Consider the following 57,113-nt stretch of genomic DNA (forward strand, 5'->3'; position numbering starts at 1 on the left):
GATGAGAACGGATTCCACTTCATGAATAACGAGGATTTCTCTCAGTTATATATCAACAAAGAGATGATCGAGAATGCTCAGTTTATGAAAGCAGGTGAAGAAGTAACGATCATTTTGAAAGAAGCTGATGAAACTCCACTTTCTGCTGAACTTCCTCAGTCTGTATACTTAAATGTTATCGAGGCTGATCCGGGAGTAAAAGGAAACACTGCAACAAACGCTCTTAAAAACGCTATCGTTGAAACAGGAGCAAGAGTAATGGTTCCTTTATTCATTGAACCGGGAGACAGAATTAAAGTAAGCACTGAAGACGGTAGCTACTTAGAAAGAGTAAAAGAATAAATAAAATTTACATAAATTCGGGTTGCATTAGCAGTCCGAATTTTGTTTTATAAGAAAAATATTGTTATGAGGTTTCATTCTCCACAAAAGCTTAAAACAATTGCAGATTTAATAGGCTCAAAATTCGTAGGTCCTGAAGACTTTGAAGTCTTGGGCTCCAACGAAATTCATATGGTAAAACCGGGAGAGATCGTATTTGTGAATCACCCGAAATACTATGATAAAGCATTAAATTCTGCCGCTACTATTATTTTAATTGATAAAGAAGTAGAATGCCCGGAAGGGAAAGCACTTCTGGTTTCTGACGATCCGTTCAGGGATTTTAATAAAATCAATACTCATTTTACAAGAATATATAATTTCACGGAAGAACTTCATGACGTTGAAATTGGAGAAGGTACAAAAATACACTCTTCAGCGGTGATCGGAAACAATGTGAAAATTGGAAAAAATACCTTAATTTTCCCCAATGTTGTGATCGGTGACAGAACGGAGATTGGAGACAATGTTATCATTCAGTCAGGAACCGTGTTGGGGGGTGATGCCTTCTATTACAGAAAGCTTAACGGTAATTTTGACCGTTTGATCTCTGTAGGAAATGTTGTTATTGAAAACAATGTTGAAATAGGGAATAACTGTACCATTGACAGAGGCGTTACAGACTCTACCATTATTGGAGAAGGATCTGTTTTGGATAATCAGATTCAGATCGGACATGACACCGTTATCGGGAAAAAATGTCTTATCGCTTCTCAGGTTGGAATTGCCGGATGCTGCGTGATTGGAGATGAAGTGACCTTATGGGGACAAGTGGGGATCGCTTCCGGAAATAAAATTGAAAGCGGATCTGTTCTTTTAGGAAAAACCGGAGTAAACAGAGACCTGGAAAAAGGTACCTATATCGGAATGTTTGCAGAAGATTTTAAAACTTACCTGAAAAAAGAAGTAAAACTGAGAAATCTCAAATAAACTATTCCAAAGGTTTTATCCAAAATCAAAGAAATTTGAGTAAATTTGTGAGCATTAATAAAATAATAAATAAATTAAAACAACAATAAAATGTCAATTTTAGTAAACAAAGATTCTAAAGTAATTGTACAAGGATTTACAGGGAACGAAGGTACTTTCCATGCTAGCCAGATGATTGAATACGGAACAAACGTAGTAGGTGGTGTTACTCCAGGAAAAGGAGGTAGCGAGCACTTAGGAAAGCCAGTATTCAATACAGTAGCTGACGCTGTTGAAAAAGCAGGAGCAAACGTAAGTATTATCTTCGTACCACCGGCATTCGCAGCAGACGCTATCATGGAAGCTGCTGAAGCAGGGATCAAAGTAATTGTATGTATTACTGAAGGTATTCCTGTAGCTGATATGGTAAAAGTAAAATCTTACATCGCTGACAGAGACTGCAGATTAATCGGACCAAACTGCCCTGGAATCATTACTTCTGAAGAAGCTAAAATTGGTATTATGCCAGGTTTCGTTTTCAAAAAAGGTAAAGTAGGTATCGTTTCAAAATCAGGTACCCTTACTTACGAAGCTGCTGATCAGGTAGTAAGAGCAGGTTACGGTATTTCTACAGCTATCGGTATCGGTGGTGACCCAATCATCGGAACAACTACAAGAGAAGCGTTAGAATTATTCATCAATGATCCTGAAACTGAAGCTGTTGTAATGATCGGTGAAATCGGTGGAGGATTAGAAGCTGAAGCTGCTAGATGGTACAAAGCTAGTGGATCTACTAAACCAGTTGTAGGATTTATTGCTGGACAAACAGCTCCAAAAGGAAGAACTATGGGGCACGCTGGTGCTATCGTAGGTGGTGCAGAAGATACAGCTCAGGCAAAAATGGAAATCATGAGAGAAAACGGTATCAACGTTGTTGACTCTCCTGCAGATATTGGTGCTACTGTAGCTAAAATTCTAGGATAATACAAAAACCAAAACATATGAAAAAACTTTTATTAGCCTCAGCTTTGACTCTTTCGGCTTTGTCCTTTGCACAAGTGCAGTGGAAAAATACAAGATTCGGTCTTACAGGAGGTTTAAACTATTCCCGAGTTGCAAATGCCCATAACCCTTCAGGTCCAAGATATACCTTCCAAGGAGGTGCTTTGGCTCTGATTCCGGTAGGAAAAGCAAACCAGTTCTATATTCAGCCTGAAGTACTGTATTACGGTGCAGGAGAAACAGGAAAGGATAAAGATGCAAAAGGAAAAGATGGTTACGATGCAGTATATGCTAATAACTACTTAAGTGTTCCTTTATACTTTAAAGGATACTTCTCTGAATCAGCATCTGAATTCTTTGGATTGGTAGGTCCAAGATTTAACTTTTTGGTAAGCCAGGATGTTAAAAATCCACCTGCAAACAGACCTTACTATGACCCGGATGTTACAGATCCTACACAGGCACCAGGAGTAAATGGTAAAGCGAAAAGCTTTAATTGGGGACTTGGACTGGGAATAGGATATAGCTATAAGAGACAGCTGGAAGTAGCTCTTAAATATGATTTAGGCCTGTCTGACACTTTCCCTGGTCTTGCAAAAGAAAAAGGAGGAGATAGCAAGAAAAAATCTGAACAAGTTGTTGCACTTACTTTAAGCTATATATTCAAATAGAAGTTATTCATCAGAATATAAAAAACCGGAAAGCAATTTCCGGTTTTTTGTTTTTTATTCTGTTGCGGGTAAAATAGAAAAGTAAAATGGTAATTTAATTTATCTATTACAAAAAACGGATCAAGCACAAAAGTTGGGGACTATACAAAAAAATTGATTAATCTAATGAAAATGATGAGATCTGGTGCAAAAGTTTGGTGCCAAGCAAAAGACATATGTATACTTTCATTGAAGAAAGACATTCTTTTTAATCGCAAAGAAAGATGATTCAAATGTTTATTTGAGGAACCTAAGAAGAGCTATTTTGTCGCTAAAAAACTTTGCGGATAGGCATTCGCTTAGAAAGAATCAATGAAATTGATTCCATCCTTTGCTTTCTTGAAAATATGAGATAAGGTTATACAAACTTTGCGTCAAATAAATACTAAGAAAGTGTTCCCCAGTTGTTGAGACTGATTTCAAAAAAACTCCCAGCATTACTTTAGTAAAATAAAAAAGGATAAATTCACACACATGCAAATTTATCCTTCTTATTTATTAGCTTTCTCAGCTTTTTATCATTACTTGTTAACGATAGTCTATCCTTTAATCCACTTCCAAAGCTCTTTTAAAGTCGCTTTATTACCATACATTAAAATACCTACACGATAAATTTTTCCGGCAAGGAAAATCATAAAAACAGTAGTTCCCAATAATAAAACAATAGATAATGCAATCTGCCATGCAGGAACCCCGAAAGGTATTCTTGCAATCATAGCTACCGGAGACGTAAACGGAATGATTGATAACCAGAATCCCAGCGGACCATCAGGGTTATTCATTAGAGAGAAACTTCCGTACATTCCCAGAGTTAAAGGCAAAATAGCAAATAAAGTGAACTGTTGCGTTTCTGTTTCATTATCTACCGCAGAACCTATGGCTGCATAAATAGAACTATAGAAAATATATCCTAAAAGGAAAAATACGATGAATACAAAAATGATCAGCGGGAAATTCATTTCCAATAAGCTGTGAGAGATTTGAGTAGCAAGCTGTGTCATATCCAGTTTGCTTGTGATCTGCTCACTTCCGCCAGGTACAGTTTGCTGAAGAGGTGAAAAACCTGTATTTAATACTAAAGCACCAATCACAGACATAGTGATCCAGATTAAAAACTGCGTCAACGCAACCAAAGTTACCCCAAGAATTTTACCCATCATTAGCTCAAAAGGTTTAACAGAAGAAATAATAATTTCCACCACGCGATTGTTCTTTTCTTCAAGAACACTACGCATAACCCTTACTCCATAGATAATGATAAACATGAAGGTAACATACATCAGAACCATACTAAGTCCGGATTTCACCCCAAAAGTAAGATCAGAATCCTCTTTATTGTTGTCTGCAACATTGATTGTTTTTAAGCTGAAACTTTTATCCAGATCATTAAGTTGCGTTTCCTGAATACCAAGTTGCTTGATCTTTTCCTTTTTAACGACATTACTAATATCGGAAACGATTTTCTGTTTCGTATCAAACCCCATTTTACTGTTGATCACTAACCTTGTTCCCGTTTCAAGTTCATCATAATTCTGACCTTTCAGCTCAGGAAGAATAAGAACACCATCTAATGACTCATTCCCTTTTAAATTATTAATCTTGGACTTTTCGTCGGCAGCGGAAACAAAAACGTATTCAAGCTTGTCATTGGATTTAAGCTGATTAATAAATAACCCGCTTTTGTCAACCACCTCAATGATGCTGTGAGACTCATTAGCTTTGAACATCAGCCCGATTACTGCCCCAAAAGCAATAATCATAACAGGAGCCAGTAAAGTCAATATGATAAAGGATTTTTTCTTAACCTGTGTAAGAAACTCCCTCTTTGTAATTAAAAAAATATTATTCATAAATTAAGAATGGTTACTTACGGCATTAATAAAGACTTCGTTCATACTTGGAATTCTTTCATCAAATGATCTCACCTTACCTACATTCACAAGATCAACAAGGATATTATTCTGATCTGCTTCATTTTTCAAATCAAAAGAAACAAGACTGTTTTCATTCGTAAAATTGAAAATTTCATACTTATTCTTAAAGCTTTCAAGCTGCTCGCTGTTTACTTCAGAAAGAGTAATTCCAAAAATATTTTTCTTGAATTTTTCCCTTACATCAAAAACTCTTCCGTCAATGATTTTCTTGGAATTATTGATCAATGCAACGTAGTCACACATTTCCTCCACACTTTCCATTCTGTGGGTCGAAAGAATGATGGTTGTACCGTTATTCTTAAGATCGATGATTTGATCTTTAATTAAGTTGGCATTTACAGGATCGAAACCAGAAAAAGGTTCATCAAGAATTAAAAGATGAGGTCTGTGAAGAACAGTTACTACAAACTGAATCTTTTGAGCCATACCTTTAGAAAGTTCAGACAGCTTCTTCTTCCACCATTGGTCAATATTCAGTTTTTCAAACCATTTTTTCGCTTCGTTCAGAGCATCATTTTTACTCATCCCTTTCAACTCCCCGAAATAAAGAATCTGATCACCCACGCTCATGTTCTTATAAAGCCCTCTTTCTTCAGGCATATAACCGATGTCTTTGATATGGTTTGGGTTCAGCTTTTCACCATTGATAAAAATATCTCCGGAATCTGCCTGAGTAATTTGATTGATGATACGAATAAAAGAAGTTTTTCCGGCTCCGTTGGGTCCTAAAAGCCCATAAATACTGCCTTTTGGAACATGGATGCTAAAATCATCCAGTGCGACCTTTTTTCCGGCGTTATAGGTCTTTTTAATATGTTCAGCTTTAAGCATTAAATTGTTTTTACAATTAGTATAAAAAAGTTCCTAAAGTTACGGAAATATTAAAATAAATTATTGCAAAAGAAAAAATCCTGATGATTATCAGGATTTTATTTTATTGTTTCACGATTTGAGTAACTTTCTGCGTATTGTCACTTAAAATATAGCGAATCATGTATTTTCCGGGTTTTAATTTTTCAATATTAATCTCGCCCGAATTCATATTGACTGTATAATTAGCGACTTGCATACCCAAAATAGAATAAAAAGTCACACTTTTGATTCTTAAAGAAGAATCCTTTGCCTTAATAATAAGGAAATCCTTTGCAGGATTTGGATAAGCAAGCAACACTCCATCATCAGCTTTCTGTGTGGTGGAACTCGGCTCTCTAAGCTGAGCTTGTAAATTGTTGGAAAATCCAACAAAAGTGCCTACAAATAAAATTAAAAGTAAAAGTTTTTTCATCAAATTTATAATTTCTCGAATATATATAACAAATATAACAAATTCTATAATCTCGTACAATAGTTTTTTATAGAACTTGTAGTAAATTTGTAGAAACTTATTCAAAAAGTATTCCAAAATGATACATTCGAGAAATAGAAGACTTAGAGTTAATGAATCTATCAGAAGTTTGGTAAGAGAAAATGTGCTTACAACTGATGATTTTGTAATGCCGATCTTCGTAATGGAGGGCGAAAATATGCAGGAACCGATCCCGTCGATGCCGGGAATTTTCAGGCGAAGCATAGATTTAACAGTGAAAGAATGTAAGGAATTATTTTCTTTGGGCGTAAAAGCTGTCAATTTGTACATGAAGGTGTCAGAACATCTGAAAGACAATACAGGGAAAGAAGCCTGGAACCAAAACGGATTAATGCAGAATACGATCAAAGCGATCAAGGATGCAGTGCCGGGAATGGTGGTAATGCCTGACGTAGCTTTAGATCCTTATTCCATCTATGGACATGACGGAATTATCGAAAACGGAAAAATCTTAAATGATGCTACGAATGATGCTTTGGCAAGAATGTCAGTATCTCATGCAGAAGCAGGTGCTGATCTGGTAGCACCAAGTGACATGATGGACGGAAGAGTACAGGTGATTCGTGAAGCATTGGAAGAAAGCGGATTTACCGATGTGGGGATAGTAAGCTATGCTGCAAAATATGCAAGCTCTTTCTATGGTCCTTTCAGAAGTGCTTTAGACAGTGCTCCGAAAGATGATATGGATATTCCGAAAGATAAAAAAACATATCAGATGGATTATCATAACTCACGTGAAGCAATGAATGAAGTATTTAAAGATATTGAAGAAGGTGCTGATGTGATTATGATCAAACCGGGACTTCCTTACCTTGACATTGTTTCCAAAGTACGTGAAGCGATAGATCTTCCGATTGCCGTTTACAACGTAAGTGGTGAATATGCAATGGTAAAAGCTGCTGTCCAGAACGGTTGGCTGGATAATGATAAAACAATTATCGAAAGTCTTACTTGTTTCAAAAGAGCAGGAGCGGATATGATCTTTACTTATTTTGCTAAGGAAGCAGCAATGATCCTTAACAAATAATCAATTTTACATTAATAGAAAAGAGATTGCTCATAAAGCAATCTCTTTTTTTGTATAATGATATCTTATTATCCAAAACACGCTGTGTAATGAGGATGCCCTTCATGAACTGGCTTTTCTCCACCTTTATCATCCACACAGATATTAGTTGGGCATAAATACCAGCCAGCCGGACATCTGCCTTCTGAATCAGGAAAACGAAGAGTTCCACCACTAATGTTCTTTAAATCTTTTTTACTTAATTTTTTCATGATAATTATTTTTTAGTTTGTGAGCCTAAGATAATAAAAAAATATCACACGGTGATGAAGTATTTGTTTTTTTTACAAAAAAAGTCTTTTTGGTATATTTAAAATTAAGATATGGCTGATTAAATGTGAAAAATTGAGAGATTAGAAGTAAATAAAATTAACAATTCAGATGATGAACGTTAAATCAGATATAAACAATGCTTCGGGATATTCAAACTTGTTCGCATTTTTGATATATTTGCCCTATGATTTTACGAGGAGAAAACTTAATCAAAGAATACGGTCCTAAAAAAGTTGTAAAAGGCGTTTCTGTACAGGTTCAGCAGGGAGAAATTGTTGGTTTGCTTGGTCCCAATGGAGCAGGGAAAACCACATCGTTTTATATGATCGTAGGGTTGGTTAAGCCTACTTCAGGGAAAATTTTTCTTGATAAACAGGAAATTACAACGGATGCAATGTACCGAAGAGCCCAAAAAGGAATCGGTTACCTTGCTCAGGAAGCTTCTGTTTTCAGAAAATTATCCGTTGAAGAGAATATTATGGGAGTATTGCAGCTGACAAAACTTTCAAAACGTGAGCAGCAAATCAAATGTGATGAGCTTATCGAAGAGTTCTCTTTACAGCATGTTCGTAAAAACAGAGGAGATCTTCTTTCCGGAGGCGAAAGACGTAGAACGGAAATTGCCCGTTGTCTTGCTACAAGCCCAAACTTTATTCTTTTGGATGAGCCGTTTGCCGGAGTTGACCCGATTGCAGTAGAAGATATCCAGAAAATTGTAAGAAGCCTTGTTGATAAAAACATCGGAATTCTAATCACTGACCACAACGTACAGCAGACGCTGGCGATTACCAATAAAACCTATATCATGTTTGAAGGTAAGATTCTTAAGGAAGGACTTCCGGAAGATCTTGCGAATGATCCACAGGTAAGAGAAGCATATCTTGGGGAAAACTTTGTGTATCAAAGTATTCTTGATAAACCGAAGAAGAAAAAATATGCATATAATATCTGGGCTGGTAATTTTGATTCGAAAGCTCAATTACAGGGGTTTGTAGATGAAAATTTCAAACAATATGATGATCTGCGATTGATGTATGGCTTTGAGGATATCAGTTTTGCTTCCCTTGCCAATTCTGAAATCGAGCATATCTTTAATGATGTAGTAGATAAGAATGCTAATAATTCATTTGTATTCCAGAAAAAAGAGATCAATACCAATTATTCTCTGGAGCAGGCACAGACAGAATCTAAGGAAGCAGGTAAACCTGAATTGCATTATCTGACAACATATATGTACGAAGGATAAATTCCAGGATAAATATTTGCTTAAAACCATAATAAAAACGTACCTTTTCTCTTCGAAACGGTACGTTTTTCAGTTTAAATAATTCCTATGGCAAAACCATTCAACAGAACAGTTACTTTATTCGGGATTTATAAACAGCTTGTTCCATTCATCAGACCTTACAGATTAATGATTTATGGGACGTTGTTTCTTACTTTTCTAGGTGCTTTGGCGGCACAGGTAAACCCAATTGTATTGAAATACACAGTGGATGAGGTGACCAAACTTACCCATTTGCCACATCCGATGACAGAAGGTGTTCATATTCTGATTATTATATCTATTATTTTATTAGGTAAGGAGCTTTTGAATATTTTTATCAATTTCGGACAGAAGTTTTATGGTGAAAAAATAAGGATCAATGTAAGTTCAGTTCTTGCTCAATCTGCTATAGACAAAATCCTGACTTACCGCGTAGCTTATTTCAATGATGAAAACCATGAATCTGGAAAATTACAGATCAGAATTGATCGTGGAATTGAAAGTTTAACAAAATTAGTTCAGAACTTTTTCATAGATATTTTACCTCTTTTTTCCAATGCTATTATTGCTTTGGTAATTATGTATATGCAAAATGTGTATGTAGGAGCTGTTTCTACGATCATTGTCCCGATTTACTTTTATATAAGCTCTTTGCAGGCAAAAAAATTGAGTGGTGTACGCCGTCAGCTCAGAAATCAGAGGGAAAAAAAGACTTCAGGGCTGCTAAATCTTATCAATTCCATTATGGTGATTAAAAGTTTTGTCAGGGAAAAATTCGAAGGAAAGAAACAGTATGATTTACAGATGCAGCTGATGGAAAGCCAGATGTTTACAAGAAGGACAAACTTTATTTATGATGGCTTAAAGACTTTTTTAGAACAATTCGGGGTGGTTTTAATTATCCTTCTTACGGTTTACCTGGTACTTGATCAGCAAATGACGATTGGAGCAATTATGCTTCATATTATGCTTTTCAATAATGTCTCCGCGCCTATTCGTCAATTGCACAGGATTTATGATGATATGAATGATGCGATGATCTATGCCGAAGGATATTTTGAAATTCTCAATGCTGATAACGAAGCTGAGCCTAATGGTGACTTTACAGAAAAAGAAATCAAAGGAACTTTTGAGCTTAAAAATGTAGATTTTACTTATCCTAACGGAACAAAAGCACTCCATAATGTTTCTATGAAAATAGAGCATGGAAAAACTACTGCCCTTGTTGGGTTGAGTGGTGCTGGGAAATCTACGGTTATCAATCTTTTATGTAAATTCTATCTTCCGGATTCCGGTGAAATTTTGCTTGATCATGTAAATCTTGATGAATATAATAATACCTTTCTGAGAAGCGATCTTGGGCTTGTTCTTCAAAAAAATCATATTTTTCAGGGAAGTATTGAAGATAATATCCGATATGGTGATATGAATGCTGATTTTGAGAAAGTTCAGGAAGCCGCTAAAAAAGCATATTTACATGATCAGATTATGGATCTTCCTGATGGATATAAACATGATGCGACTCAGCTTTCAGGCGGACAGCAACAGAGAATAGCCATTGCAAGACTTTTCCTTAAGAATCCACCGATTATATTTCTGGATGAGCCTACAGCAAGTCTGGATGCCATTGCTACTGAGCAAATCAAAAATTCTCTGGATGCTATAAAAGAAGGAAGAACTGTTGTTATTATTTCCCATTCCTTATCTCAGATTTTAGATTCAGATATTATTTATGTTATGAAAAAAGGAAGGGTAGTGGAGAACGGAACTCATGATGAACTTTACAGTAAAGACGGTACTTACCGGGAAATATTTGATGCTTCGGCGCGTAGCTTAAATCTGGATAAACTGGTGAATACGCTTAAAGAAAATTAATAATTTTACTACTATAAATCTTCCTGCAACGATAATACATGAACGATCACTATCTAAAAAAACTTGACAGAGTAACAGCTATTCTTACCCAACTTCAATCAAAACCTGTAGTAAGAGCTCAGGATCTGGCTGAAAAATTTGATGTCAGCATCAGAACGATTTATCGTGATGTGAAAACACTGGAAAATGCAGGAATCCCCATTGTAGGAGAAGCAGGAAATGGATATTCACTGATGGATGGCTATAAACTTCCACCCATCATGTTTACCAAGGAAGAAGTTCTTAGCTTTATCACTGCTGAAAAGCTTATGCAGAAATTCTCACATCAGAGTTTGGGAAATCATTACCAGACAGCAATGGAGAAAGTACGTTCTGTACTGAGATATTCCGATAAAAATTTGATTCAGAACATTGAGAAACAGATTGATGTTTTCAATTTTCATACTCAGCAGACGGAAGATTCCCTTAAAAATGTCATTCCTATTATTCTGGAAAGTATCGCAGAGAAAACCCAGTTAACTATAGAATATCAGACTGTAGACTCAAAAATTTCCGACAGAACGATTGAAGCAGTTGGGATTTTCTTTGAATTTAATTTTTGGTATATCATGGCATATTGTACACTTCGAAATGATTTCAGGCAATTCAGAGTAGACAGGATTCTGAAGATATCTAAGACACAAACTCCTTTCTTACAGGAATACGGACAGATCAATGATTACAGGAAATCACATGGAAATAAAGTCAGAGCCAAACTGCTGGTCGATAAAAAAATAATGTCTCATCTTGTGAACTCAAAAAAATACTACGGTTTAATAGAAGAAGTAGAAACAGACCATGGTGTTGAACTTACCTTTGAAACAGAATGGATCAATGACGGATTTCCACGCTGGGTAATTACCTTTGCAGATTATGCCACAGTTCTTGAGCCGGAAAGCCTACGTGTAAGGCTGAAAGAAATCCTTGTCAATATGATGGAAAAACAACAATAAAACCTCAACAAATAACATGTTGAGGTTAAGACTATGCAAATAGATGAAATGGTTTAAAGTAAAAAAGGCAACGTTACAAATAAGAAGACTTGTTTTCTCTTTTTTGCAATTTTACCGCTTGCTTAATGATTAAAATCTCTCCCAGAAAAAAGGAGGTTCCATTCCTAAAGCTCTCAGATAAACATATCCCTGTCCGCGATGATGAATTTCATTGTCTACAAAATAAAGAATATTCTCATACACCGGGAATTCATACTGTCCGAAAAGATTAAATGTTTCCTGGAAACGCTCCTCCGAAATTTGTCTGAAATAATGATTGATCACTTCAGTTTCCTCATCCCATTTTTTTAGGATCTCCTGCTTGGTTTTCGGATTGAAACCTTCCTCATTGTACGCTTCCATATTGTTATCAATGATTCCTTTTAAAGCTGATCCTGCAATACTGATTAATTCTACTGCTAATTTTGCAAAAGGTCTCATTCCACCTACTGAAAACTCAAATAATTCTTTTTCAGGAAAAGCTTCAATCACTCTTCTTGTAAGGTTTCTGTGCCCTTGCCAGTGCTTTAATAATTGCTCAGTTGTCATGAATTGCTGTGTAGCTGTTGCTGTAGTTGTCATAATATATCGTTTTTGTTTGTGATTGTTGATACAAAGGTATGATCAGGTAATGACAACAGTTTGTCAGCAGGATTTTTAATGCTGAAAAATATTTTATTTCTTTGCTAAAATATTACCCCTTACTTTTTCGTTAGAAGGAAGGGTATTAATAAAAACAAATTGATTAATTAAAATTATGAAGAAGTATATTTTGCCAGTTGTTACCACTTTTTTATTAGTATCATGCAACAAAATAGAAGAGAAAATTGACCAGACAGTTCAGGAAACTACTGAAAAAGTACAGCAAAAAGCTCAGCAGGCAGTAGAGGAAACCGTTAAAAAGACAGTCAATGAATCTATAAACTCTATTACAAACTCGCAGGACGTAAAGTTCAATGAAGTCTTTCCTAATTCAGAATCCATGATTTCAGAAGAGAAAGGTAAAAAGATAAAACTGCCTACAGGTACTGAAGGATATGTTTTTAAATACAAAGCTAATATTGCTGTATTACTTCCTTTTTTAGAGAAACAGGCAACGTCTGATGAAAGTAAATCAGAAAAAACAGCAAGAAAAATTGACGGACAGAGTATTATCAATAAAATTAGTCTTGTTTCCAAATTCTTGCCTGAAAATACTTTTGATACAAGCTTTTTACAAGATATTAAAACAGATAAAAGCATTCAGTATTATAAGCTGAAAAGATTTCCTAACAGTAGTACAATTATCTACAACCCCAAAAATCAGACCATCATACAATACGTAGAGGTAAATAAATAATTTGGATTGACCGGTTTTTTGCCGGTCATTTTTTTCATTGTGAGTGTAACGAAACGATTTTATTGCAGAATTTTTAATGGAAATGTTTTTTCTTCAACTTAGATACTGATAAAAATTAGAGATTTTCAGAAAACTTAAGTGCACTTCTCAAACAGTTAGCAGTCACTTAAAAATAACTTAAGTGTTTAAAATCTTTTGTGCCTTTGTGGTTAAATCTATTCCAGTAATAATTGGAAGGTGTAACATCAGTACATTTTACTTTTTACATTGTACAAAAAAAGGTATTTTAGTCGTATGAAAATTTATACAAAGACAGGAGATAAAGGTCAGACTGCACTTTATGGAGGAACAAGAGTTTCCAAGGCGAGTGCAAGAGTAGACAGCTATGGAAATATTGATGAGCTAAACTCATTCATCGGAATTGCAAAAAGCCATATTGAAGATGAAGACGTTTTAAAACAACTGAAAAAAATTCAGTTCGATCTATTTACGGTAGGGTCAGAAGCTGCAACACCAGTAGATAAGCTGATGCTTGCCAATGGAAAATCACGTCTTCCCATTATTATTTCAGATACGGAAATTGAAGAATTGGAGCAATGGATGGATGCTTTTGATGAAAAATTAGAACCTCTTCAGTATTTTATTCTTCCAGGTGGAGGAAAACCGGCAACATTTTTACATGCAGCAAGAACAATTTGCAGAAGAGCAGAACGTTCATTGGTTTTCTTAAATGAAGCTGAAGAAGTACGTCCGGAATTGATTAAATATTTAAACAGGTTATCAGATTATCTTTTCGTATTGGCAAGATATATTTCAAAAGTAAATAACGAACCGGAAGAATACTGGAACCCGAATGAAAGATAAAGTATTACTTTTCATCAATGGAGACGCTCCAAAATCTTTTCCGGATCTTGAAAATTATGGACTGATTGCCTGTACAGACGGTGCTTTTCATTATTTAAAAAGAATGGGCTTCCTATTAGATAAACTGGATTTTATATCCGGTGATTTTGATTCCCATTCAGGTTCAGATGAAAACATTTATCAGGAAAAATTTATTCACACGCCAGATCAGAATCATACCGATTTTTATAAGGCTCTGGATATTATCATAGAAAAAGGAGGAAATAAAGTTGATGTTTTTGGAGGTAGTGGAGGAGAGCAGGATCACTTTTTAGGAAACCTTACGGTGGCATATGCTTTTAAAGATAAATTAGAGTTAAAATTTTACGATGAGTTTTCAGAATATTATTTTATCCCGAAAAATTTTACGATTAAAGGAGTAAAAGATAAAATGATTTCCCTGTATCCGTTTCCTGCAGCTGAAAATATTACAACAAAAGGCTTGAACTGGGCATTAAATAAAGGAAGTTTAAACATTACTTCAAGAATCGGAACCAGAAATTTCGCTGTGGAAGATGAGGTGTCCATTACCTATGAAACAGGAGATCTGTTGATTTTTATCGGGAAAAATTATTTGTAACAGAGTAATAAAATCACGCAAATGATTCAATATAAACGGATTAGAGTCCTGAGCGTAGACGAAGGAAGCCTGTTTCCTAAAATTTAATAAAATCCATTGGCATTAGCCAAAACCTAAATAAATTTTAAACCACAAAGTCATAAAAGTTTGGAACACTTAAGCTTTTTAAGTGACTACTAACTGTTTGAGAAGTGCACCTAAGTTCTGAAAATCTTTGATTTTCTTCTTAAGTGTGCTTCTTTTATGTAATTTTTTAAGCTTACTTAAGTGATCTAAAGTATTATTAAAATAAACTTTCGTACCTTTTGTGGTAAATCAAAAACCTATTGAATACATTCATCAAAATACCGGTTATCACCCTTTCATTATTTTGTGTTTTCTCATGTAAAACGCAGCATTTTGAAACCCCTGAATATGGAAAAAATGAAGTAGAAAGGGCTATTGAGATTAAAAAAGTACACAACTTCCGCGCTGTAGGTAATATTAAAAATACAGAAGGAAGAACCTTAAAAGAAGGAATGCTTTACAGAAGTGCTCATCTTCATAAGCTAAAAAAGAAATCGTTTGATCAATTGGAAAAACTGGGAATAAAAGAAATCATTGATTTAAGAAATTCAAAAGAGATTTTAGATAAACCGGATAATCTTCCCAATGGAATTATTTATAAAAAATATTCTGCTTTTGAAGATGAAGGAGACCAGCTGTCACAGGCAAAAAAGCTTGTATTAAAAGGAAAAGTAAATGCTTCTGATGCAGATAAAAGAATGATTGATTTCTATCGGGAATATGTCACAGAAAACCCTGAAACAATCAAAACTATTATCAACGAAATCCTTGAATCTAAAGAACCCATTCTTTACCACTGTACTGCGGGTAAGGACAGAACTGGAATTATCACAGCTCTGATCTTAACGATATTGAAGTTTGATAAAGAAACCATCTATAACGAATACCTGTTATCCAACAACTTTAGAAAGGGCTTGGTTGAAAGAAGAATGAACCTTGCCAATAACTTACATTTTCTCTACCCGAAGATGGATTTACAAGTTTTGGAAAAACTGAGTTGGGTAGAAAAAAGCTACCTTGATGCTGCTTTTGATGAAATCAATAAAAAATATGGTTCCACAGATGCTTATATTCAACAGGTATTGGGGATTTCCGAGGCAAAAAGAGAGGAATATATGCAAAAGTTTACCCACTGATTATCAGTAATAAATTTCGGTAAGATATAATATTAGGGCTTTATTTAAAATTATAATAATTTTAACATCCAAAAATCAAACTTTTTTAGCAATTTTGCATTTCTTAATTCACTTGTTTAGAAATGAAAATAAAGTACTCGGAACTTATTGATCAGACATTATATTTCCCTACAGAGGAGTTTAATGTTTCTGAGAACAATTTGTTGTTTCACGATGTTCCATTGATGGACGTTGTTGAGCAATTTGGCACTCCGCTAAAGATTAGCTATTTGCCGAGAATTTCTCAAAATATTCAGAAAGCCAAAAGCTGGTTTAAAGAAGCTTTTGAGAAAACCGAATATAAAAAGAGTTATACCTACTGTTACTGTACAAAATCCAGTCATTTCAATTTCGTATTGGAAGAAGCATTGAAAAACGAAATTTCTATTGAAACTTCATCTGCTTATGACATGGATATTGTAAAGTCTCTTTATGAAAAAGAGAAAGTAGATAAAAACATTGAAGTGATCTGTAATGGATTCAAAACAGATGATTATCTGATGAAGATTTCAGATATGATCAACAGTGGTTTTGAAAATATTACTCCGATTCTTGATAATTACCGTGAGTTGGATAAGCTTACAGAAAGTATTGATTCTACATTCAATATCGGAATCAGAATCGCTTCAGAAGAAGAACCGAAGTTCGAATTCTATACTTCAAGATTAGGGATCGGATATAAAGATATTATCCCTTACTACAGCCAAAAGATCGCTGAACACCCGAATGCAAGATTGAAAATGCTTCACTTCTTCATCAATACCGGGATCAAAGATACTTCATACTACTGGAATGAATTGTACAAATGTCTTCGTGTATATGCACGTCTGAAGAAAATTGCTCCGGAGGTAGACTCATTGAACATTGGGGGAGGATTCCCAATCAAAACTTCTCTGAACTTCGATTACGATTACCAGTATATGGTAGAAGAAATCGTTTCTCAGATCAAAAAATTCTGTGAAGAGGAAGGCGTAGAAGAACCAAACATCTATACTGAATTCGGAAGCTTTACCGTTGGAGAAAGTGGAGCAAACCTTTATAAAATCATTTCTCAGAAACGTCAGAATGACAGAGAAAAATGGAATATGATTGACTCATCTTTCATGACCACTCTTCCGGATACATGGGCGATTTCAAGACACTTCATCATGCTTCCGCTAAACCGTTGGGAAGATACTTATGAAAGAGTATTCCTTGGTGGATTAACGTGTGATTCAGATGATTATTATAACTCTGAGCAGCATACCAATGCCATTTATTTGCCTGTTTTCAGTGATACGAAACCTTTATACATCGGATTCTTCCATACAGGAGCTTATCAGGAAACCATCGGAGGTTATGGTGGAGTACACCACTGTCTGATGCCTCAGCCAAGACACGTCCTGATTCAGAAAGATGAAAACGGTGAGTTACAATATGAAGTCTTCCGTGAAAAACAGGAACCAGAAGATATATTGAAGCTTCTTGGATATAAATAATTTTGTTATCAATAGAGCGGGCTTTAGCCCGTTCAATACAAATAAAACAAAGTCCATTGGCTTTAGCCAAAACTTACACAAAACAAAAGCTCTCAGATTCTGAGAGCTTTTATTATTTTAAAAATATTTCGAGATTTTATCCAGTTCTAATTCTTCATAATCAGAAACCACGGTATCAGCTAGTGTATAATCCTGATTCTTTGAATGCGGACTTCTGTAAGCAGCACAGAAGATCTTAGCTCTGTGGGCTGCAAGAATACCATTGGTGGAATCTTCTATTACCATACAGTTTTCTACAGGTTCTCCAGCCATTTCAGCAGCCAGAAGGAAGACTTCAGGATGAGGTTTTGATTCTTTTAAATCTGCACCACTGATCTTTCCGCTAAAATACTTCTCAAGCCCGAATTTTTCAAAAACCATATTGATGGTCGTCATTGTTGCAGAAGAAGCGAGAATCAGTTTGATACCATTTTCATGATAATGCTGAATAAGATTTCTTACTCCGGGGATCAGATCAAATTCATCATCATTATAAAAATAATCTTTAAAGTGAGCCCTTTTGATTCCGGCAATGGATTCGTAAGTATGTTCTAAATTAAATTCCTTAATCAGAGTTTCGGAAACCCTTTTGGTAGATGCTCCTGTAAAAGAAGTATACAAATCTTCGGAAACTGCAATTTCCAGTTCATCAAAAGTTTTGAAATAAGCTTTTCTATGCAATGGTTCTGTGTCTACAATCACTCCATCCATATCGAAAAGAACAGCTTTTAAAGACATATTCTAAGTTTTTCACAAAAATAACTTTTAAAATGTAAACATAACAAGATTTAAAAACTAAAAAATCAGAATGAGGGTTAAAAATTCATAACAAACAATTGTTCATCTCTAACTCGACGAGTATTTTGTATCTTTGCGGAGTATTTTAATCTTTCAATCATTTAATTTTTTAATTAATAATTATATATGAAAACATACGCAGGAATTCCCGAGGAAAACGCAACGTTAGAGAATTCGAAAGTAATGTTGGTAACAGTTCCTTACGATGGAACTTCAACATGGGGTAAAGGAGCAGATAAAGGTCCTGAATTATTCTTAGATGCTTCTGAAAATATGGAGCTTTATGATATTGAGACTCAAACTGAACCTTTTCTTCAGGGGGTATATTTAGCTGGAGAAGTTTCTGAAAACTCTAGTCCTGAAGCAATGACGGAAGCAGTTTACCAAAAAACAAAAGAACTTTTGAACAATGAAGGTAAAGTATTCACTTTATTTGGTGGTGAGCACTCTGTTTCTATCGGTTCTATCCGTGCGGTAGGAGAGAAATTTGAAAACCTTACAGTACTTCAATTAGATGCTCATACAGATTTACGTCCTGAATTCCATGGTTCTACTTCCAATCATGCTTGTGCGGTGTTTGAAGCTAACCAAAAGCATAACTTAGTTCAGGTGGGAATCCGTTCTATGGATGCAGAAGAAGCTCAGTACCTGCCAGAAGGAAGAGTATTCTTTGCTCATGAAATTGCAAACAATGAGAATTGGGTAAATGATGTATTGGAAAAAGTTTCAGGAAACGTATATATTACGATTGACCTTGATGCTTTTGATCCTTCTATTGCTCCATCTACAGGAACTCCTGAGCCAGGCGGATTACAATGGTATCCAACATTGGAGTTATTAAGAAAAGTATTCGAAAAATGTAATGTAGTAGCATTTGATATTGTAGAATTAATGGATTCTCCAATGTCGAAGCCAACAGCTTTCTTAGCGGCTAAGTTATATTATAAAATGCTTGCTTATAACGATATTTATAACAACAATAACTAATATTCCGCAAGAATCGGATTTTTTCTGTCGCGTATTCTTTGGAAATTTGTGAGATAAAAACAGAGTAAAATGTCCACACAAAGTCAAATAGATTACAACAGAATTGCCAAAGCGATAGAATATATCCAGAGCAATTTCAGACTTCAGCCAAGTTTGGAGGAAGTGGCAGAAAATATTCACTTGAGTCCGGCTCATTTTCAAAAGATCTTTACGGATTGGGCAGGAACAAGTCCGAAAAAATTTTTACAGTTCATAAGTCTTGAGCATGCTAAAAATTTATTGAAGGAAGAAAAAGCAAGTATTTTTGATACCGCTTATGAAACAGGACTTTCCAGTACGAGCAGACTTCATGATCTGTTTGTAAAAATAGAAGGAATGTCTCCGGCTGAATATAAGAATGGTGGAAAAAGCCTTGTCATTAATTATAGTTTTTCAGAAAGCCCATTTGGAAATATCCTGGTAGCTTCCACAGAGAAAGGAATCTGCTATATGGCTTTTGAAAACGATAAAGAAACAGCATTAGGGGATTTAAAACACAAATTTCCTAATGCTTCTTTTTTTGAAAAGCAGGACGTTCTTCAAAAAAATGCACTGTCCATATTCGATAAAGACTGGACAAAACTCAATACGATCAAACTTCATTTAAAAGGTACCGATTTTCAGCTTAAAGTCTGGGAAAGTTTATTGACTATTCCAATGGGGAAATTGTCAACTTATGGAACTTTAGCAGAAAAAATAGGAAACCCAAAAGCATCCAGAGCAGTGGGTACAGCAATAGGAAGTAATCCTGTGGCATTTCTTATTCCTTGTCACCGTGTTATTCAATCTACGGGACATCTTGGTGGTTACCGATGGGGAAGTGATAGAAAACAGATGATTGTGGGTTGGGAGAGTTCACAGCTTTACTCTTGAAAGATTTTTAACCACAAAGGCACAAAAGATTTTAACACTTAAGTTATTTTTAAGTTACTACTAACTGGTGAGAAGTGCACAAAAGTTTTTGAAAATTTTCAATTTTTATCAATGATAGAAAACAGATGATTCTGGGAGAGTTCGCAGCTTTACTTTTGAAAGATTTTTAACCACAAAGGCACAAAAGATTTTTAACACTTAAGTTGTTTTTAAGTTACTACTAACTGGTGAGAAGTGCACTAAAGTTTTTTGAAAATTTTCAATTTTTATCAATGATAGAAAACAGGTGATTCTGGGAGGGTTTACAACTTTACTCTTGAAAGATTTTTAACCACAAAGGCACAAAAGGTTTAACACTTAAGTTATTTTTAAGTTACTACTAACTGCTTAAGAAGTGCACTAAAGTTTTTTGAAAATTTTCAATTTTTATCAATGATAGAAAACAGGTGATTCTGGGATGGTTCGCAGCTTTACTTTTGAAAGATTTTTAACCACAAAGGCACAAAAGATTTTAACACTTAAGTTATTTTTAAGTTACTACTAACTGGTTGAGAAGTGCACTGAAGTTTTTGAAAATTTTCAATTTTCACTAATATTTCAGTTGAAGGAGGAAACATTCCCATCCTTTGGAGGGGTGGCGAAAATTCAAAGAATTTTTGACGGGGTGGTTTCAATATAAACTTTCACTCATTTCCGAAAACATTACGTAATTTTAATTATAAAACAATTAACAATGCTCAGCCTGTTCGAAGATATATCAGACTATCCCTTAAACATTCTTCCGAATGATGGAACCGTTCATTACTACGGGAAAATTTTTTCAAAAGAGAAATCTGATTTTTATTATGATTATTTACTCAATCACATTCCATGGCAGCATGATGAAGCAATAGTCTTTGGTAAATTAATCTTAACCAAGCGAAAAGTGGCATGGTTCGGAGAAAAAGAATTTGAATATACTTATTCCAACAGAACGAAATACGCCAAATTCTGGACGCCAGAATTATTGGAACTAAAGAAAAAATGTGAAGAAGTTTCAGGAGAAACCTACAATTCCTGTCTGCTTAATTTATATCATGACGGAAGCGAAGGAATGGCTTATCATAGTGACGGGGAAACAGATCTTAAAAAACACGGAGCAATTGCTTCTCTGACTTTTGGAGCGGAAAGAAAATTTTTGTTTAAACATAAAACAACAAAAGAAAAAGTAGAAGTATTTCTGGAAAACGGAAGTTTGCTCATCATGAAAGGGACAACCCAGGACAACTGGCTGCATAGATTACCGCCTACCACCAAAGTAAAGAGCCCAAGAGTGAACCTTACTTTCAGGACAATCGAAGAATAAAGTTTTTAAGAAAAAAAGCCTTGTCAAGATTTTAAACCTTGACAAGGCTGCTTTACCAGTCAGGTCCACGAGAAAAAAAACAAAAAGCTGTTCACGCGAACAGCTTTTTCAATTTATTTTAAAATATCAGCTTCAATAGAACTGTCACCATATACTTTTATAAATGCCTTAGTGTAATCTTCCTTCGTAGCAAAATTCGGATTTTCCATAAATTTTTGCGGATTTAAGGCAAAAAGCGGGAACCATGTACTGCTGATCTGAATCTGAATTTTATGACCTTTTTTGAATGTGTGAACCACATCCTGAAGTCTGAAATTTACAGCTGTCTTCTGGTCCGGAACTAATGCTTCTCCTTTCTCTTTAGTGTTTCTGAATCTTGCAGGCATAATCTCACTTCTTACCATCTGATGATAGTTTCCATAGATCACTCCCTCTTTCTTTTCTGCGGGTTTAAAATCTTCAGGATAAACATCAATTAGTTTTACCGCAAAGTCTGCATCCGTAGAAGAGGAGGAAATATTCAGTTTTGCCATGATTTCTCCGGCGAAAGTAATATCTTCTGTCAGAACATCTGTCGTGAACGTTAATACATCAGGTCTGCCAACGGCAAATCTTTGATCTTCCGACATGTAATTTCTTGGTGTAAAACCATTGAAGTCTTTTAAGTGATCAGAGCTTAGAACAGGATTATTGGGGTCACTGTAGTATTCTGAGAAACCTTGTCCAGCAATTTTCTTTAGAGTTTTATCAGATAGATAAAAGTTAACTTTCTGTGCATTTTTAGGCGGATAAGAAGCGAATTCTTTCCATACTTTTGCGCCTGTATCATACATTAAGGCTTCAGGAAGTCCTGCATCTTCTTTTGTATTTCCTTTCAGGTAATGGGTGAAGAATTTTGTTTCTACATTTTTCTGGTAATAAGTAGCAATGCTGTCTCCAAAATAGGTTTCACTATGGAAATGTTTTCCTTGTTCCTGAGACCAGCCACCATGAGAAAAAGGTCCCATTACAATTGTATTTTTAGCCTTAGGACTTGTCTTTTCAATGGTTTTGTAGATATTTAAAGGTCCGGAAAGATCTTCTGCATCAAACCATCCACCCACAGTCATTACCGCATGGTTGATGTTTTTTAAATGAGGTAATAGACCTCTTTTCTGCCAGAATTCATCATAATTGGGATGGTTCATAATTTCCGTCATGAAGAAATTATCTTTATAATACTTTTCATATCCATCTTTCAGGGTTCCCATATCTCTGTAGAACTTTAATCCGTCCTCTGAAGTTTGTTTAATAAAGGAATCCATGTACCATGCTTTATTTTCGGCTTTTGTTTTCTGAACTCCAAAAACAGGGAATGTTCTGAAATATCCAAGCATAAATCTTCCGTTGTGAAGGAAATCATCATTCCAGAAATCGGAAATCGGAGCCTGAGGAGAAGATGCTACCAAGGCAGGATGCTGAGCCAATGTTCCTACAGCCGTATAAAATCCGGGATAAGAAGTTCCGAATTGACCTACTTTACCATTATTATCTTTAACGTTTTTCAAAAGCCAGTCAATAGTATCGTAAGTATCTGTACTTTCATCTACATCTTTCTTCGTTTTACGTTCTACCTGCGGAGTCATATTGGTAAATGTTCCTTCACTCATATATCTTCCACGTACATCCTGATACACAAAAATATATTTATCTTTCATCAGGAAAGAGTTGGGACCTATTTTCGTTTTATACTCATTTTCACCGTATGGAGCGATGCTGTAGCAGGTTCTCTGCATCAGAAAAGGGTATTTATTCTTATTTGATGCATCTTTTGGGATATAAACTGCTGTGAAAAGTTTAACACCGTCACGCATAGGAATATAAAATTCTTTCTTGGTAAAATGATCCTTCACAAAATTGTCTGGCTGTTCCGTTTTCTGTGCCTTTCCAATAATGAAAAAGAGAATGAATAAAACTGAAATATGGGTCTTCATAAGTAAAATTTGTGGCTAATTTAGAAATAAAAATACTTTCATGGTAGCCACCTCATCAAAAATTCAAAGAATTTTCACCACCCCTCCAGTGCGGAAAGAAATATATGTGTTTTGGTAGAAATATGAGTGAAAAACGAATGTTTTCATAACTTAAGTGAACTTCTTAAACATTTAGTAGTCACTTAAAAATAACTTAAGTGTTTAAAAAAAGTGACTTTATGGTTAAAAAATAATGATAACCAACAAAAAGGTCAGGAGTTTTCCCGACCATTTCTAAAAAATATATATAAAAGTATGGTGTTTATTTTTTCTTTTTACCCGCAAATTTATTCAGCTTCATACTGAGAGAAAACATAATATATCTTTTCAGGATCAGCTCCTCACGGTCTTCAAAATATGAATCTGTGATCGTTCTTTTAACACTTTGATTTTGATTCAAAACATCATAAATCTTAATTCTGGCAGTAAATTGTTTGTTATAAAACGAATATCCAAGACTCGTATTCCAGAAGTAGAAATCTTTTTTAAATCCGGGGGCAATGTTAGAATTTGTATTGTAGGAAAAATCATTTCCGATGACAAATCTGCTTTGGAAAATATAATTGGTCATTTCAAGCTTTAAGGATTGAATAGCCGTATTGGCTCTGTCCACATTATAGTTGGTATAATCTGAAAAGCTGTATCCAAGGCTGTAAGAGGGTTTTATTGTAAATTTATTTTTGATCTCATAATTCAGGTTTAGCCCAGGAGTAAAATTATATGATCTGCTTTTAAAAGTTTCGCCTTCAATAAATCCGTTGTTATAACTATAATTCATTCCAAATTTCGGTGAAATGCTTAGTTTATGATCATTCCATTTAAAAGTTTTGGTTAAACCAAAGCTTACATTGAACGTTTTATTTCCACTGATATTACTATAAGTGACAATCTGTTTCCCTGAACTATCATATTGGGAGAAGTTGGTCACATCATTATTTCTATAAGTAAACCCCGCAACGATATAGTAGTTAATATTTTTTATCATATTAAAACTGTTAAAAGAAAGGTTGGTCTGGTTTGTCCAGGTATTTTTAAGGTCCGGATTTCCGGTATAAGTGATCAACGGATTGGCTTCATCTTTATAAGGAATTAATTTTCCCGGATCAGGAATTGTAAAACTTGCTGAATTGGTTAATGACAATGATTTTCTTTCTGCAAAAGAATATTGAAAGTTGGTCGTATATCTCGGAAGTACAAAATTTTTCTGTAAATTGTACTCTTGTCCTTTGAATACAGAACTGACATCCATATCTGAAATATCAAAACTCACTGTTGCCCAGCTGCTGAATTTCTTTTTGTGGAGATAAAGAGAAAGTGACGGTGAAAGCTGATTAATCGTCTGGTCCACACTATTTGAAAGATTAGTGTTGTATTGAGAATATTTTCCTGTAACCGGATCAAAGTCATTGAAATCTCTCAGATCTCGTGATAACTTTGAGCTATACTCTAATCCAACAGTTACAGTTGCAGAATCAGAAAGAGGTTCTGTATATTCGGTACTGAAGCTGTAATTACTATTCTGTGATACGGTTTTCTGCAACTGATTACGGTTATCTGTCGTAGTACCGGAATCACCATAAAATGTATTCAAAGACTTATTGATATTATCATTTTTAGACTCTGAAATACTACTATTGATCGTAGCAGTTAACGTTCTTCTTTTTTTCTTGAAATTTCTGAATAAATAAACGCTGGAGCCGAAAGTATTATTATCTCCCTTGGTTTGGGTGGAGCTCTGACTTTCATTCAGAAGTTTATCATCTTTTAAAGTAAACGATTTTGAGTTCCCCAAACTGAAATTTTCTGTTTTTGAAAAAGAAGGTGATATATAAATATTTGTCAGTGAGTCCAGGTTTATTCGTACCGAACCATTAAAATTATATTGTTTGGATTCGCTGTTATTGCTGCTTTCAGAATTTGTCTGGAGTGTATTATTGGGAAGAAGGGTGGTTTTGGATACTTTGGAGCGGGTTTCTCCGTCAGAATCGGTATATCTTAAGCTAAGATTATCCAGATCTGAATTCTTTCCCAATTTATCATTATAATTTAATCCGATTGTTGAATATTTCTGAATTCCACCGCCACTTTTTTGCGCTCCGCCACGTCCCATGCTATCAAACACATTATCTGCAGAAGCATTTTTAGAATTGATATTATTGGAGGAAGCTAAAAGGCTGATCTTAGTATCTCCCTTAAAATAATTTAGAAAGATATTGCCTTCATAGCGCTTATCTGAACCATAGCCAGCAAGTATTTTGGACATCAGTCCTTTATTTTTCTTTTCGTCAATATTGAAATTAATAGTTGTGTTTTGAGATTTGGGAGCCTTTCCGGTAAGTTCCTCTTCTTTAGTTTTAGTAGTGGTAAACTGAATATTTTTAATAATATCAGCAGGAAGGTTTTGAAGAGCAATTTTACCGTCTTTATCAAAAAACACCTTGCCATTGACCATGATCTGATCTACAGTTTTACCATTAGCGGTTATTTTTCCGTCGTTGCTCACCTCTACACCGGGAATTTGCTTTAAAAGTTCTTCAACCTGGCTGTCAGGATGTACCTTAATTGCGGAAGCATTGAATTCTATGGTATCATTTTTTATTTTGACCGGAGAAACAGTAATCTTTACTTCATCGATATTAATTACTTTTTTATTCTCAAGAGTAATATTTTCTAGCGATAACGACTGTTCAATCTTTTCAAATGCTTTTGAGTAAAATAGTTTTTCAGTGTCAATTTTTAAAAGGGAAGGCTCAGTTACCTCATCAATCTTTAATGAAAAATTTCCCTCCTTATTAGTTGCCGTATAATTGATGATAGAAGAATCTTTAGCCTTGATCAGATAGATGGTCGCATTTTCTACAGGTTTTTTTTCCTGATCAGATACTCTTCCGTCAATATGCAGTTTTTGGGCATGAAGCATCAGAAAACTGAATAACCCAAACAATAGCAGTAAGATTTTCTTCATTTAGCATTTCAAAGCGTAAAAATAAAAAAACATCCCAATATTGGGATGTTTCCTAGAAATATTTCTATATTTTTTTTATGCTTTTAAATATCTTGAATAAGCATATCCTTCTTGTCCGTCAGCAGTTTTTACTTTCCACCAGTCGTCAGAAGTCTGCTCAATTAAAGTTACAGAAGCTCCTTTTGCAGCTTTACCCACTACAGCAGCTTCAGTAGAAGGCTCCTGTCTGATGTTTAGGTTAGACTCGTCAGTAGCAACTGTAAGAGAAGCACCTGAAGCAAGACCTGCAACCTGTACGTCAATATTGATATCTGAAGCTGAATAAGTAGAATCAATAGCTCCTAGAGCATTCCAAACTGCATCTTTTGCAGCGGTATTGGAAGCATCTCCGGAAACATATAAAATTCCGTCCTGTTCCTGAACCTGTAGATTTGAAATTCCAGCAGACTGAGCAGCTGATACTACGCTTGAATATTTATCTTGTAATGTACTCATCTTAAATTAATTATTTTACAGTGTAGTTAAATTTAACTTTACCAACTTTTAAAGCGTCAACAGACTGCTTAATTTTTTTAGCCTGCTCCTGAGAAACATTTCCTGTAAGCGTAAGCTCGTCATTGATAACTTCAACTTTTACAGTAGGGAAATCTTTTACAGCATCCTGAACTTTTTTCTGAACAACAGGATCTACAGCAGATTTAGTTTCCACTGGTGCCGGAGCTGGAGTTGCCTCAACTTTAGACATATCCATAACGTCTTTTACACCGTTAATTGCTTTTAATTGTGCAATCATAGCATCTTTAGACGCTTGGTCCGCGAAAGTTCCGCTTAAGTGAGCCACACCTTCTTTTACTTCAACAGAAGCATTGGGATTAGAAGTTACTACAGTGGTAGCCTGAGTCTGAAGATCGGCATCAGAAACTTTCTTTTTACAAGAAACTGCCCCGAAAGATACAGCTACAGCTAATGCAGCCATTGCGATAGTTTTTTTCATATTGTATATTTATTAATGTTGTTATACTACCAAATGTAATAATAAAATTTGTACCAAAAGAATAAAAATTCAATAAATCTTTCTTAAATTTTTTACAATATTTTCTGACTCAGGGTTTTAATTTTTAGGGATTAAAAACTTAATGTAAAATTAACAGGCATAGAAGAAAATCTTCTGCCAATTCAAAAACCATTATATTTGCGCAAATTGAACTATATATATGAAAGGACAGAATAAACTTTTTATAGCAATTATCATCGCACTTATCCTGGGAGTCGGGATTGGAGGACTTGTACACGTGAAATATCCGGAGAGTGCGGAACCTTTTTCCAAGAATATAAAATTGTTGGGAACCGTATTTATCAGGCTGGTACAAATGATCATTGCGCCTTTGGTTTTTACAACTCTTGTAGTGGGAATTGCCAAAATGAGTGACATCAAAATGATCGGAAGAGTAGGAACAAAGGCTATGCTTTGGTTTATTTCCGCTTCTCTGGTTTCTCTTTTCATCGGGTTGATGCTGGTGAATTGGCTTGAGCCGGGACATGTTACCAAATTACCGATTCAGGATGTTTCTTCAGCAGAAGAACTATTGAAAAGCAGTAAAAGTTTTTCTTTAGAGGATTTTGTGAAGCACATGATTCCTAAAAGTTTATTTGAAGCCTTTGCTACCAATGAAGTTTTGCAGATTGTGGTATTTGCCATTATGTTTGGGGTTGCCTTAGCGAATTTGGGAGAAGAGTATTCCAAGCCTGTTGTAAAGCTTTTTGATATTATGGCTCATGGTATTCTTAAAATGGTAGGGTACATTATGTGGTTTGCCCCTCTAGGAGTATTGGGAGCTATTGCAGCAGTAGTGGCAACCAACGGTTTTGAAATCTTTAAAGTATACGCTATCTATCTGAGAGATTTCTTCTTTGCATTAGGTGTACTTTGGCTGGTGCTTTTATTGGTTGGATACCTGATCTTAGGAAACCGTTTATTTGATTTATTAAAAAGAATTAAAGAGCCTTTATTGATTGCATTCTCTACAACAAGTTCAGAAGCAGTATTCCCGAAATTAGTAGAAGAGCTTGAAAAATTCGGATGTAACAGCAGAGTGGTATCTTTCATTTTACCTTTAGGATATTCGTTTAACCTTGATGGAAGTATGATGTATATGACATTTGCTTCTATATTCATTGCACAGATTTATGGTATTGAAATGACGCTTGGACAGCAGATCACAATGCTTTTGGTACTGATGCTTACTTCAAAGGGAATTGCCGGAGTTCCGAGAGCTTCTTTGGTAATTATTGTGGCAACCTGTTCAATGTTCGGTATTCCGCCGGAAGGGATTGCATTAATCTTACCAATTGACCATTTCTGTGATATGGGAAGAAGTATGACAAATGTATTAGGAAATACATTAGCAACTTCAGCGGTATCGAAGTGGGAAGGACAGTTAACTGAACCTTTGGACAAAATTTAAATATTAATGAGTTTAAAAAACTTAGAAACATACAAAAGCCATATTGAAAAATATGGCTTTTCAGTTATAAACAGGGTGTTTTCTGATGAAGAAGTTGACCAAATAATCCACATTTTAAATCAGATTGACACTTCAAGGGAGAACTTCAGAAAATCGCAGGACCTTTTTGCAATAAGGCAGTTTTTAAAGGAAATTCCAGAGATAAAGAACCTCATCTTTAATGATAATATTAAAAGAATTGTAAAAGAAATCTTCGGAGAAAAATATTTTGTGGTTAAAAGTATTTATTTTGATAAACCTGAAACTTCTAATTGGTATGTGGCGTATCATCAGGATTTAACAATTTCTGTGGATAAGAAACTTGAATTATCCGGTTTTGGTCCCTGGACTACAAAACAGAATCAGTTTGCTGTTCAGCCTCCATTGAATGTGTTGGAAAATATTTATACTATCAGAATTCATCTGGATAATACGGATGAAAATAACGGAGCGCTAAAAGTGATTTCGAGGTCTCATGCTAAAGGAATTTACAGACCGGAAACAATAGATTGGACCGTAGAAACTGAAGAAATTTGTAAAGTAAATAGAGGTGGAGTGATGCTTATGAAGCCTCTTACTCTTCACGGATCTAACAGAACTACCAATGGAAAGAAAAGAAGAGTTATTCATATTGAATTTTCAGATATGGAGCTTCCGGAAGTCCTGCAATGGGCAGAAAGAATGAATTAAGATATTCTCAGAATAAAAAAGTCTCTTCAAAAAATGAAGAGGCTTTTTTTTAGTACCAGGAATCAGAAATGATCTCTTTGTCCTTTGTTTTGATATTTTGTTGATTGTAAAAAAGTAATATCAGGTATTCTTTTTTTTCTGAAGTATCTTTAAACATTGGGGTTTCAATGGTCAGATTTTTTTTCATGACGGCTTCTACAGTTTTATCTTTGCTGCCAAAAGTTGTGATGGGAGTAATTTCTTTAATTTTGAAAGAATCATTCAATTTAACTTTGTATATAGCAAACGGCTGCTTGGGTTTGAAGCTGCTTATTTTTGAAAGTTCGGATCTTGTATTGGCTCCCATTGTTTCATCATAGTAATAAGAAAATTGAGCACCTTTGAATTTTAATTTATTTTTTTCTAAATACGAAAAAGCTTTGCTTAATTTTTCAAGTTGCACATCTTCATCTTTTGTAGGTTGGGCATCCAATTTAGACATAGGCGAACAGGAATTAATGGAGTAGCCATTGTTATATCCATTTAATAAAATTAGATATCTTTCATTAGGACTTACCTCTTTTTCACATGCACTTGAATAGGCTTTCCCAATTAATCCTCTCACATTTAGTGTAGTGAATTTTGTTCCTTTGTATACTTTTTCAAATTCTACATCGGCTTTATAGGTTCTTTGTTCAGGATTTTCATCGTATACCTTCAGGATCTTTATAACTCCTACAACATCTGCTGATAAGTAGTTTTCAGCAAAAGTATTCATAACGCATTTGCAAGCTGATACTTTGATAAAACTTAGTAGTAAAAAGAGAAATAATGATAATTTTTTCATGAATAATATTTGTTTTTATTGCACAGAAATTTCATCAACAAAGATATACGTTTCTCCTCCTGTTTTGTTTTGCCAACCGGGAAATTTTCCATAATAGTAAGCCTTTACTTTAAGATACCTTGCCTCGGTAGGAAGAATTTCTGTGGCAAAATCTTTGGTCTGTATTTTTTCGTCCTTAGGATCAATATCATTATCGACTGTATCAAGGAGAATGAAATCTTTAGCATTCATAGAAGCATAATATTCCACTTTTTTAGGCATCAGGATATGAGCTCTGTTATCCTGAAGATAAGTAGAAGAAATTTTGGTGATTGAAAATGGTGATTGAAAATCGATCACTGTTTCCAGATTCTGTCCCTGGTAGGCTTGCCAGTTTCCTTTTTTCCAATCTATATCACCCCTGATCCCATCAATTAATGCCAGTTTTCCGGTGCCGGTATATTGAGGATCAACTTTTGAAAGAGTGGTGATATCCCAATAATTGGGTCTTCTGTTGAAATTAGCTGTGGCTACTGAACTTTTTTCCCTTTTCCTTTCTATATAAGCCTGAATTTGTGTCGTTCTGCTGATAACAAAAGGCTTTTTGTAAACTGTGAATTTCTTTTTCTTGTTACAATCACTTGCATCCTGGGTCATAAAGTAGATTTTATCACCCGAATTTGGTGACATGATCTCAACTTTGGTAGAAAAATCAAAGATTCTGTCCGCTTTAATCACTGGTGGAGCAATGGTGTTCAGAGGAGTAGAAGAATGATCTTCAATTTCTTTTGTAGAATCCGTAGGTTGAGAATGATTTTGGGCATCAATAATCTGGATAAACAATAAAGACAATACAAGCAGTCCTTTTTTCATGTTTTCATATTAAGAACATTAATCAATCAAGTACAGTACCAAATATGAGGAGAGAGGTGGGAAATTTCCATTCTCTCTCCCTTTATTTCTTGACATGTAATAAAATCCAGTTCCTATTTGTCTTATATAAAACTATGATTATCAAACTATATATGAAGAAGATATTACTTTCAGCAGTTATTCTGTTACCGGCGGTTCTTTTTTCTCAAACGATTACAGGGAAAATTATTCAGATAGGAAAGGCGGTTTCCTATGTGGAAGTGATTGCTGTAAAAGATCATAAAAAACAGACTGCCATTTCTGATGAACAGGGAAATTATTCCTTAAAACTTTCTGAGAACGGAAATTATAATATTAAACTGATACAGGATGGAACAGAGATTTCTGCTAAAGACATCACTGTACAAGGTGATGTGAAACAGGATTTTTTCATTGAAGAGAAAAAGGAAAAGCAAATTGAAGGAGTAACCCTTACAGCCAGAAAAAAACTGATTGAAAGAAAGGCAGACAGGTTGGTTTTTAATGTGGCAGGTTCCGTTGCGTCACAGGGAATGGATGGTGCTGATGCCCTTGCCACAACACCTTTGGTGAAAGTAGATGATAACTCAGGAGTTTCAATTGCTGGGAAAAGTGGAGTATCTGTGATGATCAATGAAAGAATTCTAAACCTTTCCTCAACAGAATTGATTACCTATCTTAAAAGTCTCAGATCCGAAAATATAGAAAAAATTGAAGTGATTACGGCGCCTCCTGCAAAATATGAAGCGCAGGGAAATAGTGGTCTCATTAATATTGTTTTGAAGAAAAATCAGAATCTTGGATGGAACGGAAGTTTTACTACAGGATTTCAGCAGCAGACTTATTCCGGATTTTCAAACAGTGCAACCCTCAATTATCAGAATGAAAAGTTGCGTTCTTCTTTGAAATTAAGACAAAGTAAGTATCAAAAACACTCTTTTGAAAATTATAGAATGACCGGAACAGAAGGATTGAAAAGTCATGATGACAGAAGGGATTTTGGAGATGGATTGGGGGCTAATCTGAGTATGGATTATCAGTTAGGAAAGAAATCCAATATTGGCTTCATCTATGATTATGGAGTGGGGCATTCTAATATGGATGTTGAAAACACCTCAGATTATTTTCAGAATGATAATTATACGAATACCCTCTTTACTTATGCAGAACACAGAGGAAAATCCACACAGCAGACAATAAGTGCTTATTACGATGTTAAGTTCGGAAAACAGGACAATAAATTAAGTATTACAGGAAATTATTTCTCCAATATTCCCAAGACTATTATTGATTTTACGACTGTAGAAAATTCCGGAGATCAGTTTATTGTGCAATCGCCATCAGTGGTGGATTATAAAATTTATTCAGGACAGGCAGATCTTACTTTACCGTATGAGTTGGCTAAAACTGAAGCTGGAATCAAGTTCACCAATTTTGATAATAATTCAAGTATTTTCTACCGAAATTTTGAGGATGGAAACTTTGTGACAGAAGTTTTGAAGAGCAACGAGTTTAATTATAATGAGAAAAACTATGCAGCTTATTTCAGCCTTGAAAAATCTTTCAATGAAAAATGGTCAGCAAAATTGGGACTTCGTTATGAATATTCTACAGTTAATGGAAATTCTCTTACTTCCGGTCAGCAGTCGGAAAATTCTTACGGGAAATTTTTTCCAACCGCTTATATAAGCTATAAAAGTGATGCGAGTAATACATTGAGTCTTAATTATTCTAAAAGAATCAATAGACCCGGATTTCGTGCGATCAATCCATACCGCTGGTATACCAATGTAAACTCTTATTTTACAGGAAATCCTTTTTTGCAACCTTCTGTTAATCATAATTTTGAATTTTCACATGTGTATAAAGGGAAATTATCAACCACACTTTATTTTCAGCGAACACTGGATGGGTTTGGTCAACTGACAAATCTTTCAGGGGGAAGCAAAACAAGTACTTTCTTTAATTATTATACTAAAAACAGCATAGGAGCTACAATCAATTATTCAGATACATTTTTTAAACGTTGGGAAGCTAATTATTCTGCAGATTTATCTTATACGGATATGAATGTTTTTACCACGGATGCTTCTTCTAAAAAAGGATATGGTTATGATTTTGACATTCAGAATAATATCTCACTTAATGAAAAGAAAACAGTTCAATGGATTGCCAACTACTGGTTCCGCTTACCTTCCAATTCAGGAAATATACGCTGGGATTTTGTAGGGAATTTTACTACAGGATTAAAAATGAATCTGATGGATAAAAACCTGCAGATTAATGTGATTGTTTCAGATATTTTTAAACAGTCAAGAAGTAAAGGAGAGATTTATTATACCACAGGATCTCATTATTTCAATAATTATTATGATGCCAGAAGACTTACCGTATCGGCAACCTATACTTTCGGAAATAAAAAGGTAAAAGGAGTTAACCGTAATGTGAAATTTGATGAAAAGAACAGAGCAAATTAATGCGGTAAGATGGAAATTAAAGATTTTATAGTATGATTGAAATATTTTGAAGAGCAAGCAGTGGAATCAATTTCATTCATTCTTTCCAAGAGCGCATGACCACATAGCTTCATCAGCGACAAAGTCACAGTCTTAAAATCCTTTCAAATAAAACATAATCTAAATAAAAACTTTACGTTTAAAAAAATGTAATGCAAAATTATTGTGACATTTTTACAGTCATCTAGTCAATTGAGATTGTAAGTAACTTCCAGCCTCCCTCTTCAGCTTTCTTAGCTTTACACCTCACCCTCAAACAAGTTATTAAGATATTCCACCTTATAACTTTCACTCCTTGAAGTTCCCAGGTATTTTTTCCAAGCCTGAGACTCATGGTATACAATGCCCATTTCCCAAACACAGTAAGTAGGGAGGTGGGTTCTACTTCTGTCCCATATTTCAAATATACCGTTCCCGTCGTAATAAACACTTTCCCATAATTCATTCTCACTTCTCCAGGTGCAGACCAGAAGAAGGTAGTTTTCCCCACATCGGTGCAAGATTACAAATCCCAGATCATCTATATTCTGAAAGTTTTCTTGGGCACTTTCAATACATATTTTGGCACGATTAACGTCTTCCGGAGAAACTTCAGCAGGATCTTTAGCAAGGTCATACCATTTAAATCTTGTTTTTCCAACGTTGAAAATTCCTTTTGGAGAAGCGTATTTGTTCGGATAAGAAGTAGTTTCCATATATTTTATTTTAGTGCTGTATGAAATCTCATGACGAAAAATCAGGAAAACAAATTTTTAACGATCTGATTTATCACCTGATATTATAGATTTTATTGATTCTAAATTATCGAAAAAAAGCGTAAATTTGTAAACAATTTATATTTATATGTTGACGAAAGAAAAGGTTCAGGAATTCCTTAAAGAAATAGAAGTAGACGATTTGGTGAATAATCTTCAGATTATGGGTAACGATGTTTATATTGACATGACTGCTCATTCACCTGCAATGCATGAAAAGAAAAAGCTGGAAGCTGCAATGAAACAGGCTTTTGCCAGTGAGTTTGGAGAAAACGTTCATTTAAAACTTAAAATCGTTTCTCCGGAACCTAGTGAAATTCAGCAAAGTCAGATCAAAGGAAAACAAATTCCCGGAATTCAAAATATTATCGCTATTGCTTCCGGTAAAGGAGGAGTAGGAAAATCTACAGTTTCTGCAAATATGGCAGTTACTTTAGCTAAAATGGGCTTTAAAGTAGGATTATTAGATGCCGATATCTATGGTCCTTCAGTTCCTACCATGTTTGATACAGAAGGTGCGAAACCAATTTCTGTAGAAGTAGACGGAAAGAATATGATGAAGCCAATTGAAAATTATGGTGTTAAAATGCTTTCAATAGGATATTTCTCCGGTGCTAATCAGGCTGTAGTGTGGAGAGGTCCGATGGCTTCAAAAGCATTGAATCAGATGATCAGAGATGCTGCATGGGGTGAATTGGATTTCTTATTGATCGATCTTCCTCCGGGAACAGGTGATATTCACTTATCTATCATTCAGGAAGTGCCTGTAACAGGTGCAGTTATTGTAAGTACCCCTCAACACGTTGCTTTGGCAGACGTAAGAAAAGGAATTGCAATGTTCCAGATGGAAAGTATCAACATTCCGGTTCTTGGATTAATCGAAAATATGGCGTATTTTACACCAGAAGAACTTCCTGACAATAAATATTATATCTTTGGAAACCAGGGAGCACAATATTTGGCAGAAGATTTAGGAATTCCAGTATTGGGAGAGATTCCATTGATCCAAAGCATCAGAGAAGCAGGCGATGTGGGAAGACCGGCTGCGCTTCAGGAAAATTCTAAAATTGCAGATATCTATACAGAAACTGCAAGAAAAATGGTAGAAAGCCTTGTAGAAAGAAATAAAAATCTTCCACCAACTGAGGCTGTGAAGATCTCTACAATGGCAGGATGCTCGCCAAAAGCAAAATAATAATAATTTCAATTAAATTTGAAAAACCGAATTGAACTGAAAAAAATATGGAAACAAACATAACGCACGAAGATACAGTAACAAGAGTAATGGAAGCTCTGGAAAGCATCAGACCGTTTTTGAATAAAGACGGAGGTGATATTGAGCTTATTGACGTGAAGGATAATCAGGTTTTTGTGAAACTTTTGGGTAACTGTTCTGGATGCTCGTTGAATTTTTCAACCCTAAAACTAGGTGTGGAAAATACAATCAAACAACATGCTCCGGAAATTGAAAAAGTAATAAACGTAGAGTAAATTATATCTGAGATATTGTAAAGACAGGCTTTGTACACAAAGCCTGTCTTTTTGTTGTTAAAAGTATGCTGAAATTATTTTTTGAATCTATTGTTTTACAACCTTATTTCCCACTCCGGTAAGTGAGGCATTAGGTTTTCCTGATTTTGTTCCTGAAGATCTGTAATATACAGTGTTACTGCCACCTTCAATATTGACATTGTCTACCTTATCGATATATACCTTATTGCCTGTTCCTGAAACTGAAATCTTCTTTGCGCTTCCTTTTACAGTTACCGTATTATCACCTCCTGAAACCTCAACAATACCACCGTTAAGGGTATAATTAAGTTTATGTCCTACACCTTCTACCTCTATTACTTTGCCATCAGTCTGTTCTACCCCTTTAGTAGACTCTGTCTTTCTGGATTGTGCGAATACAGTACCTGTTCCTAATAGTAGGATCGCAAAAATAGCTGCTGTTTTAATACTTTTCATTTTGAATTTGGTTTTTGTTGAGGATAAATATAGATATAAAATAATTTTTCCGTTGTTAATCAAAAGTTAAATGATTGCTTTTTTTTGAGTGGAAAGACCTATCTCGAAAATGGTTAAGAAAAGATCTCTTTGAGAAATTCTTGGAAATCCTTGTCAAGGTTTAAAACCTTGACAAGGATATTAGTACTTCCAATTTCTCTTTTGCCTTCTCAAGTTTGGATTCTGATCTGAAATATTATTTGAGTAAAATTTTGGATTTTAAATTCTCAAGTTCTTGCTACAGGCATAAGAGATGATTCACCAAAGTAGACGAGGGAGCTGTAATGGAAGCGGTAGAAGTGTTATTGTTAAAATTCCAGTAATGGATAATCTAAGAAATGTTTAAAAGATAGATTTATTTATGATGAATAGTAAAAAATTAATAAGATTCATGAATGCAGAATAAAAGCTTATTTTACAGACTTACCTGAAAAATTCAAAATCGTTCCTGATTTTCCTTCCAGGGGATGTTTCTGCATATAGAAAAATCCTGAAACAGCGGTCAGAAGCAAGAGTACAAAAATAACCAGAACTATTCTTTTTAACATGTCTCTCATATCGCTAAGTTTTTAATATCTCGAATTTCTAAAATTGAAGTAGGATACCCTTTTTTTACGGTATTGATCATAGCTCTTCCTACTTCGTGTAAAGTTAATGATTTTAACGGTAAAAAAATAGGAAAAATCCAAATAAAAGGTTTAAAAAACCATTTTACATTCAATTGACCATCAACAGGTTTCATAAATCCCGGGCGGAAATTGTATACACCCTTGAAATTCATCTTCTTTAAAGCATTTTCCGTTTTGCCTTTTACTCTTGCCCACATGATCTTTCCGCTTTCAGTGCTGTCTGTACTTGCACCCGATACATAATTGAAAACCATATCCGGATTCTGATGTAAAATTGCTTCAGCAAAATGTATTGTTGTATCGTAAGTGATTTTAGTATAATCTTCTTCATTCATTCCCACGCTGCTGATTCCTGCACAAAAGAAACAGGCATCATAGCCTTTAAGATTTTCATCATTGATATCGATGGATAAAAAGTCAGAAACAAGGTATTCTTTTAATTTAGGATGAGTCTTTCCGGAAGATTTTCTGCTGATACTTAGAATTTCAGATACCTGCGGATTTTCAAGACATTCCATTAAAACACCTTCACCTACCATTCCTGTTGCTCCTGTAAGAATTATTTTAATTGAGTCCATTGTATTGCTATTAATAGTCGTATGACGAATGAAGGGTGGGGATTACTTTAATTTTTTTTGGATTATGAATTATAAATTATGAATTATGAATTATGAATTATGAATTATGAATTATGAATTATGTTTTTGGTAAACCTTCCTGTTTTATCTTTAATTTTATCAATAGGAATGGGCTTTAGCCCGTTTAAACAAATAAGCACAATCCATTTGGCTTTAGCCAAAACATAAAGGCATTCATTTTAATTTATGATTCAATTATGACGTTTCTACAATAAAAACGAAACCGAACAATTTTTGCTCGGTTTTGTATAAATTTATGTTTTAAAAAACTATTTTTTATGCTGTAACTGACTATAAATATTTTGAATCAAACCATCCGCAACGGAAATCTTTGGAACAAAAATTTTATTAATATCCGACCATGCCATTACATTGTTAAAAATACTCAAGGCATGAACCAATACATCAGCTCTGTCTTCTCTCAGGCTATGTTTTGTCATTCTTTCCTCTACCGAAAGTTCATTAAATTCTTTATACACCTTTTTAAGATGAGATAAAGACATTGGTTTTCCGTCCTTCGTTTTGCTCATAGAGAATACTTTATTAATGTTTCCTCCTGAACCGATAGCAACGATTGGCTTTTTACTGACAATATTTTTCTTAATCTCTTCTTTCATTTCATGCCAGTTCTCCATGGTAACAAGGTTGTTCAGAAGACGAATCGTTCCAATATTGAAAGATCTTTCATACACCATTTTTCCGTTTTCATAGAAAGTAAGCTCGGTAGAACCTCCTCCTACATCAATATATAGATAGGCAAATTCTTTATCAAGCCCTTCTGCTACATGGTTTTCGTAAATTAAAGTAGCTTCTTCATCCCCGGAGATAATCTCAATATTAATTCCTGAAGCGTCCTTTACCTGTCTTATGATTTCATCACCATTGGCGGCATCACGCATTGCGCTGGTAGCACAGGCTCTGTAATGATCTACTTTGTATATTTTCATCAGATCGCTGAAGATCTTCATGGAATCGATTACCATTTTTTCTCTTTCGGGTCCTATTTTTCCGATGGTAAAAACATCCATTCCTAATCTCAGAGGGATTCTCAGAAGATTAAGTTTTATAAATTCCGGTTTTTTATTATTTATTTTTACTTCATTAATGAGAAGTCTTGCGGCATTACTTCCTATGTCTATTGCTGCTATCTTCATTTTTTGCTTGTTTTAGCCTTTAGATATTTATAGGTTTCTATTTGTGAGCGGCATTCCTTTTTATCGTTTCTTATATATTCATTGCTGAGTCTTTTATCTAAAATTCTCGCTTTTACATTGTCTCTGAGCTGAATATCAAGAATATCCTTCAATTCCTTTTTAAGATTTTTATCGGTGATTTTGGCTGCTGCTTCTATTCTATAGTCAAGGTTTCTGGTCATCCAGTCCGCAGAGGAAATATACATATCTTCCGCTCCTTTATTATAGAAATACATTACTCTGGCGTGTTCCAGATATTCATCCACAATGCTAATTGTTTTTATTTTTTCTTTAAAGTCTTTTTGATTAACCGCACAATAGATTCCTCTTACAATTCCTTTTATAATAACGCCCGCTTTTGCTGCATCATACAATTTTTCAATTAGTAATCTGTCGCTTAGGGAATTAACTTTAACTATTATTTCAGCTTTTCTCCCTGCTTTGGCTTCCTCAATTTCTTTATCAATGTAGTGAACGATCTTTTCACGCATAAATTGGGGGCAAACTAGTAAATTTTTACAAGTTTTCAAAATCGGAAGGTAATCATCTTTTGGTTTTTTCAGAACATTGAATACTTTATTGATGTCCGCCATGATACCACGGTCTGAAGTAAGAAGCAAATGATCACCATAGATTCTTGCCGTTTTTTCATTGAAGTTTCCGGTACTTACAAAACCATATTGAATTGTCTTGTTGTGGGATCTTTTCTTGATGATACATAGCTTGGCATGAACTTTCTTATTAGGAAGCCCTACAAGAACAGTAATTCCTTCCGGTTCCAGCATATCTTTCCATTCCAGATTGGATTCCTCATCAAATCTTGCCTGAAGTTCCAGCATCACAGTTACCTCCTTCCCATTTCTCGCAGCATAAATTAAAGCATTAATAATCTTTGAACTGCTGGCAAGACGATAAGCAGTAATCTGAATTGATTTTACATCAGGATCCATTGCTGCTTCACGAAGAAGATCAATAACAGGATTATATTTATGGTAGGGAAATGTAAGCAGTACATCTTCTTTTAAAATGACATCCGTTACCCTTTCACCATGTTCAAATGCCTGATGCGTAAACGATGTTCTTTCCACAGGTCTCTCATAAGCCTCAAAAACATCAGGGAAATCCATAAAGTGTTTGAAATTATGAATTTTTCCTCCAGGAATGATGCTGTCTTTCTTCGTTAAATTCAGTTTTCTGATCAGGAGCTCCAGTAAAGCCTTGTCCATATCTTTATCAAAGACAAATCGGGTAGGTTTCCCTTTCCTTCTGTTTTTAAGCCCTTTTTCTATTTTTTCTGCAAAATTTGTGCGAATATCATTGTCAAGGTCAAGTTCTGCATCTTTTGTAACCTTAAAAGCATTGGCAGCAAAGTCATCATATCCGAAATAAGAAAAAATATGCGGAAGATTAAAGGTAATAACATCCTCCAAAAGCATTACATTCTTTTCTTCGGGATCTTCAGTCGGAAGCAATACAAATCTTCCTACAAAACGGGATGGAATTTCAATAATGGCATAATTGCTGGAATACTGCCAGTCCTTTTTTCTCATGGCAACGCCAAGATAGAGACTTTTATCTCTTAAATAAGGCATAGGTGTGTTTTCATGAAGAAGAATAGGAATTACATTTGATTCCACTACCTCATCAAAGTATTTTCGGACAAACTCTTTCTGTACGGCTGTCAGGTTCTTGGAATTCTTGATGAAAACTTTATGATCAGCCATTTCTGTCTGGATCTTTTTCCAGGTTTTATCAAAATTTTGCTGTTGGCTCATTACCACTTCATTGATTCGTTGAAGAATTTTTGATGGTGGCTGATAGAAAGATTCTGAAATCACCTTTTCTTTAAAATCCATGGCACGCTTTAATCCGGCAACACGTACCCGGAAGAACTCATCCAGATTGTTGGAAAAAATTCCTAGGAAACGTATTCTTAAATGTAAGGGAACATTTTCGTCCATAGCTTCCTGAAGCACTCTTTCATTGAAGGCAAGCCATGTAATATCGCGTGGATTAAAGTGTATTGACATTATGAGTTTTTATGTTTTACCAAAAATAATGATTCGTAAGTTTGTATTTTAATTTCTTAGGTTAAACTTTGATTAATTTTTAATGATTTGTGAATTAATCTTACTTATCTTGCTGAATTACAGGTTGTTTTAATTATGTTATCTATGTTGGGCTCGTTCACGATGCTGGGATTTTATTCATCATAATTAGTCATCTTATAGTATAAAATATATAACCCAAATACCAATTTCGAAATAAATGATATTCTATCAAATATAATGATATGATTTTAAATGTATTTATTGAAAAGTCAATATATTTGCAAAATTAATTAAAGATAAAGAATAATACCATGAAAAAAACAATTATAATGAGTCTGCTGCTGGCAGCCGGGATGATCAGTGCCCAGAATAAAACAACTAAATACGGTGTTTTTGCCGGTATGAATATCAGTGGTCTTACCGGATCTGATGCCGACGGATTCAAGTCCAGAACCGGATTTCATGTAGGTGGTTTTATCTGGAACTATATTTCTGATAAAGCTTCTATTGATGTGGAACTGGCTTATTCACAGATGGGGGCTGATTTTAGTGCTGATATTCCTTATGGTATTAATGAAATGGATGGTCCTAAATCCTTTACATTAAGCGGTAAACTGAAAGCAGATTATTTAAGATTGCCAGTATTATTCAGTTATCATCCTATTAACGAACTTTCTGTTTCTGTAGGTCCGGAAATCGGAATACTTTTAAATAAAGAATTAGAGTATAACCAGACTATCAATGGTTCTTCATCGCAAAAACCGGATAATTTACAGCAGTTTGATGCGGGAATAAAACTTAAAGCGCAATATATTTTTGCAAAGCACTATTTGGCTTCAGTAGGATATTATTTCGGTATGACAAAAGTGTATAAAAATACAGAAGTTTATTATTTAAATTCATTGGTTGTTGTAGATGCTCCTAAAATATATAATTCTAATTTTGGAATATCATTAGGCTATTCATTTTAGACATTTGATGTCATTTTAGAACGGAAAATTCTTAATTTATTTAAACTTAATTGGTTGTTTTTGTAATTAATTTCTGATTAATTCATTAAATTAAGAATTATTTTCTTTGTATCCAATGAGTTGTTGTGTTGTATATGATTAGATTCTACTTTTGTTAAAAAAACAAAATGAGAAAATATCTATTATGTATGGCAGCATTTGTATTTGCTGCAAGTATGTATGGACAGGATCGAGGATGCGGAACCTATGAGAAATTAGAACAATTTTATAAAAGAAACCCCGAAGCTAAATTAATTGCAAAGGATCTTAATCGTTTTTTAACTCAGAAAAGATCAAGCTCCGCTTCAGGAAGAAAGGTTGTTACGATTCCTGTGGTTATACATGTTTTGTACAAAGATGCAACACAGAATATTTCTGATGCTCAGATACAATCTCAGCTGGCAGTGCTCAATAAGGATTTCAGAAAAACAAACACTGACTTTAGCACAGTGGTTCCCCCTGCATTTCAGGGAGTAGCTTCTGACATGGAAATAGCATTTTGTCTTGCTACTAAAGATCCTTCGGGTAATGCTACGTCCGGTGTGGTCAGAAAGGCTATAGATTCTTCCTTTAATTTTGATACGGATTATTATAAAGGAAATATTGGCGGAGATAATGCGTGGGATACTACAAAATATCTTAATATTTGGGTCGGAGCATTTACGAATCAAGGGTTATTGGGCTGGGCATATCCTCCTGAATCTGCGGGGTATCCTGATGACGGTTTGTGTATTACTTATCATGCATTTGGTACAACAGGAACTGTACAGGCACCTTATAATAAAGGAAGAACAGCAACGCATGAAATAGGACATTATTTTGGGCTTAATCATATTTGGGGACAGAGTAATGACGATACGGTATGCGGAACTCCGATGAATGATGACGGATGTCCGGATACACCGGCAACCAAGAAAGCCTATTTTGGCACTCCATCTTTTCCTAATAATAACCCAAATTATATCTGTACACCTTCTGCAGTGGGAGCTATGTTCATGAATTTTATGGATTATGTAAATGATGCTGCCATGGCTATGTTTACCAATGATCAGAAAACAATTGCTCAAAATACACTGGAAGGACCAAGAGCAAGTCTGTTGAATTCCAATTCCTGTGCTTTTTTATCTGTAAATGAGGCGGAAAAAGCAAATTCAATTAATGTTTTTCCTAATCCTACTACTCTCTATATTTCAATAGCATCACCGCTTACTGCTATCAATGAGGTAGAAATTTTCAATGCGGAAGGTAGATTAGTGAAAAAAGCTGCCATTAAAAATGAAACGGATAGAATTGATGTAAAAGATTTTGCCAACGGAGTCTATTTTATAAGGGCTTATAATGGTAAAGACTTTGTCAAATCTATGAAGTTTATTAAAAAATAATGAAAATATTTCCAGATTAATATATATGAAACCCCTATTATAACGGGGTTTTATTTTTGTTGTGTCATTTTGTCACTATTTTTTGAATGGTACAGATATTGTGAAATAGTGAGTGTAAATTAAATATAAAAATTAGAAAAAAATAAAAATATTATGAGTAAAATAATTGGAATTGACTTAGGAACAACCAACTCTTGTGTTGCTGTAATGGAGGGTAAAGACCCTGTTGTTATTCCTAACGCAGAAGGTAAAAGAACAACTCCTTCTATTGTAGCATTTACAGAAGACGGAGAAAGAAAAGTAGGTGATCCTGCAAAAAGACAGGCTGTAACTAACCCAACTAAAACTGTTTACTCTATCAAAAGATTCATAGGGACACACTTTAAAGAAGATGCAAAGGAGATCTCAAGAGTACCTTATAAAGTGGTATCAGGACCGAATGATACAGTAAAAGTAAAGATTGACGATAGAGAATATACTCCACAGGAAATTTCTGCAATGACTCTTCAGAAAATGAAGAAAACTGCTGAAGATTACCTTGGACAAGAAGTAACAAGAGCGGTAATTACTGTTCCTGCATACTTCAACGATGCGCAAAGACAAGCTACTAAAGAAGCTGGTGAAATTGCAGGTCTTAAAGTAGAAAGAATTATCAACGAGCCTACAGCTGCAGCGTTAGCTTATGGTCTTGATAAAAACCACAAAGATCAGAAAATTGCAGTATATGACCTTGGTGGTGGTACTTTCGATATCTCTATCCTTGATTTAGGTGATGGTGTATTCGAAGTATTATCTACAAACGGTGATACACACTTAGGAGGTGATGATTTTGATGATGTGATCATCAACTGGATGGCTGACGAATTCAAAGCTGAAGAAGGTGTAGATTTAAAATCAGACGCAATCGCTCTTCAAAGATTGAAAGAAGCTGCTGAAAAAGCAAAAATTGAGTTATCTTCTTCTCCACAGACTGAGATTAACTTACCATATATTACAGCTACAGCTACAGGTCCTAAACACTTAGTGAAGACTTTAACTAAAGCTAAATTCGAGCAATTATCTGCAGATCTTGTAAGAAGATCTATGGAGCCGGTTGCTAAAGCATTAAAAGATGCTGGTTTATCAACTTCTGATATCGATGAGGTAATCTTGGTAGGAGGTTCTACAAGAATCCCAATTATCCAGGAAGAAGTAGAAAAATTCTTCGGTAAAAAACCATCTAAAGGAGTTAACCCGGATGAGGTTGTAGCAATTGGTGCAGCTATTCAGGGAGGTGTATTAACAGGAGACGTAAAAGACGTATTACTTCTTGACGTTACACCACTTTCTTTAGGTATCGAAACTATGGGTTCTGTATTCACTAAATTAATTGAAGCGAACACTACGATCCCAACTAAGAAATCTGAAGTATTCTCTACAGCTTCTGACAACCAGCCAGCGGTAAGCATCAGAGTAGGACAGGGTGAAAGACCAATGTTCAACGATAATAAAGAAATCGGTAGATTCGACCTTACAGATATTCCACCAGCGCCAAGAGGAGTTCCTCAAATCGAAGTAACTTTCGATATCGACGCGAATGGTATTCTAAGTGTATCTGCTAAAGATAAAGGAACTGGTAAAGAGCAGTCTATCAAAATCCAGGCATCTTCAGGTCTTTCTGACGAAGAAATCGAAAGAATGAAGAAAGAAGCTCAGGAAAACTCTGCAGCGGATGCTAAGAGAAAAGAAGAAGTTGAAATCTTCAACAAAGCTGACGGATTGATCTTCCAGACTGAAAAGCAATTGAAAGAATTCGGTGAAAAACTTTCTGCTGACAAAAAAGCAGCAATCGAAGCAGCTCACGGAGAATTAAAAACAGCTTTCGAAGCTAAAAATGCTGATGACGTAAAAGCTAAAACTGAAGCGTTAGATGCAGCATGGATGGCAGCTTCTGAAGAATTATATGCAGCTGGTCAACAGCCAGGTGCTGATGCTGGTGCTCAAAACCCTGGTGGAAACAACGCTGGAGGTGAAGATGTACAGGATGCAGACTTCGAGGAAGTAAAATAATAAATGTAGAAAACACTAACATTTAATTATAAAATAAACCGGTGGTAATTTTGGTTACCATCGGTTTTGTTTTTTGATGTAGAACCTTAATCAGATATTGAAAGAAATAATAAATTTTTACAAGTATTATACTTCTTTGGTTTGTAAATTTGAAAGTATTCATCCAAAAATTAAAAACAAATAATCATTAAAAAAACATATGAAAAAAATTATAGGTATGCTATGTCTGACAGTAGTTTTGACAGCTTGCAATAAGTCAGAAAGTAAAGGATATAAAGATGGTGGACTAAAAGAAGAAAAGCAGCTTTCTAAGGAACAAAAATTACATTCAGAAGAAGTAAAATCATCAGAAGGCAGAATTTCAAAAGACGAAGCAGTAAAACTTGCTATGAAGCAGTTTGATGCTTATTTACCCAATATTCTTAAAACGTATGACGGAGTGATTGATCTTCAGGTTCCTAATACAGGAGATTTTACAGGTGACGGAATAGAAGATGTGGCAATTTACTGGAATATTGCCCCTGAAGGTGGAAATGCAATCATAGGACAGGGATTATCATTGTACAAGAATGATGGGAAAACAGTGAAAGTTATTGCAGGATACGAACCGGATTATCTTTTTGCTTTTGATACTATTAAAAATGGTAAAATCATTGTAGAAAAACTGGAATATACTGAAGAAGACGGCAGATGTTGTCCATCGATAAAAACGAAACATGCTTTAACGATCAAAGGCAATAAAGCTTATTAACAAAGTTTCAAAAAATAAATTAAAGACATCTTAAAAATTGAAAGAAAGTGTTCAACGCTTCATCAGTTTTTAAGGTGTCATTTTCTCTTTTAGAATATCGTTTCCCCAGTCATTGATATTATCCAATAAAGGAATAAATGATATCCCCAGCCCAGACAAGCTGTAAACTACCTTTACCGGAGGCTTAGTTCCGAAAACAGTTCGGGTGATAAGATGATCTTTTTCCAATTGTCTTAGTTGAAGGCTTAATGTTGTCTCCGTAATAAAAGAAAGCTCTTTTTTCAATTCTCCAAAGCGTTTATCACCATTTTTTAAATGGCAGAGAATTACTGCTTTCCATCTTCCTCCAATGAGATCCATGACAAAACTTACTGCACACGGATAAGATTTTTCCCCAACATTGATATATGAAGTTTCACATTTTTTTTCCATCTTTTTTATAGTATCTAAATTGATAGTTATTTTATACTAATGCCGCAGCACCTATTTTTACACAATAATAGACATAAAACAATAAATAAAACAATGTATCAATTAGCCCAGATCAATGTAGCCCGAATGGTTGGAGTAAATATTGAAGATCCTGTAATGAAAGAATTTGCAGATCATCTTGATGTTGTAAATAAATTAGCCGAAGAAAGTGATGGATTTATTTGGAGATTAAAGGATGAAGAAGAGAATGCAACAAGTTTTAATCCGCTGAATGATGAGCAGGTTATCATCAATCTTTCGGTTTGGAAAAATAAAGAAACATTAGAGTATTTTACCTATAAAACATTTCACGTTGATTTTGTACGCCGAAGGAAAGAATGGTTTCAAAAATATGGGAAAGCTTATTACGTACTTTGGTGGGTAAAAGACAATGAATTTCCAGGCATAGAAGAAGCATTGGAACGTTTGGAACATCTTCAAAAAAACGGACCTTCAGAATATGCTTTTAATTTTCAGACAGCTTTTCAGAAACCGGAAATGTAGAGCCGAAAAGCTAATGAAATATTTATTGTATCTTTTTACCCACCAACGTATATTTTAATAGGATGTATGGTTTTACCCTGAATATTGGAAATTCGGAAAACTTCGGGAAAGTGTTGAAATATTTACTGAATAATAAAAACAAATTCAAACTGGTATTTGATAACGGAAAAGACAATGAAGAAAGAGCCAGAGTTTTTATAAATGAAGCTAATAAAACAACTTATCTTGTATTGTCCAGATCAAATAAAGGTCAAAAAATAGGTTATGTAGAAGGAATCAATAGCCAGGAAATACTTTGCTGACTTCAAGACTTGGAGGAGCATTTGGCTATTATAAAGACTATCTGGACTATCGCACGCACAAATCTGCTGGCTTTAGTTACCTGGATTTCCTTAAAGAAACAGATAATGCCATTTATAAAGAAAATAATAATTTACATTAGAAAATAAAGCAGCCCGTCTGCATTGATCGGGCTTGATGTTTAGACGCTCCCTTATCACTCATATCCGGTGTTGATGAGGCCAAGGCTTACCTTTTCCTGTTTCACAAAGTAATTTTAAGCTTCTCAGGAACTGTCCCCAGGTATAATTGCATTCGGCAAACATTGCAGAATAGGAACTCCAGCCTTCATGATGAAACATCAATAATGTACCGCTATCATACACCAATTGTTCAATTTGTCCTTCGATTTCAGGATGCATTTTCCGTAAAACGTCTTTGTTTCCTGATATAAGCCGGAAAGTAATAGTGGTTCCCATCCATTCATTTGCTCCTGCAATACAATGCCATTGTACTTCCTCAAAAGGGGTAAGCTTAATGATTTTCATCTCTTTAAAATACTCAGGACCAAAAGAGAATCTGGCAATACTCCCAAGTTCTGAGCTGGTTTTAGTATGGGGAGTCCACCACGCAGATAATCCGGATTGACTGCTGAGTGCATCAAAAACCTTTTCTTTTGAGGAACCAATGAGGATAAAGTGATGAATATTGGGCATAATATATGATTATTAGTGAGTGTGTTCTCATCATACGATGGGTATTAAAAATACAAAATAAAAATACAACAGTGAAAAATAAAAAATCGTTTCCTAATTTGTTATAATAAAAGTTAATATTCAACTTAGCAGTACTTTAGTACATGGTTTTTTGTATTTTCGTTTTCATAAAATATCTCCGGTTGCAAGAATTGAAAATGTTGTAGGTGTTTATTTTTTATCAGAATTCCGGTTTTTATGCAATGAATCAAAACTAAACTATGAAGAATTTTTCAATTTTATTACTCGCGATCTCTCTTTATTCCTGTAAAGAAGACAAAAAAGAAGTCAAAGAAGAACCCAAATCCATCAGTGAAACCATTGATCATAAAATTCAGCCCGATTCAATAAATCTGAATATTACTCAGCCTAAAGAGGTAAAAAATGAAATAGAGGATGATGACGGACAAGATGAGGTAATGCTGGAAAAGGATATATTATTTAATGGGAAATTAAAAAGAATTTTTGAGCTGAAAGATTTTGAAAAAGTATTTGGAAAAGCAGACAGTACTAAATTGATGTCAGAACTACAGCCTTGTACTTACATCTTTGAAGATATCGGTGATGGAAAGAATGATAAATACTTATATAAAAATGAATCATGCTTCGAAAATACCGAACAGAAAGTAGGAGTAAATGAATTCTGGTTTCTTCATGGAAATTATATTTTGTACAAAGGAATAAAGATAGATGAAAAGTCTACCATCGATGATATTAAAAAGATATTTCCCAATTCTGTAAAAAATATTTCCGAACTGGATTCTCCCGGACGAGGAAAAGTACAGGTAATCAGACTTAGGGAAGATAAGGAGAATATTTCCGATGGGCACATCAATATCTACTTCAAAAACAGCAGAGTGCAATCTATTCACTGGTGGTTTCCCTGCTAATTGAAAATATAGAATCACAAAAAATATTAAAATGAAATTAACACAATACCTGTCAATACTTTTTGTATTGGGATTACAACTCGTTTGTTACGGGCAAAAAACAGGCGAGGACCAAAAGGAATTACAAGCTAAAGCTGAGACGTTTACCCAGCAAATTATCAATCTGATCACAGAAAAAAATTATAAAGCACTGGAGTCATTGACTACCCAAAAAGTCTATTGCAACCTTTGTTTTGAAACACAACCTGAGAAAATTTCTTTTGTAAATAAGAAGATTTTTTACAGCAAATATGCTAATACTATTTTCAATAAAGAGCTTCTAGAAAGGCTTAAACGTAATGAAACAAAATTCTCTCCAGACGGCTCTGATCCTGCATTTGGAGATAGAGATTACATTATTCTATACACGATTAATCGTCCCAACGAATTCGGTGATGGACATGAAGGAGCACAATTTGTTTTCTGGCTGAAAGATGAAAAAGGATCATTCAGGTTATCAGGTGTAGAAACCATCCCTTAAGAACGATCTGAATATTGGGTATTCAGATATCTTAATTGAAATTATCTCTATGCGGAAGCACAAAATATAAAACCATAAAAAAAATCAAAAGCAATATGTTCATTACATATTGTTTTTTTTGTTTTCTGTAGATCAGGTAAAGGGTTTCAATGCCTATTAATCCTCCTAACAAGAAAAAAAGATCAAGGGGTATCATATCAATATTATAGGTCTGGCGTTTATATCCGGCTTCTGCAAACATGGCAAACCACACAAAATAAGGAATCGCAAGACTGAAAAATCTTATCAAAAAGTGTTTATAGGTTTTGCCTGAATAAGTGATTGACATGGTTGTTTTTTAATAGTTGTTATTTAATATTATAAGAACATCAATAAAAAGATAATTAAAAGGTAAAGCTTGATGAAATTGGGAAATATATTTTTTTCAGGATAGAGATAAGCAGCTAATGTATTAAATATAAGAATCAGAAAATAAAAGGATAACGTGATGAAGTGGATCAATACTCCGGGTTTTATAATAGAGTAATACACATCAATGAGTTTATTTTTTTGATTGATAGCAAAATAAAAAACAGATGTCTTATGTTGAATTAATGAAATATCATCGGTTTTTATCATTAGCGAAATAGCATTGTCACCAGCTTTAGGAACGGTTTTTAAAAAGCTCAAAGTGCCGTTACCTTTATTGTAAAAGCTGCAAGGATATTCTTTTAAAGTAAAAGTATAATAAGGTATTCTTGTAGAAGATGGATGTACCTCTTTTATTGTTCCCTGTATTTCTTTCAGAGAAGATGCCGTTATGATCATTCGTACAGGAATATATAAAATCCCTACTATTGATACTATAATTAATAGACGTGTAAACATGCTTAGAAACTAATTATTTTTTCCTGTTTAAAACCCTGTAAATGATAAGCGGACATATCATCATCAATATTATACATAAATAGCTTACCCTTAAGTTCCTTCCATTATCTCCGAAAAAATAAATGATAAGTGCTAAAACAATCACAGGTGAAAAGATGAGAAATTTGTGTACGTAAAATTGATTTTCATTTCTGAAATTCTCCTCCATAGCTTCTTCTTTCTTCAATAAATGAGGGAAATGATCTTTAATATAAGAATAAATCAATTCTAAATCTGCAGAGGTAAGTTCCTTGGGACGAATTAATACCTGATCGATTGCAATGATAAGATAACGTTTGTGAAACTGTACCGCTTTGATCTGCTGAAAAGAATACTTTTTAAGATAATTTCTTGGATTAAGCGCATAGTCTTTATATTCTGAATTTTCTTTAGTGGCAACACACCGGAGTTGTTTGTGGTCAAGATAGAAAATCTGAAAATCCTTCTTATTTTTATAGGAGCGATAATATGGTTTTACAAGAAATATAAACGGAAGAAACAGGAGTGTCATAAACAATCCAAAGATATCGATCTCCAATTCCTGGTGTAAATAGCATGCTGCAATAATAAAAAGCCCTCCGATTATAAAAACTAAGACTTTATTGATCTTATTCCATGAAAAATAAATGGTAATAATGATGAAGACTGCAAAAAGCCAACTTTGCCAGTTAAAAAAAACACCTAAAATTCCCAATAAAGAAAAGAGAGAAAAGAATACGATTGCCATTGCATCATTATTTTTGCCAAAATCTTTTTTAGTAATACTTATAAAATCAGGAATTTTTGATGTCATTCCGTTTGTCGTTATTAATTTTTATAAAGCTTGCGATTCAGGAGATTGAGAAGTTCATCTTTTTTTTATATTCAGAACATCTGTATCAATCCATAATACTTCAGGCTTAGACGAAAAAATACGTCCTATAATCTGAAAAAAATGATTCTTTTCTTCGTTCCTGTACTTTTCCGGCTCTTTAGGATTAATGAGAATATTATTATTCCTGTAAAAGCCTGTCTGAAAACTTGTAATATCACCCCATCTTAAATATACAGACTGTGGTGAAGTATTATTTGTAATTCCGTGATCATTTATTTCCAGAGCTGATATTCCTTTTTTAGCTTTTGTTAATTGTTGATATTTAGTATAAATGACATGTGCTATTACTGCAATCCAGAAAACAGAGATCAGCTGTACGATTACATTCAGATGAAACAATATATATACTGAAGCAACCAATCCCAGGATGCTAAGATATAATGAGAAAAGAATATTGTTTTTTTTGAATTTAATATTAATCATATCGTATTCGTAAATTTTTTTCAATACAAACATTATATTTTAGCACCGGCAGCTTCAATAGAATTAGTACACTGCCGGATACTGATTTATTTTAAAAGCTTAATAAGTTCAGCATTCTTGTTAGCTTTGGCAAGTTGCATAGCTGTTTTTCCGGAAACAATTCCATTATCTGTTTCTATTGAAATGGTAGACTTTTTATCAGCTCCCTGAGATAAAAGGTATTTTGCAAGCTCAGTATAATTTTTTTCCACAGCGTAGAGTAAGGCATTATATCCGTCATAATCAAAATAATCCATTGGAGAATCCTTTCCTTTCAACGGAAGCTTTTTGATAAATTCAAGGTCGTTGCTTTTTACCGCTAATAGCAGGAATCTTCCCGTGTATTCGTAATCTATTTTCTGAGGCTGATAGTTCAGATAAACTTCTTTAGCGATGTCAAGGTTTTCATAAAAAACAGCTTTACTCAGAGCATTTTTGGCATACAGTCCTTTTTTCAGAAGATAGCGGGTAATTTCAGGGCTTCCGTATTCAATGGCGGTATCAACTAATGTTGTATCTGCTGTTAGATTAGCTCCTTTGCTTACCATATATTCTACCATTGGCAAATTCTTTTTCCAGATGGCTGCTTTTACAGGTAATATCTGTTCCGGAATGACTGCTTTGATAGGGTATCCCTGTTGTTCAACCAATTTTTTTACCAGTGGAAAATTATTATCTCTGACAGCATCATAGAAAGCATCGATCTGTTGTTTGGTTTGTGCCCCTAACATTGAAGACAAAACTATAATGATTGATATTCCAATCTTCTTCATTCTTAAAATGATTTTAATAGTGTATAAAAATAATTAAATTCTGTTTTAGCCTTAAATAAGTTCATTTTTCCATTCCAATGCTAATGTTTCTACATAATCCACAAAATTGATGATGTCGTGAAATCTGTAAAAAGTATATTCCGGCTGGTCTTTCACAAGATGTACATTAGTAAAGGCATGATCGTGAGCAAAAAGAAAAACTTCCTTTGTTTTTGGATCATATACGGTAGGATCGCCATTCGCCTCTACAACGAAACTGATAAAATCTTTATAATCCAACAGAGGTTTATCTTCCTCCCTGCACAACTCCTCATAATAGTCGTTCCAATCATTGATTCCAGCTGTACATGCTGAACCTACAAACATAAATTCCTGATTATTTGAAAAACTGGGATCAGGCTGATTAAAAGATTCCTGAATTCCGCCAATCTCTTCCAATAATAGCTTGTGTTCTTCAATTAAAGGAAGGGTAGAGGTAATATCATTCTCTATTTTGTTTAGCCATCCCATATTTTGATTTTCTTTATTTGTCCAGGAAAAAAGGTGATAAGGCTGTTGTTCAATTTTTATATTCAGTACTCTTGCCTGTTTAATCAGCGCTGTAAGAATTGGAAATGTATCGATAAACTTCTCGGACAGTTCAATTTCTGTTTCGGTAACGTCCGATATTGTAGAAGGATGGAATAGCCACGACAGGTGCTCTGTGAAGGCTTCAAGATCTTTATTCATAATGTCATTTGATGCTCAAAGATACATTTTTTATAACCTGCTCTTATGTATTTTCGAAATAATCCCTGAATTCGGGGATTTCTTACAGAAAGAGGTATTGAAACTCTTCAATACCTCTTTTATTTTCTTTTACAATAGAATGTTACCGTGTTTTATAATAATATTCAACATTGCTCCACAGAACAGTATCTTCCTTTTCTGTCATTTCTGATGGTGAGGTAAAAACAATTCCGAAAATATTTTGATACTCACTCGTTCCGAAAAATGTATTTTGGGAAATCACTAAGCCTCCATTATTTCTTGGCGCTCTTTTTATGTATCTGAAAGTTCTTTTTAGCGTAAACATTGAAGTGTTTTTATTAAAATCTCCCAAATAATTGGGTTTATTATCAACGTCTGTGATCAGAACAGAATCATTAACGATTTTAATATGATAAGTTACATCAGCAGAAGTTCCTGAAATCAATTGAATAGAATTATTTTTCAGATCAAGGCGAATATTTTTCCATGCCGGTTCCTGATAAAGACTCCAGTGATTTTTAAGATAAGATTCATCAGGTGTTGTTTTCTGTCCTAAAGAACCCTTGTACAAAACTGTATTCTTAACAGTGTAATTATTAAATTCAAAATTTTTGATTTCCTGATCAATAGGTCTTGGATCATCAATCATATTGTCATTATTTCCGCATGAGATTACAGATAATGACATTACAACAGCATAAAAAGAGTATTTCATTAGTTTTTTTTGCAAAATTAGTTTTTTATAGGAAAAAAGAAAGGCAAAGAAGTGAATTAATGTATTTTTATTCACATTCTCTGCCTTTTAAAGTTATTTACCAAAATACATCTGGTCTTGCTTTTGCTGTTCATTATAAATGATCTGGAAACTTACCGGCATGTATTGATAAAGAAGTTTCCAATGAGCGATCTTAGCATGTTTTTTAAAGCTTTCGAAAGATCTTACGAAGATGTTTTCAATCATCGTTCTTACATAAGAATTTCCATTTCTGTAAAGTCCGTCCATCAGTTTGATATGATGGGCAATAATGTTGATCTTTGATTCCTGCAACAGTCCTTTCAGATAATTAACTGTCGCTTGCATAATTCCTGCAAAGTTGTCCTGTACAGACAGCTGTGTAATTTCATTGCGAAGTGGCGGATAGAAAAATTTTAAGTATTCAACAGCTATTTTTTGATTAATAGTTTGCATTTGTACTTTCATCATAATTAAGAATTTTTCAAACACTTTTTATTGTAGCGAAATGTATACCAAAATTTACAGACATGCTGCCAAAATAAATACTCCTACAATCACCGCAATGTGAGTGAGTAATATCTCTGAATTATGCCTGTTAGTCGTTGTTTTCCAGGTTTTCCAATCAGAAATTCTTCTTATTTTATTTTTCATAATCTATTGAATGTGAGTTATTTTTGATTTTGTTTAATTTAAACACTTTGTAATGAAACCGTTGAAAAATGTAATGAAACCTTTATATGCCGTGACTGTAAATTTGTCTTGAATAGCTGCTTTTCAAATCAGAAGAAATGTGACTAAAGATCATTATCCGGTAATCTTTACTGCAAAACGCTGTAAAATTGTCCAGAGAGTAGACAAAAGTATTTTCAATGGCGTTTTTTAATGTCATATCGCCGTCTTTGTATATTTTGTCCATCTTTTGTAAACTTCTGAATAACAGATTTCTGTCATTTTGACGGATCATATTTTTAATGCGTTCCGTAAACGTGCGGATCACACGGTATGGGCTTGGGTTTTTAGTTTCGTTCAGCTCTTTTTCAAAATCAGGAACCAGCTCTGTGATTTCCTGTACTGCTTGTAAATAATTCATAGTATCTATTTTTAAATGTGGTTTTGTTCCAATAGCTTCATCAGGGCACCAAAGATGAAAATGGTTAAAAATGCTATAAACAGCATATGATAGGGCTTCAGCCATTTAGGCGTTTTCGGTCCTCTGCTTTTTAATCTTCTTAATTTGTCTATTCTGTTCAATGTTTTTAAATCCATGTTTTTATGTTTTGAAAGACATGATGCCAATGGTATACCTTTGAGAATTGGTTTTAAATAATATATTGATTATTAATATTTTAATGGTTTTGTCTTCGTGTTTTGAATTAAAAAAGCATCTCAAAATGATAAGGATTTTATCAAATTGGAAGAAGCTGATTTTTTACTGATATAATTGTTTTGGTTAACCGCAAAAGTTACAAAAGGGTTATTCTAAAAACACTTTAGTTCACTTTAGGAAGTTTAAAATTATGCAGAAGATAAGTTCACTAAAGATGAAAATCTAAGATTTTCAAACTTAAGTACTTATTATGCGCGAAGCTTTTTACTTATAATAACTTAAGTGTTTATTAAATTGGAAGAAGCTGATTTTTTTACTGATATAATTGTTTTGGTTAACCACAAAAGTCACAAAAGGGTTATTCTAAAAACACTTTAGTTCACTTTAGAGAGTTTAAAATTATGCAGAAGATAAGTTCACTAAAGATGAAAATCTAAGGTTTTCAAACTTAAGTATACTTATTATGTGCGAAGCTTTTTACTTATAATAACTTAAGTGTTTATAAAATTGGAAGAAGCTGATTTTTTTACTGATATAATTGTTTTGGTTAACCACAAAAGTAACAAGAGGGTTATTCTAAAAACACTTTAGTTCACTTTAGAAAATTTAAAATTATGCAGAAGATAAGTTCACTAAAGATGAGAGTCTTAGATTTTCAAACTTAAGTTATGCTTATTATGCGTGAAGCTTTTTACTTATAATAACTTAAGTGTTATAATCTTTTGTGTCTTTTGTGGTTTAAAAAATACAGTTTCATGTAAAGGATAGAATGAATATCTTTGCAGTCCAAATATTCAGAAGATGTTTTCAAAAATAATAGTACACAGAGTCGGAAATAAGATCAATGGAGATTCCTTAACGCTTTCTCAGGAAGAATTGAAGCTAGAGGAAGGAATGGCAGAGATGCTTGAGGATTACTTTTTAGGATCATTCAAATCAGAAGAAACTTTTCATTTTTACAGTGACACGTATCTGGTGAATAATCCGGTTTACAGCGCTGTATCTGAAATTTTTGAGGATAAGTCCAAGTTTATCTGGGAGTCTGAAAATATTGCAAAACACCTTTTCGAAGCGGCAGAAAATCCTAGAGTTCAGAGTGGAGAATTATTCATCGTTCTTTTTGAAGATGAAAGTGACCGCCCTGATAAAGTGGATAAGATCGGAATTTTTAAGACTGAAAAAAGGGAATCATTCCTGAAAATTAATCCTGCCGAAGAAACATTTGATATTGAAAAGGATCAGGGAATCGGTTTGTCGAAAATTGATAAAGCGGCTTTGATCTATAACAATAATAAAGATACAGGATATGTGCTTTCCGTGGTTGATAATAACAAAAACGGCGATATGTATTACTGGTTTGAAGATTTCTTAAAAGTAAAGCAGCGTGATGATGAGTATTTCCACACTCAGGAAGCATTAATGGTTTACAAGGATTATATTACCAAACAGCTTCCACAGGAATTCGAGGTGTCAAAAGCTGATCAGGCTGATTTCCTTAATAAGTCGATCAATTTCTTTAAGGAAAAAGAAGAGTTTAAATTGGATGAATTTGCCAACGAAGTATTGGGAGATGAGCATGTGA

59 protein-coding genes and 1 pseudogene (2 of these 60 running past the window's edge) are annotated in these 57,113 nt (G+C 34.3%); 30 read left to right on the plus strand and 30 right to left on the minus strand.

The window, feature by feature from the left end:
* The 4 genes from efp to AC5YGG_RS10345 all read left to right on the plus strand — a co-directional run.
* Positions 1–342 carry the 3' portion of an elongation factor P gene (efp, locus tag AC5YGG_RS10330; RefSeq protein WP_496144420.1) on the plus strand. The gene continues 225 nt to the left of window position 1, outside the view, so 342 of the gene's 567 nt are visible here — the last part of the coding sequence; its start codon lies off the left edge, out of view; it ends in the stop codon at positions 340–342.
* Positions 343–408: 66 nt separating this feature from the next.
* Positions 409–1,311, plus strand: coding sequence for a UDP-3-O-(3-hydroxymyristoyl)glucosamine N-acyltransferase (locus AC5YGG_RS10335; RefSeq protein WP_496144421.1), 903 nt, complete (start codon positions 409–411; stop codon positions 1,309–1,311).
* A 90-nt stretch (positions 1,312–1,401) separates the two neighbouring features.
* Positions 1,402–2,274 (plus strand): succinate--CoA ligase subunit alpha, encoded by an 873-nt coding sequence (gene sucD / locus AC5YGG_RS10340; RefSeq protein WP_047488432.1) that lies wholly within the window; start codon positions 1,402–1,404, stop codon positions 2,272–2,274.
* A 17-nt stretch (positions 2,275–2,291) separates the two neighbouring features.
* Positions 2,292–2,963, plus strand: a complete 672-nt coding sequence (locus tag AC5YGG_RS10345) for a porin family protein (protein ID WP_496144422.1) — start codon at positions 2,292–2,294, stop codon at positions 2,961–2,963.
* A 578-nt stretch (positions 2,964–3,541) separates the two neighbouring features.
* On the opposite strand, the gene AC5YGG_RS10350 is transcribed toward AC5YGG_RS10345, so the two are convergent.
* The 3 genes from AC5YGG_RS10350 to AC5YGG_RS10360 form a co-directional block, all read right to left on the minus strand.
* Positions 3,542–4,852, minus strand: a complete 1,311-nt coding sequence (locus tag AC5YGG_RS10350) for an ABC transporter permease (RefSeq protein WP_496144423.1) — start codon at positions 4,850–4,852, stop codon at positions 3,542–3,544.
* A 3-nt stretch (positions 4,853–4,855) separates the two neighbouring features.
* On the minus strand, positions 4,856–5,767 hold the full coding sequence (locus AC5YGG_RS10355; protein ID WP_496144424.1) for an ABC transporter ATP-binding protein: 912 nt from the start codon (positions 5,765–5,767) through the stop codon (positions 4,856–4,858).
* Positions 5,768–5,870: 103 nt separating this feature from the next.
* Entirely contained in the window at positions 5,871–6,221 is a 351-nt protein-coding gene (locus tag AC5YGG_RS10360; protein WP_496144425.1) for a T9SS type A sorting domain-containing protein, read from the minus strand.
* 118 nt (positions 6,222–6,339) lie between these two features.
* Here AC5YGG_RS10360 and hemB point away from each other — a divergent pair, with 118 nt between their 5' ends.
* Entirely contained in the window at positions 6,340–7,329 is a 990-nt protein-coding gene (gene hemB / locus AC5YGG_RS10365) for a porphobilinogen synthase (protein WP_496144426.1), read from the plus strand.
* A gap of 68 nt (positions 7,330–7,397) precedes the next feature.
* On the opposite strand, the gene AC5YGG_RS10370 is transcribed toward hemB, so the two are convergent.
* The gene (locus tag AC5YGG_RS10370; RefSeq protein WP_496144427.1) at positions 7,398–7,580 is read right to left on the minus strand and encodes a bacteriocin; all 183 of its coding nucleotides are present in this window, start codon (positions 7,578–7,580) and stop codon (positions 7,398–7,400) included.
* A 245-nt stretch (positions 7,581–7,825) separates the two neighbouring features.
* Here AC5YGG_RS10370 and lptB point away from each other — a divergent pair.
* The 3 genes and pseudogenes from lptB to AC5YGG_RS10385 all read left to right on the plus strand — a co-directional run.
* Positions 7,826–8,551, plus strand: a pseudogene (gene lptB / locus AC5YGG_RS10375) (LPS export ABC transporter ATP-binding protein); the annotation flags it as partial.
* Between the two features lie 504 nt (positions 8,552–9,055).
* Positions 9,056–10,783: an ABC transporter ATP-binding protein gene (locus AC5YGG_RS10380; protein WP_496144651.1), complete on the plus strand. Its 1,728-nt coding sequence runs from the start codon at positions 9,056–9,058 to the stop codon at positions 10,781–10,783.
* 38 nt (positions 10,784–10,821) lie between these two features.
* Entirely contained in the window at positions 10,822–11,775 is a 954-nt protein-coding gene (locus AC5YGG_RS10385; RefSeq protein ID WP_496144428.1) for a helix-turn-helix transcriptional regulator, read from the plus strand.
* A 129-nt stretch (positions 11,776–11,904) separates the two neighbouring features.
* Here AC5YGG_RS10385 and AC5YGG_RS10390 read toward each other — a convergent pair whose 3' ends face one another.
* Positions 11,905–12,396 carry a DinB family protein gene (locus AC5YGG_RS10390; protein WP_496144429.1) on the minus strand — a complete coding sequence of 164 codons (492 nt, stop codon included), beginning with the start codon at positions 12,394–12,396 and terminating at the stop codon, positions 11,905–11,907.
* Positions 12,397–12,571: 175 nt separating this feature from the next.
* On the opposite strand from AC5YGG_RS10390, the gene AC5YGG_RS10395 reads away from it, so the two are divergent.
* From AC5YGG_RS10395 to AC5YGG_RS10415, 5 genes are all read left to right on the plus strand, one after another.
* Entirely contained in the window at positions 12,572–13,153 is a 582-nt protein-coding gene (locus AC5YGG_RS10395) for a hypothetical protein (RefSeq protein ID WP_496144430.1), read from the plus strand.
* 294 nt (positions 13,154–13,447) lie between these two features.
* The gene (locus AC5YGG_RS10400; protein WP_496144431.1) at positions 13,448–14,017 is read left to right on the plus strand and encodes a cob(I)yrinic acid a,c-diamide adenosyltransferase; all 570 of its coding nucleotides are present in this window, start codon (positions 13,448–13,450) and stop codon (positions 14,015–14,017) included.
* Positions 14,007–14,636 (plus strand): thiamine diphosphokinase, encoded by a 630-nt coding sequence (locus AC5YGG_RS10405; RefSeq protein ID WP_496144432.1) that lies wholly within the window; start codon positions 14,007–14,009, stop codon positions 14,634–14,636. The genes AC5YGG_RS10400 and AC5YGG_RS10405 overlap by 11 nt, the downstream gene beginning before the upstream one ends.
* A 326-nt stretch (positions 14,637–14,962) precedes the next feature.
* Positions 14,963–15,838 carry a tyrosine-protein phosphatase gene (locus tag AC5YGG_RS10410; RefSeq protein WP_496144433.1) on the plus strand — a complete coding sequence of 292 codons (876 nt, stop codon included), beginning with the start codon at positions 14,963–14,965 and terminating at the stop codon, positions 15,836–15,838.
* Between the two features lie 122 nt (positions 15,839–15,960).
* Entirely contained in the window at positions 15,961–17,355 is a 1,395-nt protein-coding gene (locus AC5YGG_RS10415; protein ID WP_496144434.1) for a type III PLP-dependent enzyme domain-containing protein, read from the plus strand.
* Positions 17,356–17,472: 117 nt separating this feature from the next.
* On the opposite strand, the gene AC5YGG_RS10420 is transcribed toward AC5YGG_RS10415, so the two are convergent.
* Positions 17,473–18,132 carry an HAD family hydrolase gene (locus AC5YGG_RS10420; RefSeq protein ID WP_496144435.1) on the minus strand — a complete coding sequence of 220 codons (660 nt, stop codon included), beginning with the start codon at positions 18,130–18,132 and terminating at the stop codon, positions 17,473–17,475.
* Between the two features lie 186 nt (positions 18,133–18,318).
* On the opposite strand from AC5YGG_RS10420, the gene speB reads away from it, so the two are divergent.
* From speB to AC5YGG_RS10435, 3 genes are all read left to right on the plus strand, one after another.
* A complete protein-coding gene (gene speB, locus AC5YGG_RS10425; protein WP_496144436.1) occupies positions 18,319–19,179 on the plus strand; it encodes an agmatinase in 861 nt (286 codons plus the stop codon).
* A 69-nt stretch (positions 19,180–19,248) separates the two neighbouring features.
* A complete protein-coding gene (locus AC5YGG_RS10430; protein ID WP_496144437.1) occupies positions 19,249–20,091 on the plus strand; it encodes a bifunctional helix-turn-helix domain-containing protein/methylated-DNA--[protein]-cysteine S-methyltransferase in 843 nt (280 codons plus the stop codon).
* A gap of 733 nt (positions 20,092–20,824) precedes the next feature.
* On the plus strand, positions 20,825–21,436 hold the full coding sequence (locus tag AC5YGG_RS10435) for an alpha-ketoglutarate-dependent dioxygenase AlkB family protein (protein WP_496144438.1): 612 nt from the start codon (positions 20,825–20,827) through the stop codon (positions 21,434–21,436).
* Between the two features lie 113 nt (positions 21,437–21,549).
* On the opposite strand, the gene AC5YGG_RS10440 is transcribed toward AC5YGG_RS10435, so the two are convergent.
* The 4 genes from AC5YGG_RS10440 to AC5YGG_RS10455 form a co-directional block, all read right to left on the minus strand.
* Positions 21,550–23,409, minus strand: coding sequence for a CocE/NonD family hydrolase (locus AC5YGG_RS10440; RefSeq protein ID WP_496144439.1), 1,860 nt, complete (start codon positions 23,407–23,409; stop codon positions 21,550–21,552).
* A gap of 301 nt (positions 23,410–23,710) precedes the next feature.
* Complete coding sequence (locus AC5YGG_RS10445) at positions 23,711–26,413, minus strand: TonB-dependent receptor (RefSeq protein ID WP_496144440.1); 2,703 nt, start codon at positions 26,411–26,413, stop codon at positions 23,711–23,713.
* A 75-nt stretch (positions 26,414–26,488) separates the two neighbouring features.
* On the minus strand, positions 26,489–26,908 hold the full coding sequence (locus tag AC5YGG_RS10450) for an SH3 domain-containing protein (protein WP_496144441.1): 420 nt from the start codon (positions 26,906–26,908) through the stop codon (positions 26,489–26,491).
* Positions 26,909–26,918: 10 nt separating this feature from the next.
* Complete coding sequence (locus AC5YGG_RS10455; protein WP_496144442.1) at positions 26,919–27,407, minus strand: BON domain-containing protein; 489 nt, start codon at positions 27,405–27,407, stop codon at positions 26,919–26,921.
* Between the two features lie 220 nt (positions 27,408–27,627).
* On the opposite strand from AC5YGG_RS10455, the gene AC5YGG_RS10460 reads away from it, so the two are divergent.
* Positions 27,628–28,878, plus strand: coding sequence for a dicarboxylate/amino acid:cation symporter (locus AC5YGG_RS10460; RefSeq protein WP_496144443.1), 1,251 nt, complete (start codon positions 27,628–27,630; stop codon positions 28,876–28,878).
* 6 nt (positions 28,879–28,884) lie between these two features.
* Positions 28,885–29,607: a phytanoyl-CoA dioxygenase family protein gene (locus AC5YGG_RS10465; RefSeq protein WP_496144444.1), complete on the plus strand. Its 723-nt coding sequence runs from the start codon at positions 28,885–28,887 to the stop codon at positions 29,605–29,607.
* Between the two features lie 49 nt (positions 29,608–29,656).
* Here AC5YGG_RS10465 and AC5YGG_RS10470 read toward each other — a convergent pair whose 3' ends face one another.
* Together AC5YGG_RS10470 and AC5YGG_RS10475 are read right to left on the minus strand one after the other, a co-directional pair.
* Positions 29,657–30,364, minus strand: a complete 708-nt coding sequence (locus tag AC5YGG_RS10470; protein WP_496144445.1) for a hypothetical protein — start codon at positions 30,362–30,364, stop codon at positions 29,657–29,659.
* An 84-nt stretch (positions 30,365–30,448) separates the two neighbouring features.
* Complete coding sequence (locus AC5YGG_RS10475) at positions 30,449–31,285, minus strand: discoidin domain-containing protein (RefSeq protein ID WP_496144446.1); 837 nt, start codon at positions 31,283–31,285, stop codon at positions 30,449–30,451.
* A 152-nt stretch (positions 31,286–31,437) separates the two neighbouring features.
* Here AC5YGG_RS10475 and AC5YGG_RS10480 point away from each other — a divergent pair, with 152 nt between their 5' ends.
* Positions 31,438–33,780, plus strand: coding sequence for a TonB-dependent receptor domain-containing protein (locus AC5YGG_RS10480; RefSeq protein ID WP_496144447.1), 2,343 nt, complete (start codon positions 31,438–31,440; stop codon positions 33,778–33,780).
* Between the two features lie 278 nt (positions 33,781–34,058).
* Here the strand turns inward: AC5YGG_RS10480 and AC5YGG_RS10485 are convergent, their stop codons facing one another.
* On the minus strand, positions 34,059–34,514 hold the full coding sequence (locus AC5YGG_RS10485; RefSeq protein ID WP_496144448.1) for a hypothetical protein: 456 nt from the start codon (positions 34,512–34,514) through the stop codon (positions 34,059–34,061).
* Between the two features lie 148 nt (positions 34,515–34,662).
* Between AC5YGG_RS10485 and AC5YGG_RS10490 the strand changes: the two genes are divergently transcribed.
* Both AC5YGG_RS10490 and AC5YGG_RS10495 read left to right on the plus strand, forming a co-directional pair.
* Entirely contained in the window at positions 34,663–35,769 is a 1,107-nt protein-coding gene (locus AC5YGG_RS10490; RefSeq protein WP_496144449.1) for an Mrp/NBP35 family ATP-binding protein, read from the plus strand.
* Between the two features lie 47 nt (positions 35,770–35,816).
* On the plus strand, positions 35,817–36,065 hold the full coding sequence (locus AC5YGG_RS10495) for a NifU family protein (protein WP_002977212.1): 249 nt from the start codon (positions 35,817–35,819) through the stop codon (positions 36,063–36,065).
* A gap of 87 nt (positions 36,066–36,152) precedes the next feature.
* On the opposite strand, the gene AC5YGG_RS10500 is transcribed toward AC5YGG_RS10495, so the two are convergent.
* The 5 genes from AC5YGG_RS10500 to ppk1 form a co-directional block, all read right to left on the minus strand.
* Positions 36,153–36,542, minus strand: a complete 390-nt coding sequence (locus AC5YGG_RS10500; protein ID WP_496144450.1) for a DUF3060 domain-containing protein — start codon at positions 36,540–36,542, stop codon at positions 36,153–36,155.
* Positions 36,543–36,991: 449 nt separating this feature from the next.
* Positions 36,992–37,138, minus strand: coding sequence for a hypothetical protein (locus AC5YGG_RS10505; RefSeq protein WP_496144451.1), 147 nt, complete (start codon positions 37,136–37,138; stop codon positions 36,992–36,994).
* Positions 37,135–37,788, minus strand: a complete 654-nt coding sequence (locus AC5YGG_RS10510; RefSeq protein ID WP_496144452.1) for an NAD-dependent epimerase/dehydratase family protein — start codon at positions 37,786–37,788, stop codon at positions 37,135–37,137. Before AC5YGG_RS10510 ends, AC5YGG_RS10505 begins: the two co-directional genes overlap by 4 nt.
* A gap of 329 nt (positions 37,789–38,117) precedes the next feature.
* Positions 38,118–39,002 (minus strand): Ppx/GppA phosphatase family protein, encoded by an 885-nt coding sequence (locus tag AC5YGG_RS10515; RefSeq protein WP_496144453.1) that lies wholly within the window; start codon positions 39,000–39,002, stop codon positions 38,118–38,120.
* A complete protein-coding gene (gene ppk1, locus AC5YGG_RS10520; protein WP_496144454.1) occupies positions 38,999–41,071 on the minus strand; it encodes a polyphosphate kinase 1 in 2,073 nt (690 codons plus the stop codon). The genes AC5YGG_RS10515 and ppk1 overlap by 4 nt, the downstream gene beginning before the upstream one ends.
* A gap of 332 nt (positions 41,072–41,403) precedes the next feature.
* Between ppk1 and AC5YGG_RS10525 the strand changes: the two genes are divergently transcribed.
* From AC5YGG_RS10525 to AC5YGG_RS10540, 4 genes are all read left to right on the plus strand, one after another.
* Complete coding sequence (locus tag AC5YGG_RS10525; RefSeq protein ID WP_496144455.1) at positions 41,404–42,063, plus strand: porin family protein; 660 nt, start codon at positions 41,404–41,406, stop codon at positions 42,061–42,063.
* A 167-nt stretch (positions 42,064–42,230) separates the two neighbouring features.
* A complete protein-coding gene (locus AC5YGG_RS10530; RefSeq protein WP_496144456.1) occupies positions 42,231–43,484 on the plus strand; it encodes a T9SS type A sorting domain-containing protein in 1,254 nt (417 codons plus the stop codon).
* Between the two features lie 153 nt (positions 43,485–43,637).
* Entirely contained in the window at positions 43,638–45,533 is a 1,896-nt protein-coding gene (dnaK, locus tag AC5YGG_RS10535; RefSeq protein WP_496144457.1) for a molecular chaperone DnaK, read from the plus strand.
* Between the two features lie 199 nt (positions 45,534–45,732).
* Positions 45,733–46,284, plus strand: a complete 552-nt coding sequence (locus AC5YGG_RS10540; RefSeq protein ID WP_496144458.1) for a hypothetical protein — start codon at positions 45,733–45,735, stop codon at positions 46,282–46,284.
* 69 nt (positions 46,285–46,353) lie between these two features.
* Here the strand turns inward: AC5YGG_RS10540 and AC5YGG_RS10545 are convergent, their stop codons facing one another.
* The gene (locus AC5YGG_RS10545; protein WP_496144459.1) at positions 46,354–46,716 is read right to left on the minus strand and encodes a winged helix-turn-helix transcriptional regulator; all 363 of its coding nucleotides are present in this window, start codon (positions 46,714–46,716) and stop codon (positions 46,354–46,356) included.
* Between the two features lie 93 nt (positions 46,717–46,809).
* On the opposite strand from AC5YGG_RS10545, the gene AC5YGG_RS10550 reads away from it, so the two are divergent.
* Both AC5YGG_RS10550 and AC5YGG_RS10555 read left to right on the plus strand, forming a co-directional pair.
* Entirely contained in the window at positions 46,810–47,259 is a 450-nt protein-coding gene (locus AC5YGG_RS10550) for a DUF3291 domain-containing protein (protein WP_496144460.1), read from the plus strand.
* A gap of 62 nt (positions 47,260–47,321) precedes the next feature.
* On the plus strand, positions 47,322–47,561 hold the full coding sequence (locus AC5YGG_RS10555; RefSeq protein WP_496144461.1) for a hypothetical protein: 240 nt from the start codon (positions 47,322–47,324) through the stop codon (positions 47,559–47,561).
* A 198-nt stretch (positions 47,562–47,759) separates the two neighbouring features.
* Here AC5YGG_RS10555 and AC5YGG_RS10560 read toward each other — a convergent pair whose 3' ends face one another.
* Complete coding sequence (locus AC5YGG_RS10560; protein ID WP_496144462.1) at positions 47,760–48,254, minus strand: SRPBCC family protein; 495 nt, start codon at positions 48,252–48,254, stop codon at positions 47,760–47,762.
* Positions 48,255–48,514: 260 nt separating this feature from the next.
* Between AC5YGG_RS10560 and AC5YGG_RS10565 the strand changes: the two genes are divergently transcribed.
* Complete coding sequence (locus AC5YGG_RS10565; RefSeq protein ID WP_496144463.1) at positions 48,515–49,183, plus strand: hypothetical protein; 669 nt, start codon at positions 48,515–48,517, stop codon at positions 49,181–49,183.
* Between the two features lie 31 nt (positions 49,184–49,214).
* Complete coding sequence (locus AC5YGG_RS10570) at positions 49,215–49,703, plus strand: hypothetical protein (protein WP_496144464.1); 489 nt, start codon at positions 49,215–49,217, stop codon at positions 49,701–49,703.
* A 31-nt stretch (positions 49,704–49,734) separates the two neighbouring features.
* Here the strand turns inward: AC5YGG_RS10570 and AC5YGG_RS10575 are convergent, their stop codons facing one another.
* The 10 genes from AC5YGG_RS10575 to AC5YGG_RS10620 all read right to left on the minus strand — a co-directional run bounded on the left by AC5YGG_RS10575 (position 49,735) and on the right by AC5YGG_RS10620 (position 55,470).
* Positions 49,735–50,031, minus strand: a complete 297-nt coding sequence (locus tag AC5YGG_RS10575) for a hypothetical protein (protein WP_496144465.1) — start codon at positions 50,029–50,031, stop codon at positions 49,735–49,737.
* A 29-nt stretch (positions 50,032–50,060) separates the two neighbouring features.
* Positions 50,061–50,510 (minus strand): hypothetical protein, encoded by a 450-nt coding sequence (locus AC5YGG_RS10580; RefSeq protein ID WP_496144466.1) that lies wholly within the window; start codon positions 50,508–50,510, stop codon positions 50,061–50,063.
* A gap of 73 nt (positions 50,511–50,583) precedes the next feature.
* Positions 50,584–51,402: a hypothetical protein gene (locus tag AC5YGG_RS10585; RefSeq protein WP_496144467.1), complete on the minus strand. Its 819-nt coding sequence runs from the start codon at positions 51,400–51,402 to the stop codon at positions 50,584–50,586.
* Between the two features lie 54 nt (positions 51,403–51,456).
* Entirely contained in the window at positions 51,457–51,930 is a 474-nt protein-coding gene (locus AC5YGG_RS10590; protein WP_496144468.1) for a hypothetical protein, read from the minus strand.
* A 62-nt stretch (positions 51,931–51,992) separates the two neighbouring features.
* Positions 51,993–52,718, minus strand: coding sequence for an ankyrin repeat domain-containing protein (locus tag AC5YGG_RS10595; protein WP_496144469.1), 726 nt, complete (start codon positions 52,716–52,718; stop codon positions 51,993–51,995).
* A 51-nt stretch (positions 52,719–52,769) separates the two neighbouring features.
* Positions 52,770–53,447 (minus strand): hypothetical protein, encoded by a 678-nt coding sequence (locus AC5YGG_RS10600; RefSeq protein WP_496144470.1) that lies wholly within the window; start codon positions 53,445–53,447, stop codon positions 52,770–52,772.
* Between the two features lie 142 nt (positions 53,448–53,589).
* Positions 53,590–54,183 carry a hypothetical protein gene (locus AC5YGG_RS10605; protein WP_496144471.1) on the minus strand — a complete coding sequence of 198 codons (594 nt, stop codon included), beginning with the start codon at positions 54,181–54,183 and terminating at the stop codon, positions 53,590–53,592.
* A 93-nt stretch (positions 54,184–54,276) separates the two neighbouring features.
* Positions 54,277–54,672 carry a DUF7674 family protein gene (locus AC5YGG_RS10610; RefSeq protein WP_496144472.1) on the minus strand — a complete coding sequence of 132 codons (396 nt, stop codon included), beginning with the start codon at positions 54,670–54,672 and terminating at the stop codon, positions 54,277–54,279.
* Positions 54,673–54,937: 265 nt separating this feature from the next.
* Complete coding sequence (locus AC5YGG_RS10615; protein WP_496144473.1) at positions 54,938–55,294, minus strand: DUF7674 family protein; 357 nt, start codon at positions 55,292–55,294, stop codon at positions 54,938–54,940.
* A gap of 11 nt (positions 55,295–55,305) precedes the next feature.
* On the minus strand, positions 55,306–55,470 hold the full coding sequence (locus tag AC5YGG_RS10620) for a hypothetical protein (protein WP_167370020.1): 165 nt from the start codon (positions 55,468–55,470) through the stop codon (positions 55,306–55,308).
* Between the two features lie 862 nt (positions 55,471–56,332).
* Here AC5YGG_RS10620 and AC5YGG_RS10625 point away from each other — a divergent pair.
* On the plus strand, positions 56,333–57,113 hold the 5' portion of the coding sequence (locus AC5YGG_RS10625) for a nucleoid-associated protein (RefSeq protein WP_496144474.1). The gene runs 233 nt beyond the window's last position; the window shows 781 of its 1,014 coding nt (coding positions 1–781); the start codon lies at positions 56,333–56,335; its stop codon lies beyond the right edge, outside the window.

Source organism: Chryseobacterium sp. CS2K3, from assembly GCF_059515185.1.

Excerpts from the sequence above, each read along its gene's own strand:
- AC5YGG_RS10430 (WP_496144437.1), top strand. The coding sequence starts at position 19,249 with ATGTCCACACAAAGTCAAATAGATTACAACAGAATTGCCAAAGCGATA.
- AC5YGG_RS10415 (WP_496144434.1), top strand. The coding sequence starts at position 15,961 with ATGAAAATAAAGTACTCGGAACTTATTGATCAGACATTATATTTCCCT.
- AC5YGG_RS10515 (WP_496144453.1), bottom strand. The coding sequence starts at position 39,002 with ATGAAGATAGCAGCAATAGACATAGGAAGTAATGCCGCAAGACTTCTC.
- AC5YGG_RS10455 (WP_496144442.1), bottom strand. The coding sequence starts at position 27,407 with ATGAAAAAAACTATCGCAATGGCTGCATTAGCTGTAGCTGTATCTTTC.
- AC5YGG_RS10505 (WP_496144451.1), bottom strand. The coding sequence starts at position 37,138 with ATGAGAGACATGTTAAAAAGAATAGTTCTGGTTATTTTTGTACTCTTG.
- AC5YGG_RS10355 (WP_496144424.1), bottom strand. The coding sequence starts at position 5,767 with ATGCTTAAAGCTGAACATATTAAAAAGACCTATAACGCCGGAAAAAAG.
- AC5YGG_RS10335 (WP_496144421.1), top strand. The coding sequence starts at position 409 with ATGAGGTTTCATTCTCCACAAAAGCTTAAAACAATTGCAGATTTAATA.
- AC5YGG_RS10420 (WP_496144435.1), bottom strand. The coding sequence starts at position 18,132 with ATGTCTTTAAAAGCTGTTCTTTTCGATATGGATGGAGTGATTGTAGAC.
- AC5YGG_RS10395 (WP_496144430.1), top strand. The coding sequence starts at position 12,572 with ATGAAGAAGTATATTTTGCCAGTTGTTACCACTTTTTTATTAGTATCA.
- AC5YGG_RS10470 (WP_496144445.1), bottom strand. The coding sequence starts at position 30,364 with ATGAATACTTTTGCTGAAAACTACTTATCAGCAGATGTTGTAGGAGTT.
- AC5YGG_RS10600 (WP_496144470.1), bottom strand. The coding sequence starts at position 53,447 with ATGAATAAAGATCTTGAAGCCTTCACAGAGCACCTGTCGTGGCTATTC.
- AC5YGG_RS10500 (WP_496144450.1), bottom strand. The coding sequence starts at position 36,542 with ATGAAAAGTATTAAAACAGCAGCTATTTTTGCGATCCTACTATTAGGA.
- AC5YGG_RS10460 (WP_496144443.1), top strand. The coding sequence starts at position 27,628 with ATGAAAGGACAGAATAAACTTTTTATAGCAATTATCATCGCACTTATC.
- AC5YGG_RS10480 (WP_496144447.1), top strand. The coding sequence starts at position 31,438 with ATGAAGAAGATATTACTTTCAGCAGTTATTCTGTTACCGGCGGTTCTT.
- AC5YGG_RS10545 (WP_496144459.1), bottom strand. The coding sequence starts at position 46,716 with ATGGAAAAAAAATGTGAAACTTCATATATCAATGTTGGGGAAAAATCT.
- AC5YGG_RS10450 (WP_496144441.1), bottom strand. The coding sequence starts at position 26,908 with ATGAGTACATTACAAGATAAATATTCAAGCGTAGTATCAGCTGCTCAG.
- AC5YGG_RS10390 (WP_496144429.1), bottom strand. The coding sequence starts at position 12,396 with ATGACAACTACAGCAACAGCTACACAGCAATTCATGACAACTGAGCAA.
- AC5YGG_RS10345 (WP_496144422.1), top strand. The coding sequence starts at position 2,292 with ATGAAAAAACTTTTATTAGCCTCAGCTTTGACTCTTTCGGCTTTGTCC.
- AC5YGG_RS10350 (WP_496144423.1), bottom strand. The coding sequence starts at position 4,852 with ATGAATAATATTTTTTTAATTACAAAGAGGGAGTTTCTTACACAGGTT.
- AC5YGG_RS10555 (WP_496144461.1), top strand. The coding sequence starts at position 47,322 with ATGTATGGTTTTACCCTGAATATTGGAAATTCGGAAAACTTCGGGAAA.
- AC5YGG_RS10615 (WP_496144473.1), bottom strand. The coding sequence starts at position 55,294 with ATGAATTATTTACAAGCAGTACAGGAAATCACAGAGCTGGTTCCTGAT.
- AC5YGG_RS10465 (WP_496144444.1), top strand. The coding sequence starts at position 28,885 with ATGAGTTTAAAAAACTTAGAAACATACAAAAGCCATATTGAAAAATAT.
- speB (WP_496144436.1), top strand. The coding sequence starts at position 18,319 with ATGAAAACATACGCAGGAATTCCCGAGGAAAACGCAACGTTAGAGAAT.
- AC5YGG_RS10570 (WP_496144464.1), top strand. The coding sequence starts at position 49,215 with ATGAAATTAACACAATACCTGTCAATACTTTTTGTATTGGGATTACAA.
- AC5YGG_RS10585 (WP_496144467.1), bottom strand. The coding sequence starts at position 51,402 with ATGACATCAAAAATTCCTGATTTTATAAGTATTACTAAAAAAGATTTT.
- AC5YGG_RS10620 (WP_167370020.1), bottom strand. The coding sequence starts at position 55,470 with ATGGATTTAAAAACATTGAACAGAATAGACAAATTAAGAAGATTAAAA.
- AC5YGG_RS10400 (WP_496144431.1), top strand. The coding sequence starts at position 13,448 with ATGAAAATTTATACAAAGACAGGAGATAAAGGTCAGACTGCACTTTAT.
- AC5YGG_RS10525 (WP_496144455.1), top strand. The coding sequence starts at position 41,404 with ATGAAAAAAACAATTATAATGAGTCTGCTGCTGGCAGCCGGGATGATC.
- AC5YGG_RS10440 (WP_496144439.1), bottom strand. The coding sequence starts at position 23,409 with ATGAAGACCCATATTTCAGTTTTATTCATTCTCTTTTTCATTATTGGA.
- AC5YGG_RS10385 (WP_496144428.1), top strand. The coding sequence starts at position 10,822 with ATGAACGATCACTATCTAAAAAAACTTGACAGAGTAACAGCTATTCTT.
- AC5YGG_RS10405 (WP_496144432.1), top strand. The coding sequence starts at position 14,007 with ATGAAAGATAAAGTATTACTTTTCATCAATGGAGACGCTCCAAAATCT.
- AC5YGG_RS10610 (WP_496144472.1), bottom strand. The coding sequence starts at position 54,672 with ATGATGAAAGTACAAATGCAAACTATTAATCAAAAAATAGCTGTTGAA.
- AC5YGG_RS10580 (WP_496144466.1), bottom strand. The coding sequence starts at position 50,510 with ATGATCATAACGGCATCTTCTCTGAAAGAAATACAGGGAACAATAAAA.
- AC5YGG_RS10565 (WP_496144463.1), top strand. The coding sequence starts at position 48,515 with ATGAAGAATTTTTCAATTTTATTACTCGCGATCTCTCTTTATTCCTGT.
- AC5YGG_RS10550 (WP_496144460.1), top strand. The coding sequence starts at position 46,810 with ATGTATCAATTAGCCCAGATCAATGTAGCCCGAATGGTTGGAGTAAAT.
- AC5YGG_RS10495 (WP_002977212.1), top strand. The coding sequence starts at position 35,817 with ATGGAAACAAACATAACGCACGAAGATACAGTAACAAGAGTAATGGAA.
- AC5YGG_RS10435 (WP_496144438.1), top strand. The coding sequence starts at position 20,825 with ATGCTCAGCCTGTTCGAAGATATATCAGACTATCCCTTAAACATTCTT.
- AC5YGG_RS10360 (WP_496144425.1), bottom strand. The coding sequence starts at position 6,221 with ATGAAAAAACTTTTACTTTTAATTTTATTTGTAGGCACTTTTGTTGGA.
- AC5YGG_RS10485 (WP_496144448.1), bottom strand. The coding sequence starts at position 34,514 with ATGGAAACTACTTCTTATCCGAACAAATACGCTTCTCCAAAAGGAATT.
- AC5YGG_RS10605 (WP_496144471.1), bottom strand. The coding sequence starts at position 54,183 with ATGAAATACTCTTTTTATGCTGTTGTAATGTCATTATCTGTAATCTCA.
- sucD (WP_047488432.1), top strand. The coding sequence starts at position 1,402 with ATGTCAATTTTAGTAAACAAAGATTCTAAAGTAATTGTACAAGGATTT.
- AC5YGG_RS10560 (WP_496144462.1), bottom strand. The coding sequence starts at position 48,254 with ATGCCCAATATTCATCACTTTATCCTCATTGGTTCCTCAAAAGAAAAG.
- AC5YGG_RS10475 (WP_496144446.1), bottom strand. The coding sequence starts at position 31,285 with ATGAAAAAAGGACTGCTTGTATTGTCTTTATTGTTTATCCAGATTATT.
- dnaK (WP_496144457.1), top strand. The coding sequence starts at position 43,638 with ATGAGTAAAATAATTGGAATTGACTTAGGAACAACCAACTCTTGTGTT.
- AC5YGG_RS10530 (WP_496144456.1), top strand. The coding sequence starts at position 42,231 with ATGAGAAAATATCTATTATGTATGGCAGCATTTGTATTTGCTGCAAGT.
- AC5YGG_RS10370 (WP_496144427.1), bottom strand. The coding sequence starts at position 7,580 with ATGAAAAAATTAAGTAAAAAAGATTTAAAGAACATTAGTGGTGGAACT.
- AC5YGG_RS10490 (WP_496144449.1), top strand. The coding sequence starts at position 34,663 with ATGTTGACGAAAGAAAAGGTTCAGGAATTCCTTAAAGAAATAGAAGTA.
- hemB (WP_496144426.1), top strand. The coding sequence starts at position 6,340 with ATGATACATTCGAGAAATAGAAGACTTAGAGTTAATGAATCTATCAGA.
- ppk1 (WP_496144454.1), bottom strand. The coding sequence starts at position 41,071 with ATGTCAATACACTTTAATCCACGCGATATTACATGGCTTGCCTTCAAT.
- AC5YGG_RS10540 (WP_496144458.1), top strand. The coding sequence starts at position 45,733 with ATGAAAAAAATTATAGGTATGCTATGTCTGACAGTAGTTTTGACAGCT.
- AC5YGG_RS10445 (WP_496144440.1), bottom strand. The coding sequence starts at position 26,413 with ATGAAGAAAATCTTACTGCTATTGTTTGGGTTATTCAGTTTTCTGATG.
- AC5YGG_RS10510 (WP_496144452.1), bottom strand. The coding sequence starts at position 37,788 with ATGGACTCAATTAAAATAATTCTTACAGGAGCAACAGGAATGGTAGGT.
- AC5YGG_RS10595 (WP_496144469.1), bottom strand. The coding sequence starts at position 52,718 with ATGAAGAAGATTGGAATATCAATCATTATAGTTTTGTCTTCAATGTTA.
- AC5YGG_RS10380 (WP_496144651.1), top strand. The coding sequence starts at position 9,056 with ATGATTTATGGGACGTTGTTTCTTACTTTTCTAGGTGCTTTGGCGGCA.
- AC5YGG_RS10575 (WP_496144465.1), bottom strand. The coding sequence starts at position 50,031 with ATGTCAATCACTTATTCAGGCAAAACCTATAAACACTTTTTGATAAGA.